The sequence below is a fragment of the Paenibacillus sp. FSL H3-0310 genome, assembly GCF_038002785.1.
GTDB classification, from domain to species: domain Bacteria; phylum Bacillota; class Bacilli; order Paenibacillales; family Paenibacillaceae; genus Paenibacillus_AQ; species Paenibacillus_AQ odorifer.
This window is the reverse complement of sequence record NZ_JBBODC010000001.1, coordinates 3,113,552-3,171,222: the sequence shown is the minus strand read 5'-3', so window position 1 is coordinate 3,171,222 and position 57,671 is coordinate 3,113,552. Positions and strand designations below refer to the sequence as shown.

Below are 57,671 nucleotides of genomic sequence, written 5' to 3'. Positions count from 1 at the left end.
AAACGCTCACGATTGAAGGATTGACGTTCATTTGTTCTGCCAGAAACCTGCTCAGGCAAAAAGGTACGGGAGAGCAATACAAAAAGTAGATGAAGTTGATTTTTGATGATCAACTGAAATGCAGGACCTTTCTGATGCACTTCATCCACGATAGTGTTCAGAAGAGAGTAATAAGTAGAACAGGTTGGAACTAGTGCCGCTGGTTTAACTGGTAGCTGATATCGATTCTCCAAATAGGGAGCTACGAATTGTTCATGTTGAGGATCTTGCTTCCAATCTTTAAATAAAGAACTATGAAATACGACGGATATAAATCGGACATGATCATCCCGCAGACTATATCCAACATGCAAACCTCCAGAAGGAACAAACAAAACCTCTCCGGGATGCAGTTCGTAGGGCTTGCTGTCGATGTGGAAAATGGCGCTGCCTGCTTGCATGATAATGATTTCGAAATGCTCATGCCAGTGTAGAAAAAGGATGTTCTGGCCGATTTTCGCATGTCTGCATTCATTAAAAAACAATCGAAACGGATAGGTGTTTCCTTCTAATTGAGGGTATTCTTTAAGATCATTAGGATAGCTCAATATTTATTCAACTCCCACAATATACGACTATATAAACACAATATAATAAGAGTTTTAAGCTCAAATGCAGTATATACTCGGGTTATAGAACTTACTATAAACCAATATTGGAGTGGTACACAAGATGAAGGATACAATGCGTATAGGCACATTAGTTGGAGGCGGAGATGCTGTTAGAGTGATTCCGCAAATCGTAGGTCATGGCTTCGAATCTTTTAGCTTAACCTTCTGGCAGACTACAGGTGAAACAGATCTTGTGGAAACTGGTAAGCGTGTGCAAGAACTTGCGGCAAAACATGATTTTGTGATTTCATCGGTTGGCATCTTTGGCAATCCTTTGACGAATACGGGTGACAATTCCGATGCATTAGCGAGCTGGGAACGGCTTATTGATCATGCTCATGTATTTGGTACTGATATGGTATCAGGATTCACGGGACGACTACCAGGAGTGTCCATTGATGAATCGATTCCGAAGTTTGCCGAGGTATTTGGTGAGCTGACAAAAAGAGCAGCAGATCGCGGAGTAAGAATTGCTTTTGAGAACTGTTCCATGGATGGCAATTGGACTTCAGGGGACTGGAATATCGCTCATCATCCAATAGCCTGGGAAAAGATGTTTAACGCTGTCCCTGCTGACAATATGGGACTCGAATGGGAGCCCTGCCATCAGATGGTGCAGTTGATTGACCCGATTCCACAGCTGCGCAAATGGACAGATAAGATTTTCCATGTACACGGCAAGGATGCCACCATCGCTTGGGATATTGTAAAAGAATATGGAATCCACGGCCCGAAACCTTATGTATGGCACCGTACTCCGGGTTTTGGTGATACGAACTGGACGGATGTTATCTCCATTTTGCGTCAGGCTGGTTATAAAGGAACCATTGATATTGAAGGTTGGCATGATCCTGTCTATCGGGATGAACTGGAAATGATGGGTCAAGTACATGCCTTGAATCATTTAAAACAATGCCGCGGGGGCAGCTTTGTGCCTAATCCGCTTTAATAAGTCAGGGGGAGAAATATGACAGCACAGTATCGGGTAGTAGTTGCAGGTTGCGGAGGAATGGCTAATGCATGGATTGAATACGCTTTATTGCGTACAGATACTAAGATCGTTGCTCTAGTAGATATAAGGTTGGAGTCGGCTGAGGCGATGGCCGTGAAGCATGGGATTTCATGTCTGACGTTTACGGATATTAAGCAGGCGATACAGGAGACCGCAGCAAATCTCGTCTTTGACGTTACTGTTCCCGGAAGTCATTTCAATATTTCTAGCACTGCATTGGAACTTGGGTGTAATGTGTTTAGTGAGAAACCTTTAGCTGAGACTATGGAGGAATGTAATAAGATTGTTGAGATCTCGGAACGGACTGGAAACGCTCATGCGGTGATGCAGAACCGCCGTTATGATCCTCGTATTCGTTCTTTAAGAAAAATCATAGAATCAGGAACGATTGGTAGAACAGGATTTATCGGTGCAAGCTTTTTCCTTGGGGCTCATTTCGGGGGGTTCCGTGATGTTATGAAAAGTCCGTTGCTGCTGGATATGGCGATTCATACCTTCGACCAGGCCCGGTTTATTAGTGGCGCGAACCCTGTGTCCGTATACTGTCAGGAGTTTAATCCTCCCGGTTCATGGTATGAGGGGAATGCGTCGGCAGTGTGCATTTTCGAGATGTCCGACGGTTCAATATTTACCTATCAGGGATCTTGGTGTGCAGAAGGTGCATCCACGTCATGGGAAGCTTCTTGGCGGGTTAACGGGGAGAAAGGAACCGCAATCTGGGATGGTCATGAGCTGCCATATGCTGAGGTAGTTACTGCAGGAGATCAGAGCGATATGTTCATTCGTGACGTAAAGCGTGTAAAGGGTGAAAACGTTGAGATGAGTAAAACATTCCATCAAGGGTGTTTGGATGAGATGTTCTTGTCATTGGCAGAGCAACGTCCTGCAGAGACGAATTGTAGAGATAATCGGTATAGTATGGCAATGGTGTTCGGAGCGCTGGAAAGTGCTGAATCTGGCCGGAAAATCGATCTAGTGGAGTTTTGAGATTGACTTCTGTTACTACAATCGCCAGCAAGGAGATCAAAATGAATATTAGAGCTTACCGAGAATCGGATCTTATTCAAATTATCTCATTGTTCTACGAAACAGTTCATTCCGTAAACAAACAAGACTACTCACAGGAACAGCTGGATGCTTGGGCACCTAAAGAGGAAGAGGCACTTAAGCTTAATACTTGGAGAGCTTCTTTACGTCAAAATATCACTTATGTAGCCGAAATTAATAATATTATTGTGGGCTTTTCTGATATGACAGCAGAAGGACATTTGGATCGATTATATGTTCACAAAGATTACCAAGGGCAAGGTGTAGCCTCTGCATTGGCGAATAAGCTTGAATTGAAAGCAAAAGAACAGGGTCTTTATGAAATGGATGCCGAAGCAAGCATCACTGCTAAACCTTTTTTTGAACGACTGGGATACCAGCTTATTGCGAAACAAAGTATAGAACGAAAAGGTGTTCTGTTGGTCAATTATAGGATGAGCAAAAAAATAATGTAATTCAAAAAAGCAGGTTGCTCATTAGAGCAGTCTGCTTTTTATGATAAGAAGGATATTCAAATTCACCCATCAATCAAGTTCATTAATGCTACAGTATCAAATCGATCCCCTTGAACTAACCATTTACCGTCCACATCAAAGAGAGTCAATATACCTTCCAAAGGTACACGTTTACTTTCTTTGTCATCCTTATCCAATAAAACAAGATCCACCGTATATTTTAACTCGACAATATCCTTTTTTTGTTCGGAAAGGTTGAATTTTAGGTTTTCCGGTTTTAAAGAAAGCTTTTGTGTATCAGCGATTTTAAATGGGATAGTTGTAATTCGGTTCGCTATAGCCTTTTCGGAAAAGTATTCTGTAAAATACGGTTTCATCTCTTCATTTCGCGCAAGAATGGATTCATCAGACATTAAATCCTCAGAAGCCTTGACGGTATATTCTACATTTTTATATTTCTCTGCGGCTTTAGTAGCATCATCTACTTCTGAACTACATCCCATAATTAACGCCAGGGAAAATAATATCATGCTTAATATCAACGGTGATTTACGCATTAGTACACCCCCAATGTATTTGATCTTGCATTATTATACTTATATTACCATGTTGTGGTTTCAAAATTTCAAGAAGAAAATGATTCAAATCCCTAAATATGGTATGGTGTAAATATGATCGTAAATTTGAGGAGATTAAACTAAAAAGTAGCATCGAAAGGATTATTAAAATGAACACAACCTTAAAATTTACTCGCGGGAATAAAGTAGGACTGATTGCTTGTTCAGATGGTGTGAGAGTAGAAAACCTAGCTAAAGTAGAGGAATTAAAAAGAGTTTTGCATTCATTTGGACTCCATGTAGTGGTGGCTAATACTTTGTTTAGAAAAGAGGGTTATTTCAGCGGCAATCCCATGGAAAGAGCAGCGGAGCTGAATCAACTATTTAAAAATACTGAAATTAGCGCGATATTCGATATTTCAGGTGGGGATTCTGCCAATCAGATCTTAGAGTACATAGACTATGAAAGTATCCGAATGAACCCCAAACCCTTTTTCGGAATAAGTGATTTGTCAGTTATTTTGAACGCTTTATATACGCAAAATAATTCGAAATCCTATCATTATCAGTTGATGAATCTAGTGTCTTCTGATGGGGCGGAGCAGCAAAGGGCTTTTTATCGAACATTCTTCGAGGGTCAAAACGATCTTTACGATTTCCGGTATCATTGGGTTCGTGGTAACCAGATGAGCGGGATAGTAATCGGGGGGAATATTCGCTGTTTTTTGAAGCTGGCAGGGACAAGCTATTTTCCGGATCCTTGTGACAAAATATTATTGTTGGAGAGTTTAAGTGGCAGAGCTAACAAAATAGTCTCCTTTTTTGCTCAGCTCCAGCAATTGAAATATTTTGATGCTTGTGCTGGATTGATTCTAGGGTCGTTTTCAGAACTTGAGAACTTTAATGAATTCCCGATAGTAGAAGAGTATGTGAAGGAAATTAGCCATTCCGCCTCCATTCCTATCATAAAGACAGCTGAGCTTGGGCATGGCAGTAACAGTAAGTGTATTGTTGTGGGCAATAAAATCACTTTGTGAAATTCTTTATCAAATTCCTCTTGCCAGAGAACTTGGAAATGGAGTTCACTCAAGGGGATCATTAGGTCAGCGTTTACGTGTGCAATTTGGACTGCATATTTATTGAAATCAGAGCGAGTACATAATACGTTTGTAAAGTAATTTAGTAAAGTGTTTTAAAGGAGGGGTATGATGTCTACACAAGATTATCTATCAAAAGAAGAATTGAAAGATGCGATTCATATTGCCTATCAGTCTCTTGATCATGAATTTGATGGCATTGAGAACTCCCAAAGAGACAATCGTATGGAAGGGGTTGATCGTACCCCAGCAGAAATCATTGCTTATCAATTGGGCTGGTTGAATCTTGTTATGAAATGGGATAAGGATGAAAAATCAGGGTTAACCGTTATTACACCTTCACCGGATTATAAATGGAATCAACTTGGCGGATTATATCAATCGTTTTATCATACATATGCTGCCTACTCATTAGACGAGTTAAGATCTTTATTTCAAGAGACAGAACATCAGTGGCAGAACTGGATTGATTCTTTAAGTGATGAAGAACTTTTTACGCAAGGCGTGCGGAAATGGACAGGAAACAATCCAAGATGGCCAATGGTCAAATGGATTCATATTAATTCAGTAGCACCGTTTAAGACTTTTCGTTCTAAGATTCGCAAATGGAAAAAGCTTAATGTAACTAAGGAAGTATAAAAGGACGGATTATTTTTGAAGAAGATATCTATTATTGTAAGTACATTTATATTTTTGATTGCATTAAGCTCGATTATACTTGTCGTAGTAAACAACACTTCTAAACCCATTAAGAGTCCTGAGAACATTGAACTAAAAGAGTTGGCGAATGGAAACAAAATACAAGTGGACTTCACGGAGAAACCCACTGTATTCGTATTTTTCACCTCATGGTGTCCATATTGTAATGACGACGCTCCTAAGATTGTCTCATTGTATGAGAAATATAAAAATAGAGTGAACATATACGGAATCAATTTGCTTTATCAAGATGATCTTTCTGAAGTAAAACAATACGTGGCGGATTACAACATAAAGTATCCTGTTCTCCTAGATGAAACAGGTGATCTCCATAAACAATTTGGTGAACAAGCTTTTCCTGCGTTGTTTTTTATAAACTCTGATGGCAAGGTTATGGATCAAATTATTGGCTCGACTGATTTTGACGCAATTGAGAGCTCGTTTAAGATTTTCATTAAAAACTATGATTAAGGAGGTTGAAATGAATACGATTCATTTAGAGGTTTTTGCAGCAAAAGATCAATCGGATGTAGATATATTTTGGGGACTTTTTAATAGTTACATTAATGAATTATCTCTCCACGTATCTATGGGCGATGATTTTGACCTGGATTACTTTTATTCAGACGAGTATAGAGAGATCATTGAAGAGCTAAGAACAAGAGATATAAATCCTTTAAATTTGTTTCTTATACATAAGGACGGTACTGTGCTTGGATTTTTAATGTATGTTACTTATTTTGATGAGGGTGGAAAGTGTTTTTTAATGGAGTATTATATTGAACCTACGTATCGGAATTTAGGGTATGGTGAATTTGCCTATTCAATGGTCGAAAAACATGTTTATGCAGACGGTGCAAAGTATATCGAGTTAACCCCGACTAATGATGCAAATGAAAGGTTTTGGCGCAGTGTGGGGTATATGAAATCAACGGATATGGATGAGGATCATAAATACATTTATCGGAAATCACTTTGTATCTAAACCGTAAGGAGTTAATCCCTATGATCAAAAAAAGAAAGAAACTCATAATCATCACCGCATTTCTTTCATTTTTGCTTCTGATGCTGATTGTAGTCTATATAATAAATCCTCAACCTGTTATGTAGAACCAGATTTTACAGAGGTCACAACAACGATACTTTTGAACGATATTGATCCAGACGGATTTAACGCGGATGTGATCGCCCATTCAGAAATTAATAGATGGTTTGGAATCTTTGTCAGGTTTAGTGGAGCTTATTGATGGATTAAATAATGTGAAAGAGTTCAAAACAATCTATAAATCAATCGAATCCCAAAGCTAGGAGGTTGAGATGAAGAAATTCATTATTGTAATTCTAGCCATAATTGCTTTATTGCCATTACATGCGGTCTACGCGGATTGGGCCGGTTCGTTTGTTGTTTATTCAGGTGACATCTACGAAATATCAGACGATGAACTCATCCCCTCCGAAGAAATCGATAAGAAGATAGGGCATGTAACTAAATATTCCGATGAGGAAGGCACGTACAGGGGGAATTTCTCGAATATTTATCCTAAAGGTACGCCCTACTACTCAATTATCAATACCGATCCAAAAGATTACATTGCTATTAAGACCCAAGAGGATATCTTTGTAAAAGCTTATAATAAAGGCCATTATCCCAATGATGAATTGGTTAAAAAAACGATTTGGATGTATTTCTTATTGGGGACATCGGTTATCGTCTTATTAATAATTTGGATAATGAAGCGGAAGAAAGCAGTGTTGTAGCTAGAACGGCGTGGTGGAAAATTCAAGTTCAAAGGGTGAATCTAGTGGAAGAAGCATCTAGTCTAATCAAAAAATTATCATGGCACACACGCGAAGAGGAAAAGGAAGATGCAATTAATAAGCTACAATATATAAAGGATGAAGCTTTGCATTTATTAGTACAACCTATATCAAAAGACTATTGGGATGGAGCGGCTGAAACAGTCATACGTTTAGGATATCCACGTGTGAAAAGCATATTGCCGGGTTTGCTTGAATGGATACAAGATTTAAATTGGCCAGGTGCGGGGGAAATAGCTGGTTTTTTACTTGAAATAGGGGATCCGATGATTCCATATGTTAAAGATGTACTAAATCAACACAGCGATGATCAAGAATGGGTGTATTGGATTTTCGAAAAATTAATTGATCATTGGAACACGAAACAAGTCCAACAGATACAAGCAGAATTAATTAAGATTTCACAGGAAAAAGCCAATGACCTATCGGCATTAAGAATCTTATTAACTCACGGTATATACGCAAAAGATGTGGTCTGTGAAATAATCCAGCACAAAAAAGATGTCCTTGTATTTGAACTCAAGGAACTTCATGATACTCATCTTGAAATTGATTGTGAAGCTCTTCATAAAGAATTCTTAAATCAGCAGCCTAATGTAATTAAACAGTTTCATGAGCACAATAAAGACCGTTTTTATATATGTAATGCGATATCTAACCGCCAAGAAGTTTTAAGAGAAATAGAAATTTTTACTGCTGAGTTTCTCACTTCGTGAAGTTATCAAGCTTTACTGAAATAAATTGAAAGGAGACTAACCAATGAACAACATAAAAGTACTTCATTATGATGCTTTTTCTCCTTATCCCAACAAAGGAAATCCAGCTGGTGTAGTATTAGATGCGGCTCATTTGAGCGAAAGTGACATGCAAGCGATAGCTCATAAGGTCGGTTTTAACGAAACAGTTTTTGTAGTCTCATCAGATGTAGCTGATTTAAGGCTTAAGTATTTTACGCCAGGCCATGAGATCAATCTTTGTGGACATGCTACAATGGCATCTTTATTTGCTTTAAAAACAAAGGGGATCCTTGGTGAAGCTGGCTCGATAAAGATCGAAACAAACGTGGGGGTGCTACCCATTCAATTCAGTATGGTAACTTCATGATTGAAATTGATTGTCTGGGAGAAATCTGTCCAGTACCAGTAATGATGTTAAAAAAACATCAAAAAGCCATTCAAAATGGCGAACAGGTGATGCTGGTTACTGATCATAGCTGCGCAAAAGTTTCCATCACGGATTACTGTCGTGGTTCAAATTTGAAATGTACCATCCAAGAAGTTATTAATGGGGTATGGGAGATTACGATTGAGATATAAGTTCAACACAATGTATCAATCAATGTCTTTTCTATATAACGAATTAATTGTTTCGTATCATTGTCACAACGCTGATTATGTTTTTTTACCATGTAGACATCGTTATTTACTTGGAACTGATCAATATGAATAATCTTGAGTTGTTTACTATACAACTCTTTTTTTATGGACATATAAGGCAGAAAGGCAACACCATGTCCTCTAATTGCAGCAAGCTTTACCGCCTCAAGGGAGTCCAGATTAAACAGTATGTTTAATTTAAGCTCACCCGCAGATATGTTATTTAAAGCCCTTTGCACACAATGAAGCTGTGAGGACCAGATTAACGGATATTTAGGGAGCTCATTCAGTGTGATTTTATCAGGACAAACGGTCGTACTGCTTGCCACTAGCATAACTTGATCAGAAAACACCATATTGGAGCTTAATTCAGATTTCGGGGAAGGCCCGGAAATAAAGCCAACATCACCTTCTTCAAGAAGCAAACGTTCTTCTACTAGTGACGATGCCCCTTCGTTTAGAGTGATATGGCAATTGGGAAAATGCTTTTTTACCTCATATAAGGTACATGGCAGGGCATAATTACAGACTTCTGGAATCGCATAAATAGACAGCTCATGTTGTGTTGGCTGTAAATGATTGATCTCTGTGACCATATCATCATACAATTTACAGATTTGCTCCGCATACTTCTCTGCTATAATCCCTGCTTCTGTTAGGCTGGCCCCTTTATTACTTCTCACAAAAAGCTCAGAACCCAAGGTATTCTCCCAGGATTTCAACTGCTGACTCAGTGCGGATTGGGTGATATGAGATTTCTGAGCGGCTTTAGATATACTTTTTAACGAAGCAATATCTAAAAATAATTTAAGCGTTTCCATATTCATACTTATTCCTCCTGTTGCCCGCTGTTAGTGCAAACTATAGCATACTTGATTACGCTCCATCTGTGCCATTAGTAACACTTATACAGCATAAAGAAAGCAGATAACCACAGCGCAAATAAGTATGTTACTATTTTCACATAGTCAATTACATAAAACGATGGAGGTGTTAGACTATGGGGCAAACCGTAAGTCCCGAAACGAAATCAGCCCGAACCAGAGCTCCTAGAAAACCTAAAAAGAGTCAGTTGCCCATCGCGTTGCTGGTCACAGTTCTCATTATTGGGTTTGGTTTTTTCCTAGACCATTCCCACGATAAAATGGTTGTCTACCTGCTTTTCGGTATTTCGTTTGGCGTTATTTTGCAAAGATCACGTTTCTGTTTTACTGCATCACTTAGAGATCCATGTATTACAGGCAGCACATCGGTAACAAGAGCTGTACTGATAGCATTTTCTCTCGCTACGATCGGATTTACAGCCATAAAGTATCCAGCGTTCCTGGAAGGTAAACCGATTCCTGGGATGGACAATGTGGGTCAAATCAGTTTTGCTTTGATAATTGGCGCAGTATTATTCGGAATTGGCATGGTTATTGCAGGGGGTTGCGCTTCGGGTACATTGATGCGTGTAGGTGAAGGATTCACGATGCAGATGTTGTCACTTGTGTTTTTTGTCATTGGTTCACTTTGGGGATCACATGATATGGGTTGGTGGAGAGCTAACGTTATAAAGGATGCACCCACTGTATTTTTACCAGACGTCTTTGGTTGGCTTGGAGCACTAGTTGTTCAGTTCCTGATCATTCTTCTGTTGTACATCGCTGCAGTTAAATGGCAAGAGAAAAAGATGGGAAGCGCAGATTAGTTTAAGTTATTACGTGAATATTTTCACTATTAGGAATTTTAAAAAATATAAAAGGTGGTTTTTAAGATGGCTGAATTTACACTTGATTGCCTGGGAGAAGCTTGTCCGGTACCGTTAATGAGAACAGAAAAGAAGATGACTGAACTAAATGTTGGAGACGTTCTAGTTGTTGCTATTGATCATAGCTGCGCAATGAAAAACGTACCAGAATGGGCGAGAAAACAGGGACATAATGTGGAAATCGAAGAGGTCGATGATGGCGAGTGGGAAGTTGTTATTGAGAAGGTAAAATAGGATCGCTAAGTAGGAAAGGACGGTGAATGAAACAGTGAACGAATTCTGGTTGAAGATATCGTCTAACCGCTTTTACAAGCAATTGCTCAAAGAACCGTTTACTTATGTAACTGGAGCTGTACTTCTCGCTGTGTTCGCAACAGCACATCTGGCTGTTTTCTCAAAAGGATGGGGAGTAACCAGCGCCTTCGCGGACTGGGGAGCTTGGGCGTATCGACTGGTAGGAGGAAATGTAGATAACTGGGCGTACTTTAGTAAGGAGAAAGCTCAAAAAACATTATCTTCCGGATTTTTGAATGATGGTGGGTCCATTCGAAATGTAGGGATTATCTTAGGTGCATTAGCAGCGACATTGTTTGCTTCCGAGTTCAAGCTTAAGAAAATTAAGTCCAAAAAGCAGGTAGTGGCGGCTGTACTTGGTGGGTTGCTCATGGGGTACGGAGCTAGACTGGCTAATGGATGTAATATAGGTGCATTATTTACGGCTATAGCTTCTTTATCGCTTTCAGGCTGGATTTTTGGATTGTTCCTGCTGGTTGGTGCATTTATAGGCAGTAAATTATTAGCCAAATTCTTTATGTAAAAGTGAAATAGGCTGAGCTTATAGTGCTGACGAGAGTCAGCCTATTTTATTGAAATCATAGTCTACACAGGAGGGTCAATTGAAATGGAAAAGAAGACAGAACAGTATGATGTCGTCATTATCGGTGGCGGGGCTGCTGGATTAACAGCAGGGATCTATTGTGGACGAGCAAAATTGAAGACACTTCTTTTGGAAAAATCGCTGGTAGGCGGTCTTGCGACTTATACTAATGAAATAGAAAATTATCCTGGTTTTCCTGAAGGAACGACCGGAACAGATCTTATGGGATTATTTCATAAACAAGCCAAAAAATTTGGTGTGGATTTCAAAATGACAGATGTCAAATCTGTCTCGGCAGCGGAAGGGATTAAAGTAGTGGAAACCTTTCGGGTTCGATATGAATGTAAAGTCATTATCATAGCCAGTGGAGGAAAACCAAGAATTACAGGTGCAGCTAATGAAGATATGTTCTTATATGATAAAGGAATTTCCTTTTGTGCAACCTGTGACGCTGCGGCAAATACGGGGAAAACAGTTATGGTCGTTGGCAGTGGTGATGCAGCTATTGAGGAAGGGATGTTTCTGACTAAGTTTGCAGATAAAGTGATCGTATCTGTCATGCATGATCATGGGAAAATGGATTGTAATGAAATTGCCAAAACGCAGGCACTAGAAAACCCTAAAATGGAATTCATGTGGAATACGGTGGTAAGTTCTTTCGAAGGTGAGGAACGTTTGAATTCCGTCGTCCTGAAAAATTTAAAATCTAATGAACTGCAAAACGTAAAGGTCGATTCATGTTTCTTATTTATTGGATACACCCCTAACACAGAAATTTTATCAGGGGTAGTAGATCTAAATCGTAATGGATATGTACTTATTAATGAGAAAATGGAAACGAATATACCTGGGGTCTTTGCAGCAGGAGATGTGTGCGATAAATTTCTAAAACAAGTTGCTACCGCTGTTGGCGATGGTGCCATTGCAGGGTATGGTGCAGAGAAGTATATATCTGAATGTGAGGTGTATGAGCATCAAATTCTGAATCAAGGCAAAGCATCTGTTGTTTATTTATGGAATGCCACAGATCCTTCCTGTCGGGAGTTATTACCTTTAATTGAGGGATTTGAGCAATCCCATTCGGATGTCAGGGTCACAAAGGTAGATGTATATAAGTCACCCGGACTTGCTGCCAAGCTAGGGATAGATTCAGTTCCTTCTATTGTTTATCTGGATAATGGGAAGGTCCAAAAAGTAATTACTGAAAAGATAAATGAAGAAATACTGAGGACTCTTGCTAATTAAGGAGAAAGTCAAAGACACATGCAGATGTTATCTCTGTATGTGTCTTTTTTTATTCAAGCTTAAGGAATATGAGACGAGCTAATGTAAGAGAGTGTCAAAGTATCAATAATAGTTGTTTTGTCATATATTTTTGAAAGCGCTTAAACCTTATGATTATTTTATAAATGTTGCAACTATAGCGGAGGGAGAAAGGATATTAATTATCTGTACATATCTTCAAAATCATCACAAGGAGGATTCACCTATGGCGAACGCAAGCGTCGCACCAGACAAGAGATCCGGACCGAATCTCAACAAGCAACGAACTAGCGGGATCAGACGCTTTTTTAAGCAAATAGATCTACAGCTTATGGTATTGCCAGCACTTGTTCTAGTTTTTATTTTTGCCTATATCCCCATGTACGGGATTCTAATTGCATTCCAGGATTACAAGTTAGGTAATAGCTTTATTAGCAGTGACTGGGTTGGCTTAAAGCACTTTATTTACTTCTTTAATGCTCCTGAATTTGAAGTGGTTATGAAAAATACAATCATCATCAGCTTACTGAAGTTTTGTTTTGGATTTCCTGCACCGATTATTTTGGCGTTAATGCTGAACGAAGTCCGTAAGATGTTCTTTAAACGGGTGATTCAGACCGTTACTTACTTGCCTCACTTCTTATCTTGGGTAGTTATCGGCTCAATGGTTACCTCGATGTTATCCGTAGATAACGGCAGTATAAATATGCTGCTTGAGAAATTGAAATTCATTGATGAACCGATCAACTTCCTTTCCATGACAGAATATTTCTGGGGCATTTTAGTTACAACCAATGTATGGAAAGAAATTGGATTTGCTTCAATCGTGTACTTAGCTGCCATTGCTGGTATTGACCCGCATTTATACGAAGCGGCTTCGATGGATGGTGCAAGTCGGTTTAAACAGATATATTTGATAACGTTGCCTTCAATTATGCCAGTTGTAATCATCTTTATGATTTTGGCAATCGGTAATCTGGTGAATGCAGGATTCGAAGATATTTTGATCCTAGCTTCCAATCCAGCTCTGCGAGAAGTGTCAGATTCAGTTGATGTATATGTTGTACGTGTCGGTATAGACAATTTCAGGTACTCCTATGCGACTGCTATCGGATTGTTCAAGGCCGTGATCAGCGTGACATTACTTACCTTTGCCAACTTCATTGCCAGAAGAGCAGGGAACAGCTTGTGGTAATGAATTACTCAATATAGGGGGACCAAACTATGAAACGTATTAATATAGGAGATCGAATATTTATAGGATTCATATATGTATTTTTGACCTTACTGGCATTTTCCGCGTTTTATCCATTTTGGAATTCACTTGTTATTTCCTTTAATGAGGGGATGGATACTTCGAAAGGTGGAGTTACTTTCTGGGTCCGTGAGTTCACGCTTGAGAATTATAAGATTGTTTTTGAAGATTCTCGTCTAATGGGTGGATTCGTCATTGCTACATTGCGGACAGTAATCGGTACAGTAACAGCGATACTGGCCACTTCGATATTCGCTTATGGAATGTCGAAGCGTGAACTGATGGGTCGCAAATACTACATGATTATGTGTATCATTACTATGTATTTCGGTGGGGGACTCATTCCGTCATACATGCTTATCAGAAGTTTAGGTCTCTTCAACTCATTTTGGGTGTTTATAATTCCTGCACTGGTCAGCGTATGGAATATGATCATATTCCGGACCTTCTTTCAAGGTCTTCCACAAGGTTTAGAGGAGTCAGCAAAGATTGACGGTTGCGGATATTGGGGGACTTTTGTCCGCATCGTACTTCCTTTGTCGGGACCAGTTATAGCAACATTATCTTTGTTCACAGCAGTAAATCACTGGAATGAGTGGTTCGTAGCGAGTATTTACATTACGAAAGAGGAGTTAATGCCGATTCAGACCATCTTAAGACAGATATTGTTCTCTAATATTGCTTCAGAACAGCTGTCTAATGTAGATGCAAGCTCCATTGCTCATATTAACTCGGCTAAGAAAATAACCTCGAAGTCATTAACGATGGCTACGATCATGGTTGCAACCATTCCGATTGTATGTGTGTATCCATTCCTACAAAGATTCTTCGTTAAAGGGGTCTTGGTCGGATCATTGAAAGAGTAGGATGATAGAATGAGATTGGGTTTAGAGCGTATTGCTTTGAACATAGATTACAAATTGAAAGGGGAAAATACATTGAAGACTAAGAGAAAGATGCTTCTCGGTATGATGTCTACCTTGCTATTGACGACTTTGGTGGCGGGTTGTGGTGGCAACAATTCAAGTGCTCCGGCGGCAACTGCTGAACCAGAGAAAGAAGGAGGAACAGCGGTCAACACAGCAACTGAAGCTCCTGCGGCTGATTTGTATGAATTAGGGAAAGAACCGCTTGAAGTCTCATTCTACGGAAATTACGGCTGGTATCAAATGCCGAAATGGGGCAAAGATGCTGCTTCTAAATGGATTTTAGATAATCTGAAGATCAATGTCACAGGAATTAGCTCTGGTGGTAATAACGCTCAAAAGCTGCAAACGATGATCGTTGGTAACGAGCTGCCGGATATTGTGTGGACCGAGAAAGGTGCTGACGTAGAACGTCTTCGCCAAGCGGATATGCTAGTTCCTTTGGATGAATATATTGATAAATATCCAAACTTTAAGAAATACTTAACAGCTGGACATTTGGAATTGCTTCGTTCCCCTGATGGGAAGATCTATCAGTTGCCGAATTATTATACAACTCAACCAAACGGAAATGCCGGTTATGCTATTAATAAAAAGATTTACAAAGAGCTTGGTTCTCCTAAGCTAGAAACGACAGATGATTTGTATGCTTATTTAAATGCTGTTAAGGCAAAGTTCCCTGACGTTATTCCGTTCGAGACGGGTTTAGCGAGAGATGGTAACGGAATTGACCAGTTATTCTCCTCTTTTAAAGAGAGTAATCTGTCGTATACTAGAATATACGCCGTACCTGATGGCGACAAAATGGGTTCGATATACAAGGATGAAGGATTCCGTGAGTCTGTTGTATTTGCTGCTAAATTAATGCGTGAGAAGCTAATGACGCAGGATGCGAATACTCAAACAGAAGACCAAATTAGAGAGAAAGCGATGAATGGCAAGTTTGCTGTTATTGCGACTTTTGATCCAATGAAATTGCTCGCCACTGCTGATGAAGAGATGAAGAAGACGGATCCGGAAGCTGGATATATGTTTATTAAACCGATTTACAAAGCTGGTTTGGATCAAAGTAAGATTACTCCAGGAACGTACAATCAGTTAGGTTGGAACGTTGCTACAATCACTAAAAACGCTAAAAATCCAGAGGCTGTATTCGCTATGCTTGACTGGATGACAGGACCAGAAGGTTCTATGGTTCTTAACTGGGGTCCTCCAGGACCAGAAGGGTATTGGGATGGATTTGAAGCAGATGGACTTACTCCTAAATTTAATAAAGATAAATATCTGAATGAGCCAGAAGCTCTGTCCGAAATTAACGGAAAAGCCGGTGACTTGGTATGGGTAGGTAATACTGTTTTCTTGGATAATACAAAGAAAATGATGTTGCAAACCCTTCCAGCTGACAAGATTGACTTTAGTAACCGTTGGCAGATGGAAGTAACTTGGGCTTCGCAAGGTGACTTTACGGAGTTCCTGAATTGGGATCCGGCTCCAGACAGTGAAGAAGGGATTATCAGACAAAGTGTCAGAGATATCTGGTTAACAGCAAGAGCAAAATCGATGTATGCGAAGACTGATGCAGAAGCATTAGCAATTCTTGATAAAGCACATGAAGATTCTATCAAGGTTGGCTATGAGAAATTTCTTGATTATGTAACAAAAGTATGGACAGAAAATAAGAAAGCTTTAGGTAAATAATAATTTGTAATACGAAGGTTTGCTATTTAGCAAGCCTTCGTTTTTACGTCCCATTTCTTGTACTCATTGTTTTATCAGCTGTTAGGGAAGAGAATGAATGGTATACTGAAAAAGATTGGTTAGTAGAATTCAGCTGGTTGGATTAAAACATTTCAAAGGGGGATTGTGTTGATGTACAACGTATTATTAGTAGACGATGAGATGCTTGATCTTGAAGGCATGAGACAATTCATTCCTTGGAATGAACTGGGTATGCAGGTCGTGGAGGCAGCGAATAACGCGTTTACGGCATGCGATATTTTAGAACAGCATGTTATTGATATTATTGTTAGTGATGTGAATATGCCGAATATGTCGGGTCTAGAGCTGGCTCGGATTGCCATAGAGAAAAAAAACGATATACGTGTGATTTTTGTAAGCGGTTACCAGGATTTCAGCTATGTGAAACAGGCGCTTTCACTAAAAGCATATAGCTATGTCCTTAAGCCAATGGATGACAAGGAACTTATTGCTGCACTACAGAAAGTAAAGCAGGATTTAGATGATGAAAGTAAACGGCGTGACGTTGAAGAAGCTTATCAGCATATGATTCCTATGGCCAAGAATGATTTGTTGATCCGCTTATTTGAAGGGGAATGGGAGGGGGACACTCAAGCTGGAATGTTTAAGCTTATGAAGTCTTACGGTCTGGATAAGCTGGAGTGGCCTATACGTGTGGCGGTTTTGGAGCTGGATTATTTCAATTGGTTTCAAGAACAGGATAATCTAACTAAACATCTAATGTCCAAGGACTTTCTGTATGAAGTGAATACAATTGCTCAGAAGCACGGTATGCCACATTGCTATAAGGTATCGTCTTATCGAATCGCGTTGTTGATTAACGAACAGGAGATGGAGAAGTTTATTGAAGAAATTTATGAGTCAATTCGCACAAAATTTCCTGTCACTATGACCGTAGGGGTAGGGAAGCCTACATTTGCTATGGACCAGGTCCACACCTCCTATCGGCAAGCTATGGAAGCCGTTGACGGAAAGATGTTTCTCGGCAAGGGCAAACTAATTATGTATGAAACGGTTAGCAGCGAACCTGGAATGATTGATGCCCGTACGTTGGATGCCCGTATGGATACACTTTTTAAAGCGATGAAAGAATATGAGTTAGTCCTTATTTATGACGAGATCGATAAGCTGTTTAAATCCGTGAGTAGTTTAAGATCTAAATTCACGATTCATAATCTAGCCATGTATATTATATGGAAGCTGGATCAGCAGTTGAAAGAGGTTAGTGAGGATTTATTTGAAATCTTAGGTATGGAGTTACATAGTTTAGATATTTTGCTTCAATTCGATACGATCAGTGATATACGCTCTTGGCTTGTACTCAAAACGTTTGAAATATCCGAGTATCTACGCAGTAAAACAGAGTCAGTGAACAATAAACTGATTAGAGAAATTATGCAAATGATGAAGGATAAGATGAGCGAGAATTTTACGTTAAAGGATATTGCACAGCAGTTCTCTTTCTCACCCAACTATTTGGGATATCTATTTAAGGAGGAGACTGGGAAAACGTTCAGCGAAGTACTCATTCAGCTGCGAATGGAACAAGCCGGCAAGCTTTTGAAAGATCCGAAGTGTAAAATCTATGAAATCGCGAGCCAGGTAGGTTACCGTTATCTTCCTTACTTCAGCAGACAATTCAAAGAAGCCTATGGTATGACACCTATGGAATATCGTAAGCGGGAGAAGTGATGGGGGATGATGTTGCATGAAACAACCAAGAAGTAAACATAAGTATGTGCCGATAGGGTATAAATTAATGCTGACGTATATTTTTTTCATTATTATCCCAGTATCTGTGATAGGTTTTGTCTCTCACTCTATGTACAATGATTCATTACGCGAGCATACAAGTTCGAATATTAAAGGTACGTTGTTGCAAATTCGCGATAATATTGATTATAAAATGGGGGAAGTTACCCGGATATCCACGCAATTATATAGTGATTATGATTTCTATCGGAATCTGCGAAGCTATGAAGAAGGCTGGGAGAATTATGACCGGATGTCTATGAAGGTACTTCCAAAGCTGGACGTAGCTATTCAATCAACGGGTATGAGGATTGGGATGTCGCTATTTTTAAAGAATGAATCCATTCCTGAGATCTATTCGAATTCACTAGAGGGCTATCTGGATAATAGTAGCTTCTATCATCTTTACCATATGAACCGGATTGAAGGGAAATCCTGGTATTATGATTTTCCAACCGAGAAATATGCGGAGACTATGAAATGGTGGCAGATTGAGCGCGATGTAGAAAATAATCGTATCTCGTTGCTACGTAGATTAATAGATACATATGATCCTCTTGTACCTAAGGAGATTGGCTTCCTGCGGATTAATGTAGGCATTCCAGATCTGTTCAATAGTGTGAATTATACGAAGATAGGAAAAGGAAGTATTCTAATTTTAAAAAACGAGTTCGGAAGAACGATGTACCAATCGGGAGAACTACCAGAGCACTATTCCAACGAAGCCGAACTTAATAAGGATTACCTGACGATTAGTGAAACAGTTACAGTTTCTAACCAAGCTTGGCAATTAAACGCGCTAGTTCCAATTACGATTCTTGAACAAGATGCAGTGAAGGTACGACTGTTTATTATTTTGATGTGTCTCATCTGTTGTGTAGTTTTTAGTTTTGTCGGCATATTTATATCCCGATATTTTTCAATTCGGATTAATAAGTTCGTGTACGTGCTGAATGCCTATCGGGAAGGTGATCTTCACAAGCGTATTTCCTATCGAGGCAAGGATGAATTCTCTCAGATTGCAACCGCATTAAATGATATGGGCGAAAATATCGATATGTTGATTAAAGAGGTATATTTGACGCAGCTCCAGAAGAAGGAAGCAGAGCTTGAAATTCTGCAATCACAAATCAATCCTCATTTTCTATATAATACGTTGTCATCTATTATTCAATTAGCCAAGTTTGGTCAAAATGAGAAGCTGCAGCAGATGGTGCTGGAATTAGCGAAGTTTTATCGCCTGACGCTTAATGAAGGACGAACCATGATTCCGGTCCCGACTGAAATTGAGCAGGCAAACGCTTATTTAGAAATTCAGAAAATTAAATACGGTGATCGTCTGGAAGTTATGTTTGATTTTGATACAGAAATCTGGCCTTATGAGACTATAAAACTGATTCTACAACCCTTTATCGAGAACGTGCTGAAGCACGCCTGGTGTGGTGATCACATTCATTTACGCATTGTTGGGCGTAAAGAGGGCAATGATATTCTATTCCGCATCATTGATGATGGAATCGGCATGAGACAGGAACGTATTGATCAAATTTTTGATCCAAAGGGCCACACGAATACAGGTTATGGGGTCCGTAATGTAGATCAGCGGATTAAACTGCAATATGGATCTGAGTACGGCGTAACCATTTTTAGCCGTGTTGGAATTGGCACTTCTGTTCAGATACTAATTCCTGCTAATAAGGGCAAGCGTGGCATTCGTTCGAATGTTGTACATGATGAAAAGGGGTCTTAAAGCTAGTTTTTCTAGCCTAAGACCCCTTTAATTTTAATTAGAATCCTTTATATTGAGGCTCTTCGGACTCCAATTCGGTTACCCGGTTCTCTACTTGAGTTACGATTTGTTGTGTTTGCTCGGCTGCGTTCGTGAACAAGGTTTTTGCACTCTCGTTTTGTGTTTCTAGTGCAAATTGTTCAAGACTGGCTTGAGCACCTTTTAAAGAAGATAAACATGTTTTAACTTGTGAGGCTACTGTCATTGAGTTTCTCTCCTCTGTGTTGGATTATTAGCATGACGAATGCTATTGTCCTCAAATGCTTCTAGCGTTATGCAGGAAAAAAATTCATACTTCTAGTAATAGATGATTTTCCATAAATAAGTAGTGAAATTCCGGATTGAATGCGCCTTTATTGACAAATAATGAGTGTTAGTAAACAAGTTTTGATTCAAAAGGAGGGTAATTGTAATGCCGGAGTGGTTAGAGGTTGTAGTTCGAACGCTCTTTGCTGTGGTTGTACTTTTCTTTTTAACAAAATTACTGGGAAAGAGACAAGTATCGCAGCTCTCGTTCTTCGAGTATATTACGGGGATAACCGTCGGCAGCTTAGCCGCTTACATTTCTTTGGATACGGATAAGTTATGGCATTTAGGGCTCATTGCACTGATTGTATGGGTGGCTTGTTCTTTAGGGATCGAATACCTTCAGATGAAGAGTAAAAAAGCAAGAGACTTTATTGATTTCAAGTCCACCGTACTAATTAAGGACGGAAAAATACTCGAAGATCATATGAAAAAAGAACGTTTAACCACAGATGAACTGCTGGAGGAATTACGCAAAAAGGACGTTTTCAATATATCGGAAGTGGAATTTGCGATTATGGAATCTGATGGGGCCATAAATGTTTTACTCAAGAGTGAATATCAGCCGGTAACCCCTAAGCAATTGGGTATAAAGGTTGCCCCGGAGAAAGAGTCGCAAGTTGTCATTATGGATGGTAAAGTGCTCGACAAACCATTAGACACCCTAAACCTGACGCGAAGCTGGCTGGATGGAGCCCTTGAGAAAATGGGTTTTACGGTTGAGAATGTTTTTCTTGGACAAGTTGATTCTTATGGTGAGCTGACTGTCGATTTGTATGCAGATAACTTTAAAGTCCCACAGCCGCAGGATAAGCCTCAATTATATGCTTTGCTGAAAAAGTGTGAAGCTGATTTAGAGATGTTCAGTTTATCAACAGATAATGAAAAAGCTAAAAAAATGTATGAGCAATGTTCGGAGCAATTGCAAGCTTCACTGAAGGTTTTAAAACCGTTAATTCAAAGCTAAGGATAAAGATAAAGGCACTCTCGAGTAAGATCGAGGGTGTTTTTGTATATTAATTTAAATAAATGTAATAATATGGGCATAAAGTAGCTGTACAACTTCGAAATATTAATTATAGTTGAGATTAGGCTGGAGTTATAGATGACACAAGATTGGAGGAATGCCTTCGCTTTTTATTTACATCAGAAAACAAGGAGGAAGATGTTCACGTGAAACTAAAAGGAAGATTTTCATTCGGAATTATGGTTGCGCTTACAACTTCGCTGGTTCTAGGTAATTTGGCATGGAGTAACCCTACCGCTCAGGCAGCAAATATCTTCAGTAATGATTTTGAGAATGGAAGTGCCGACAATTGGACGAGTACAACAGGAACTTGGTCTGTAGTTGAAGAAGGTGGCAATCATGTGTATTACCAATCCAGTCAAAACGAAGGACGTTCGTTCTCCGGTAGCAACACGTGGACAGATTACAGCGTTCAAGCTGATGTGAAGATTGATGATTTCAATGGGACTAATCGAACTTATGTGTGCGGGCGCTATGTTGACGGAAATAACTATTATGCTGCATCTCTGTCTAACAGTAATGGTGGGACGCTTGAAATACGAAAAAAAGTGAATGGTTCAAGTTCAACACTGGCTAGTAAAACTGATTTTCCTATAACTACAGGGACTGCCTATACAGTTAGGCTAGAGCTTAGTGGAGATTCGCTTAAAATGTATGTTAATGATGTTTTACAGCTAAATGCACACGATAACATTTTGACAGCAGGAGGTATAGGACTTGTAGCTTATAAGACAGCAGCGAAGTTCGACAATATCAATGTCTCCGATATCACAACGGGCACTCCGACACCAACGCCTACTATAGCTCCAACAATTGCACCAACGGTAGCTCCTACGGCTACTCCAACAGCAAGTGTAACTCCCACTGCGACAGTAGCTCCAACCGTCACACCAACAGCAACACCAACAGCAACACCAACAGCAACACCAGTTGCAGGTTCTATTTATGTAGCTCCAAATGGTCTGGACAGCAACGCAGGAACAATTGGTAGTCCAACCACACTGGCCTCAGCGATTACGAAGGTAGCCCCCGGGGAAACCATCTATATGCGTGGAGGGGTTTACACGTATTCTTCAACAATAATTGTTGGACAAGATAATAGCGGAAGCTCTAACTTACGAAAGAACATCGCTGCATATGGGACTGAGAAGCCTATACTGGATTTTTACGCCCAGCCATTTGACCCAGCTCAACGTGGTTTGCAGATATACGGTAACTACTGGAAGGTAAAAGGATTAGAGATAAGAGGCTCAGGAGACAATGGGATCTTTATTGGCGGGAACTATAACATTATTGAGAATGTTGAAACCCACCATAATCGGGATTCGGGACTGCAAATCAGCCGTTATGCTTCATCACTGACCAGCATGAGTCAATGGCCGAGCTATAATCAGATCATTGGAGTGTATTCTCATGATAATTATGATCCGGATAACGGGGAAGACGCTGATGGTTTTGCTGCTAAGCTGACCATAGGTCCTGGTAACGTATTCGATAAATGTATAGCTGCATGGAATACAGATGACGGCTGGGATCTTTACAGTAAATCAGAAACAGGCCCCATCGGAGTGGTGACGATCAAGAATAGTATCTCCTATAAGAACGGACAGACCTCAGATGGAAATTCAACGGCAAACAGTGATGGGAATGGATTCAAACTAGGTGGTGAAAAAATTGCAGTAAACCATATTGTGCTGAATAGCATAGCATTTCAAAATAAAAAACACGGATTCACTTACAATAGTAATCCAGGCTCCATTCAACTAACAAATAATACTTCTTGGAGTAACGGACAGAGTAACTTTGCTTTTGATGCCGGTACTCACCAATTTACGAACAACTTGTCTTTTGCTGGAGGATCGAGTGACAAAACAAGTGGAACCGATATTCTAAGTACTAATGTGTGGTGGAAAAGTAATGCAAGTACCAATGCCAAGGGTTTGGTGGCCAGTGCCGCTGATTTTGTAAGTCTTACACCTTCAGTGGTGCGAAATGCAGATGGTTCTTTTAGTCTGGGCAGTTTCCTCAAATTAACTGGGGGTAGCGATCTAACCGGATCTGGAACACCTAGCGGAACTAATATTGGTGCAACTTTTCCGTGATTTGAAAGCTAGGGGTTTGAGCTCCTTATTTAATTGACTCTGTAGGATTAGATAGGTCATTTTATTCGATATTTTGATGGGCATGAGTCCGGTACTATACCGGATTTGTGCCTATTTGGTTTGTTTTAAGTATAAACCTTCCATCACGTTGGCAAACTAAGCCAGATTAACAAGTCACAATTTTGGGGGTAGTCTGCAGATGTCTGGAATTATTGAAACAATAAAAGAACAACTGGAAGGATCTAGTGATGCAGTTTTTCAAAACATTCGCCTTCATGGGCATTCCTGTGACTTGATCTATATCCCATTCATCGTAAATTCCCTGAGTCTTCATAAAGATATTGCATTGCCGCTAAAAAATGAAGCAAATTCAGAGCACAAATGGCCGGATTTTTTAGAACGATTGGATCGAGGAGCTGTTTTTCCCATCCCGTATCTTAAGGAGTTTGACATAAACAAGGCTGTGGATTTGATTGTCGCTGGAAAAGTAGTGCTTTATTTTGAAGAGCTTCCTTATGTTTATTATTTTGAGATCACGCAATATCAGAAAAGATCGGTTACGGAATCACAAAATGAACTTGTGGTGATTGGACCACAAGAAGCATTTATTGAAGATATTGAAACAAATCTGTCCCTGCTCCGACACAAAATTAAACATCCGGATCTAAAGACTATTCATTATACGATTGGTAAATATACAAAAACTGATGTGTATGTTGTATATATTGAAGGACTTTATAAAAAAGAAGTTCTTGCTGAAATTGAAAAGCAACTAAATGAAATAGATATTGATGGCATATTGGGCATTAGTTATATATCGGAACAATTACGGAAGGGGAACTTGACACCATTTCCGGTATTTCAATATACAGAACGCCCCGACTCGGTGGCAGCTTCTTTAATGGAAGGCCGGATCGGAATATTACAGGATGGCACACCCACTGCAATGATTGCACCTACCTCTTTTTTTACAATGCTACAATCCTCTGAGGATTATTATCAAAGCTTCTATGCCGCAAGCTGGATTCGAATGGTTCGATTTGTGTTCTCCATCCTATCGATGATTCTTCCATCGCTTTATGTTGCGATTACAACCTTTCATCCTCAGATCATTCCCTCAAACCTGTTAATTACGATAGCATCTGCCAGAGAGAACATTCCTTTCTCAGCATTGACTGAGGCTTTGATTATGGAGCTTACCTTCGAAGCCCTTAGAGAAGCTGGAACCCGAATACCAAAGCCTGTGGGCCAGACCGTTTCTATTATTGGGGGTATAGTCATCGGTCAGGCTGCGGTACAAGCGGGAATTGTATCCGCTCCAATGGTTATTGTTGTTTCCATTACCGGAATTGCCACCTACATTATTCCCCATTATGAGCTCGGTCTGACTTTTCGCTTACTTCGTTTCCCTTTATTGATTATGGGGGGAACAATGGGATTGCTCGGGGTATATATTACAGCTTTTTTGATTTACGGGCATTTAGCTAATCTTAGACCGTTAGGCTCACCATATTTACAACCCGTTGCCCCTTTGGTGTTAGAAGATTGGAAGGACACATTATCTCGCTTTCCCTCTAACTATATGAAGAAACGCAGCAAACTTTATAGCAACAGGAATCTAAGGAGACAGAATCAAAAATGAGAACTCTAAAGATAGGAGTTGTTATACTTCTACTCCTAAATTTAACAGGCTGTTGGTCTTCAAAGGTGGAACTGGACGAATTAACCTTTGTGTACGGCTTATTTATAGATGTAGGCAAAGAAGCAGGCACCGTTGAAATTACGATTAACTCTCCTTTGCCCAATCGTCTAAACTCGGGAAGCCAGCCTTCAAGTGGTGGCGGTGATGGGAATAGTTATTCTACAGTTTCTAAGACCGCAGATACGATCGCAGACGCCATGTTACTAGTTCAAAAAGATCTGACACGTCAACTTAGTCTTTCCCAATTGAAAATAATTGTCTTAGGGAAAGCTTATGCAGAACAAGGGATTGGTGAACTCCTATTATGGATTAGAAGAGAGCCAAGTCTCCCCCTTGGAACCTATGTCATGGCTAGTCCCGGCAGTGCAAAAGAGATGAATACATTAACACCTATCTATGAACAATTGCCTTCTGATGTACTGAGGAGCTTTGGAACAGAAAAATACATGTTTTCGACTACAATTAAGGACTGCATATTCGCTGAGGCTTCGGGCGTTGGATTTGCTATAAATAATCTTTCATTTGGCAAAAAAGAAGAAACTACAAAAGAAGGTAAACCACAATATTGGGCAGGCATTCAAGGAGCTATGTTGTTTCAGAATGAGAAAATGAAGGGAATACTAAAGCTTAAAGAGGGGAGGGCATTGGCATGGGCCGCAGGCAAGCTTAAGCTGTCGGTTTATTCTGTTACCTGGGATGGTGGAGAAAGTGCAGCAAGTGTTGTATTTGTTAGCACCAAATCTTCGAAAAAAGTAAAAATAACGGATAAGGGTCCAGTTTTTACAGTGAAATTAAAGGGAAAAGCTAGTGTGATTTATTTAAGGGATCCTAAGAAAAGAAATCTAGAAGAGATCAGTAATATCATTACAGAGAAACTAAGCGATAAAGTAACTGCTAATCTGACCGAAGCTATACATTTATCCCAAAAAGCAGGTGCGGATGTTCTACAGCTCGGCATGTTGCTGGAATGGAATGATCCGAAACTTTGGAAGCAATTAAGAGAACGTTGGGATAATTACTACGCTCATGAGGCAGATATTAAGGTGAAGACGGACTTTCGGATTGTGGATTTTGGGACAGCAAAATAAAGAACTGAGGAAGGAGAAGTTATGCGTACAACAAAGTGGCAGCTGTTCCGGTTTATCACCATTTTTTTTAGCTCACAAACCACCATTTTTTTGATACCAGCTATTATTGCTACTTCCTCTTATCAAGGCTGGATTGCATTAATCGTTGGCTCCTTATTAGGATTGATATTATTGTGGTTTACAATCTATGTTGGTAAGCTGCGACCTAATCAAGCTTGGGTTCACTTTGGAAAAGAGATCATTGGCAAATGGCCACATAAATTTATGATTCTGCTCCTACTATGCTGGTGTGTTTATTATGTTTCTTTCGATATAGAGAATTTCGTACTATTTTTCGGCTCGAATTATTTAAGAGGAACTCCACCTCTATTTATCCAGTGTGTCGTTGGTCTCGTAATCATGTACACGGCAAGTCTAGGATTTGCAACAATTACATATATGGCCGATGGATTATTTATTATTTTCTTTATTACCGTGATCATATTATTTAATTTATTCCTTCCAAACGCGGACTTTAATATGGTACCTGCTTTCTTTCATTATCATGATCCTGGAATCGCCCTGAAAGATTCTATTGTGGTCATGTCATGGTTTGGAGAATGGATTGTGCTTTTGTTCATTGCACCTGATTTAAAAATTGAAGCGAAAATGATGAAAAGATTAGTATTTGCGCAGTTCTATGTTTCAATTACGGTCTTAATAGGATGGTTATTGACAATGATGAGTTTTGGTCCACATTTAGGCCAGCAACTCCAATATCCTTTTCTTGAGATGGTGCGTAGTTCAAAAGAAGATAATTTATTAGGTAATACTGACCCGCTTTTGATTGGAATATGGTCGTCTTCGATGTTTATTCACAGCGCTTTCCTTATCTATGTAGCTTCAAAATGTGTAGCAAGTTTGTTTAATACTAATAGTAAAAAATTTTACGTTCCCCTTTTAACACTGGCTTCAGTGACAATAGCATACTTATATTCACGCGACGTCGGCAGATATTACGAACACTACAAAAGCTTTGCCATTGTGATCATTTGGCTAATCGTTGAAAGCATACCCATCTATTATGGGATTGTAGCCTTCTTTCGATATCGGCATAAGACTGCGAAATGAAAATCGAATGGAAGACGGGTGCTGTCTAATTATGGACAGTGCTTTTTTTGTGAATTATAAATCGGGTACGCTTTCTGTTATGATTAAAGCACTTATTACATAATTATCCTCAGATTGGATGGTGTATTCACATGAATCTTCAAGAAGTAACTGAACTTATCAAATCTATTAGGGCCAATCTTGCCAAAGTCATTGTAGGAAAAGAGGAGGGAGTAGACCTGCTGCTGACCGCATTACTTGCGAATGGACATGTCTTGCTGGAAGATGTACCTGGTACGGGTAAAACCTTGCTGGCAAAGGTTCTTGCCAAATCATTGGATTGTTCATTTAAGCGCATACAATTTACGCCAGATTTATTGCCTTCCGATTTAAGCGGGATCAACTATTACAATCAGAAGACGGGAGAGTTTCAGTTCAGACCAGGTCCGGTATTTGCTAATATACTGCTGGCTGACGAAATTAATCGTGCAACACCTAGAACCCAATCCAGCCTACTGGAGTGTATGGAGGAACGGCAAATTACTATCGATGGGGTAACGCACGGATTAGAAGCACCGTTTCTTGTCATTGCTACTCAGAATCCGATAGACAACCAAGGGACCTTCCCACTGCCTGAGGCTCAATTAGATCGATTTTTGATGCGGATTACTACGGGTTATCCTACCTTTGATGAAGGGATACATATTTTGCAGCGTTTTCGTGAGAATAATCCGCTCGAAGAGTCTTTTCCTGTAGCAACGGCACAAGATATTCAAGCCGCACAGCGTTTAGCCGCATCGGTAAGTATCAGTGATGATTTATTAGGTTATATCGTACGGATAACGGAAGCTACCCGCAAATCTACGGCAGTAAAACTGGGTGCGAGTCCACGTGCCAGTGGCGCGTTGCTTAGATCAGCTCAGGGATATGCACTTATTCAAGGCAGATCCTATGTAACACCGGATGATATCAAAGCCGTGGCTGTTTCCGTGCTTGCACATCGTCTGCTGCTTCATCGGGGATTAGGCTCAAGAGAGGGACAAGCCGCGGATATTGTATTGCAAGTGCTTCGTGAAGTTGAGGTGCCTGCTGAACCCGTGACGTCCTTAAGAGGCGGAAAGGTGGAATGACCTATGGCTTTGCCTTGGTTCATTTTCATTACAGTGGCGTTGGTGTTACTTCTTGCTGACATTTATAAACGGAATGGTCTGAAAGCGCTTAGTTATTCTCGTTATTTTTCAAGTAAGACTGCTTATGAAGGAGAACGTATTGAGATGATCGAGGAGATCATTAATGCGAAGCTTCTTCCTTTGCCGTGGCTCCGATTGGAGTCTAGTATTGCGAGAGGTCTGGAATTTGGAAGTCAGGATAATCTTGGGATTAGTACAGGAGAAATCTCTCAGAATCATATTAGTTTATTCTATTTAAAATCTTATCGTCATATTAAAAGACGGCATCAAGTGACATGTGAGCGTCGTGGTTTATATCGTTTAGAATCCGTGACTATGACAACGGGAGATCCATTTGGTTTGACTCGAAAAAACAAAACATATCCACTCGAGTTAGAGTTGTTGATCTATCCCGTTCTGCTGAATCTAGACGAGCTTCCATTGCCCATTCATAGCTGGCTGGGTGAGCTTCCTGTGAAAAGATGGATCGTTGAAGACCCTTTTCTGACTGCTGGCATTCGTGAATATAGCTCAGGAGATTCTATGGGATTGGTAAACTGGAAGGCTACAGCACGTACTGGTGTTATGCAGGTTCATAAAAAAGATTACACGGCTGATTCCCGGCTCGTCATCTGTCTGAATATAGAGGACAGTGATTCCATGTGGAGAACGGTGACTGATGTGGAACGAATCGAGCAAGGAATAAGATATGCAGCGACTATAGCTGAATACGCAATGCAGCATGGAATTGAGACCGGATTAATCTGTAATGGCAGATTGGACGATGCTGGCGAAAGAGATCCAATTGAAGCAGAGCCGATGGCTCAGCTCGAAGATATGTTAGAGCTCCTGGCAAGGCTGAAGCTGGATAGAACACTTCCTATGAGTCGACTATTGGAATTGCAGGTTGAGAGTGGAATTAGTGACACAGACTTTCTAATCATAAGCTGCCATAGGGGAGCAGAATTGCAAAAGGCGACGGATCTCCTAATGCAGCAAGGCAATGGTGTGGAATGGCTGGATATTCCGGAACAAGGGAGAGAGAGCGCATGAAGCTTACGTTGTCTGGCTATGTAAGGGAAACAGTGAAACTCTGGTTGTGGTCTATTATTGAATTGTTGCTATTTCTACCGGTTTGGGTTCTATTTCAGATTTATTTGTTGCCCCAACATGATGAACAAATATGGTTGATTGCGCTGCCTATACTAGCTTTAGCAGGCATTCTTTTGCGCAATTTTTGCAATGTAAGATGGAAGCAATTACTTGCCGCCTTAATCCTCGGGGCATTATTAGGTGTGGCTTCAGGGAGTTTATCCATCGAAAGCCTTCCCTTAGGTGTGGCTGGAATTATATGTACATTCTTAGGGATGACGGTAGACTCTAGAAATAATAGATTCAGAATGTTTTGGATAGGTATAATAATCTATTTTGTGGCAACTATAGCGTTTCATAGAGTTCCTGAATTGGAGCCAAGTGTGCCGTTATTGACCTGGTGTGGCAGTCTGTATTTAATACTGACTTTACTTATTTCTAATAGCAGCTATATACGATACAGCGCACTTACTGAAGAGAATGAAACGCTGCCCAAAGGGATACAACGGAATAATCGTATATATGTCATTGTGATTGGAGTTATTGCAGCTGTACTAGCGGCAGGTGTCGGTAAAGCTATAGGATCATTGGTATGGAGACTCTTACGCTCATTTTTCAATTTTATTAATCAGTTATTTTCTGGCACAAAAGAACCAGAGCCTCCGCCAGCAGAATTGCCGCCAGCAACTCCGATGTTACCACCTGTTGGCGAGCAAAAGCGTGGCTGGCTAGCTATTATACTAGAATACGGGTTTTATATTTTGGCGGCGGTATTATTGGGGTTTTCAGCCTATTATGCACTTCGCTGGTTGTACAGAAATGCTGGAGAAAAGTGGCGGAAAGTCATAGATGCATTGTTATCGATGTTACGTAGGGAACATACCCCTAAGAATAATACAGCATATCTTGACGAGGAGAAAAGCGTCTTTACTTGGGAACAAACCGTTCGAGGGTTAAAGGATTTCTGGAGCTCTCGTCTTCCTTCAAAACATCGTAAGGATCGCTGGGATCAGATGAATGGCGAGCAGGAACGTGTCCGTTGGCTTTATCGGCGGTGGCTTAATATAAAGCGCGATAACGGTTATGAAATGAAAAGTTATCTTACGCCGCAGGAAACAAAAAGGGATGTTTTGCTATGGGGAGATCGTAGCAAGCATAAACGTAAGGGTGATGATGATTCTTTAGCAGCAGATCAATTGATTGAAATATATGAAAAAGTTAGATACGGAGAAGATGAGCCTGCTGCTTCTGATATTGCAGCTTTGAAAAATCAACTGAAATTATAGAATCATTTTCAGAATATATGCAAATTGGAACAAATAGGTTACAAAAGACCTGTAAGAGTTACAACATGGATACAATTGGATCTGTGCTAACCACTATAATAATTCTAGTAAAATACTCGTGGAGGGAAGTCAATGAGAAAGCATAGCAGTACATATGTTGTTTTACTCTTAAGCACCTTTGTCATAAGCCAGTTGACAGGGCATACCGCTTCGGCTGCTGCAGTTAGTTCTGTTCAGCCAAAATCGGCGGTAGCTGCTGCAACTGTAACAGCTCCTAGTAATCTGGGTTCCGTTTCTTTAGGAGCTAATATCAAAGCTACACTGGAAGATGTGAATATTTGGTCACAGCCTGGAGGTAATATTTTAACTTATACAATTAACTATTCGAATGGCAGCAGCAAAAGTGCTAGCCTACTGTATTATTTTTCGAGAGTTATGACCTCTGGCGGCTCTGTTATTCCAGGGAATCCACTAAGTGCGGACGCTACTAAGAAAAAAGTGGGTTCTAACGAAAGCTTGCGCGTTACATATTATGTTAATGTCGGCCAGGTAAATTCGTTAAAAGGTATCAAGATTCCAATGTACGTTTGGGATTCCAAAACCAAGGGGTATCTCAAGCAAGTAGGAACTTTTAATATACCCGCCAACTATTCGCCAACCGCTGTAAACGGAAAAAATGTAAGCACTACAATGAATGACATTCCGGTTATTGCTAAAAGTGAATCCTTGGAGCTCTACAAATACAGCGGAAAGGTTTATGCCAAGGTGGGCATAAGCTTGACCAATAAAGGCAGCAAAGTATTAAGTGATCCTGGTTACGCAGCATATTTGGTCTCGGCAGGGGGAAGCTCGTATGAATTAGCCCTTGACCGTTCTCAGCTTAGTTATAAAATTCAGCCCCAAGAGAAAAAAACCATTTATTATCTTACAGAAATTCCTTCGTATATGAAGACGGAGAATATGAAACTGCAATTCACCCAAAAGGATGAGGCGCTGAAGCTGGAGATTGCCAAATCCTCGTACAAGCTGCCTGCGGCTACTACACCAAATCTGGTAGTTGGCAAAGGTGTAATCAAGAAAATTACCATCAATAACAATACGGTTGAAACCCAATTAAATAACGCAACCGTATACGCAGAGAACAATAAGGGATTCTGGACTTTTCAGCTGCGAGTGAAGAATACAGGAAAGACAGCCGTTACGTTACCTTCTTATGAGCTTGCTGTCAAATCCTCAACGGGGACAACCTTTCCGATCAATTCTAAGGGCTTGAGCGGATTAACCATAAAACCGCTGGAGGAAAAAATCATCCCGCTTACCGCACAGGTACCCCTTGAGGTAGAACAGAATTCACTGCAATTGCAGATGATTGAGGCTGTTTCTGCTCCAGATAATAATGAAACGGGAACTACTGGAGAAGGTGCAGCAACTGGAAGCACTGGTGGAACCAATGTCGCTACGAGCAACACAGCTAAACTAACGGTTCCGGTTGCTTACTTTACGATCTCCTATACCTTGCGTCCTGAGATACAGAAAGGTATGGAATATAGAGCAACAAATGAATATGGGACGTTTACTTATAGTTTAGTTTCCTTGCAGCGTTTTCCATGGAAAGACGATGATATCGTTGTTGCCAGATTAAATATTACGAATACCCAATCGGTTGCCTTGTCTCTGCCGGAATTAAAGGGAGCTGTTCAGGTAGACAATGAGGACATGTCATCTTCAACGGAATTGTTTATGGATAAGGAAACTTCAACGATTGGGCCTGGTAAAAACGCTGAAATCTATGTGTTTGCCAAAATTCCTTATACACAAGAGTTCGATAAATTAAAATTAAATCTTTATTCTATGGTAAAAGAAGAGAAAAGCTCGTTCCTGTCAGTTACTACGAACAGCATGATGAACGCTGTAGCTTCTATTGAAACTGGAGGAAGTTATGTTATCTCTGGTAAAGGCAAGAACGCAAAAGTGCAAGAGAACAAAACCATTATTTATGAAGGACTTAACTCCAATCTCGTATACACAGAGCTGCTTCTGAGCAGTGAAGAGAAAAGACAAAGCAAAATGGCTCGCCTCCAAGCTTATTACAAAACGGGAGATGGTCAGCTATTCGAAGCTACAGCCAATCAGCCGGATACGTCTGCTACTCCAGGCGGTAAGCAATTAATCACCTTTTGGGCTAAGGTTCCGAAGGCTGTTAATGCTTCTGATGTAAGCCTGTTCCTTGGGCCAGGGATTACTGGGAATAAGCTGACGGAACCCGGTCAGGAATCCACTGGATTTATTAATATGGCTTCACTGTCATTAAATCCGGTCATCACACCACCAGAGAAGAACTTGACGAAGGTGGCTATTTATCCGTATACCATGTCCGTTCTAAGTTCGGAAGGGCGCTCACTACAAGGCAGTGACTCTATAAATATAGTTATGAATTACAATCTTCTTCGTGACAGCAGCTATGATATGGGAACCTTCACGCATAAGCTGGTCCTCAAAATGACGGATCCATATGGTCTATCTCAGGAACGAAGCTTGAACATTGGCACCGATATTCTTGAAGGGACCAACAACTCGTATACAGCAAGCTTTAGCAATAATATGTATAAGAATTTGTCAGGAGGAACCTACCGGATCACGCTGTACGATGAATTCCAAGGTGAACGGATCGAGCTGGCTAGTCAAGCTTATAACATCAAGATTGATAGAGCAGTTGTAACTGAGAAATAGCATTTCATATCTATTATTGTACGAAGAGGAGCAGCTCCAATGTTGCGAGTGGAAAATGTAACGCATTCTTATAAAAACGGTAATGAAACTACAGCAGTGCTTCATCAAATTGACTTTTCTGTGAAAGAGGGGGAGATGGTAGCACTGCTGGGGAGCTCGGGTTCCGGTAAGTCAACGATGCTCAATCTGATGGCAGGACTAATGAAACCTACTGAAGGCCATATTTATATTGCCGATCAAGATATCGTGAAGATGAGTGAGAATAAGCTATCGGAATTTCGCAGAAAAAATATCGGGTTTATCTTTCAAGCTTATGAGCTGATTACTAGCATGACAGTCCGTGAAAATGTAGAGCTGCCGCTGGTTTTTCAATCCGTTGCACCCTCTATACGTAAACAAAAAGCTTTAGAATTGTTGGAAGGAGTCGGCATTCCTGATAAAGCCGACTTGTTCCCTTCCCAGCTGTCTGGCGGACAGCAGCAGCGTGTTAGTATTGCACGCTCCTTGATTACGGAACCATCTGTTATCTTTGCAGATGAACCAACCGGAAACCTAGATTCGAAGACAGAAGAAGAAATTATCAATATCCTGCTTAACCTGAACAAGAAGATGAAGACCACCTTCATAGTTGTAACTCACGAGCTAAAAGTCGCGGAGCAAATGCAGCGGATATTCACGCTTCGGGACGGATATATGATTACTGAAAACCAAACTTCTTCGAATACTGAACTCGAAGGGGGTATACTCATTGAGGATTAGTGATATTTCCCGTTTGGCTTGGGAACAGGTCAAACGGCGGAAAGTTGTCACAGGTCTTTGTATGGCTGGCATATCCATTGGATGTGCTGCAATCATAGTTGCATTAAGTATAGGAGACTCCGCACAGAGCTACACGGAGCGGGAAATCAACCGCAATTTCAAAATGGATGAAATTACGGTGTCTCCCAACGGAGGTATACCCTCCCAAGGAGGAGGCAACGGTGGCAGCGGATCGTCTGCGGCCAATGAAAAGCTAGATCCCGGCAGGCTGACAGCACAAAAGCTGGAGATTATTAAAGGCTTGCGGCATGTAACTGCAGCAGCTCCCTTTCAAGAGCTAGGGTACATACAGATGTTGACTATCGATAATAAAATAACAGATGTACAGCTTATTGGAACGGATCTACGCTTGTTAACGAAATATGATAAGAAATTCAAACAAGGCGGAGCTTCTGATTTGGTAGGAATGGCTGTACTGAACTATGGTGCAACCGTTGGACTGATTGATAACGAAACTCGGCAGCGTCTTTTTGAACAACTGAGTACAGATCCATATAACAATAAGTTGATGGAACAGTACAACAGCTTAAGCATGCTTCCAACAGATATGTACAAGCAGCAGGTTCAATTACAGTCTTTTGATCCCGCCTCTCAAACCGGAGGGATGTTAGTTAGCTCACCGATTCAAGTGGTGGGAATCCTCGACAACCCGAGTGGAACGAACGAGAATATGGCTATGTACGACAAGAAGATCTATGTGTCACTAGAGACTGGCGAGCGGCTTGTAGAACAAATGAAGCTATCGAGTGGAACCGCTGGGCAAAAGGGTGTCTATAACTCAGCGATTGTAAAGGTAGACAGCACTGAGAATATCGTGGAACTAGAGAAGCTTATTCAGAAACTTACCTTAACAACAAGCACGAATTTGTATCAAAAAGAGGCACTCGCTGATACCTTCAGCATGGTCAAGAAAGCAGCTCTCGGTATAGGTGTGTTTATTCTGATTATTGCTTCGATCTCCATTATCGTTGCGATGACTATGTCCACTCATCAACGACGACGGCAGATCGGTATTATGAAAGTGTTAGGCGCCAATATGGGCCAGATCCGCAATATGTTCATTACAGAAGCGGCATTGCTCGGGATGTTGGGCGGATTGCTCGGCATAGCCTTTTCATACTTGATTGTATTAGGAATTAATAAGCTCATCGGTAACTCTTCAGGAATGGGTGGAGGCGAGCCTTTGGTGATTTATATTCCTCTGATGACTCTTCCGGTAGGGATCGCATTTGCGGTAATGACAGGGGTATTATCGGGTATTTATCCGGCGATCAGTGCATCCAGAACGAATGCACTCACGGCGATTAAACGGGATTAGCTATTTTTAAGTTGAAAGGAAGCCAAAGTGATGAAGAGGAGAATCAAGTGGATTGTATTGGTACTGATTATAATTGCAGCAGGTTATTTTCTATATAGTAAGATGTATAAGCCTGAAGCGCAGTTAGAGCCTGTTGAACCCCCACAAGCCATAACTTTTGAGGTCACACAGGAGACCATTACCAATTCCATACAGGTTAAAGGTAATTCTAATTATGAGAAAGAAACGCTTGTTTATGCTCCATATGCTTCAAAGGTGACAAAGTGGAAGGTTGAGAACGGTGGACAGGTCAAAAAAGGTGATTTACTGTTTACTCTCGATCAGGAAGCCTTGAAGAATGAGATTGCTACACAAGAGGCGACCATCCGTAAAGCAAAGCTGGAAGCAGAGCTGAATGCATTTGTGAGCCAGCAAGACGAGGAGAATGCAGCCCTTGGTGCGACTGAAGCAGAACGCATTAAAGCACTCACAGCCCAAGAAGCAACACGGCTAGGGGACGAGCTTAATCAGGTCAATGCCGAAATACAGGCACGCGAACTAACAGAGAAAAAAGCCAAACTCAAAACAGCACTTTATTATGCTCCGGCAACCGGCATTTTCTTATTTGACAGTGCAAGCGAAATTCCGCAAACAGTGACAGATAATCAATATATCGGAAAAATAGTAGATATGAACAAGCTAGAATTCATTGCTCTTGTAGGTGAACAAGACGTCTTCCGTATAAAGACAGGCATGAAGGTCGACGTAAAAATGACAGCTATAAAAGATTTGAAGTTATCTGGAGAAGTTACGAAGGTAGCGAAATTTGCAAAGACAGCTTCAGGGCAGAATGCTACTGCCAGTTCGGTTCCTCAATTCGAAGTGGTTATCACGCTGCAGCCTGACGAGCATTTGATCGGTGGCTTAAGCTTAAACGGAGAAATTGAAACAGTTCGCAAAGAAAATGCCACCGTTGTATCCAGCATAGCTGTAATGCATGAAGGAGACCTCTCCTACGTTATGCTGGATAAAGGGGACGGGCAATATGAACGAAAAGACATCGAAGTGGGTCTGGAAACTACGGACAAAACAGAGGTTCTCTCTGGGTTGAAGGTTGGAGATGTTGTTGTTCTTCAGTAACAATGACTAACGCTTAGATTTACTTCTCAATCGTTTGACGCCAAACGTTAATCTCTTTATTAAGATCGGTAAGATCAGGAACCGGGATTTGCTCATCGGAAAGGTTATATTTGGCTTTTAAGGCTAAGATCCGATAGACGCTTTCATCAATCCGTGTTTCTTGAATCTTACCGTTTTTTACGTTTTGCAGGAGGGAGTCCATGACCCGTTTTTCATTATCATAGCCGTGAGCGACAAGGAGAATATCACTACCTGCATTCACAGTATCTACTGCTGCTGTAGTCAGATCGTAGTTCTTCATAATGGCTCCCATGGTTAGATCGTCTGTAATTACGATTCCTTGGTAGCCCATTTCATCTCGAAGCTGTTCACCAATAATGGTACGCGATAAGGATGCGGGTTTGTCTGGATCTAATTTTGGAAACAAAATATGAGCGACCATTACGGCGTCCGTCCCCTCTTTAATGGCTGCTTGGAAGGGGAGCCATTCTAAGTCGGCTAGCTGACCGGCTGTTTTGTTCACAATCGGCAGATCCAGATGGGAGTCGACAGAAGTATCTCCGTGTCCTGGGAAATGCTTGACAACAGGAACGACGCCTTCGCTCTCAATTCCCTTCATTTCGGCAATCCCTAGTTGAATGACTTGGCCAGCAGCATTGCCGAACGACCGGTCTCCGATGACTGGATTGTCTGGATTGCTATTGATATCGAGAACGGGAGCAAAGTTCATATTAAATCCGGCTGAACGTACTTCTCTTGCGAGCAGCTTTCCCATTTTCTCGGCAGCAGCAGCGTCATTACTTGCACCCACTGTTCCGTTAGAAGGGAATGTAGCATATTCTTTAGGCATCCGGCTGACTTTTCCACCCTCCTGATCAACACTCATGAATAGTGGGGCAGGGTTGCCAGTGTTACTCTTTTTCATAGAATTGATAAGACTGATCATCCCTTTCAGGCTTTTAATATTGTCCTTATAGAGGATGATTCCACCTATTTTGTCTTCGGTAATCATCTTTTTAGCTTGCTCTTCAAGGACAGTTCCATCAATTCCAACTAGGAGCATTTGTCCGATTTTTTCTTCCAAAGTCATCTCAGCAACCTGAAGAGCAATTGGATCGCTGACTGCTGAGGGGGTGGGAGCCAAGCTGGTGGTTGGTGCAGGTGTGGATTGGGAGGTCGGTGAATCGGTAGCTTCGGACTGTGAATTACTGCTGCTATTAGAACAGCCAGCAATGAGGAACAGTGACACCATAGCTGCAATAATGAAGAGTGTACCGGAAATCTTAGGCTTTAGGCTGTGACGGGTGAATCTAATCATCTGAATAGTCGTCCTTTCGTTAGCTAAATTAGATATTGGGAGAGGAATCCTTGCTGACTTAGAAGCACGGTGATAAGATAAACTTAAATATTTACATATTAAATTTGAATAATGAGGTGACGGTCCAATGAAAGATGGATTAGTACAAGCACTTAATGAACAGATGAATTTCGAGTTTTATTCCGCTCATGTTTATCTAGCGATGGCTGCTTATTGTTCCGGCGAAAGTCTGGATGGATTTGCAAACTTTTTTCTAATTCAAGCCGAAGAAGAACGGTTCCATGCCATGAAGATTTATAAATTCCTTAACGACCGGGATAACCGTGCTACGCTAGAAGCACTGCCAGAGCCGAAGAACGAATATAACTCGATGTTAGATGCTTTTGAACATGCCTTCGCGCATGAACAGCAGAACACTAAACGGTTCTATCATTTGGCTGACCTTGCTCTGGATGAGCGTGAACATGCGACGATTTATTTCTTGAAATGGTTTATAGACGAGCAAGTAGAAGAAGAAGCACTCTTTAGCAACATCATCAGTAAACTGAAACGAATTGAAAAAGATAGCAACGCCTTCTACATGCTGGATGCCGAGTTTGCTGCACGTACTTTTACAGCTCCGGCTGAATAAGTTATTGAAGCCCAAAAGCCTGAGAAATCAGGCTTTTTTATTTTATAGATGTAGGAAGTTTAATCGCGAGCAGCTTATTATCCGTCCGAATCATCAGCATCCCTCCAGTTTTAAGGGAAGGGGCAAAGTTACGAGAGCCTGTGTTCACAGTGAAAATAGGCTTTAGAGTTAACATGTCATAAGCGTGAAATAGGCCATCAGATTGTCCACTATAAACCACGTTTCCGAACAGATCCGTCTGTACCACTGGATTCTCTCCAATATTGAGGTCGACAAGCTGGCCGGTTCCTAGCTTAAGTGCGGATAAAGTACCTTTATCTTGATTTTGAAATAACATTCTTTGTTGATAAACTTGGTTCAATGGAGAGTCTTTTTCTTTAACCATCGAGGCCCAGGTTTGCACCGGTTTACCCTCTGCAGAATAATTCCAGAAATCATATTTCACAAACTTACTGCCCTGAAAGATGTAAAAGTCCTTTCCATCCAAAAACGCGTTTCCATTCATCTCATTATAACTGTACACACCATCTTTATTCTCGGTATCTGTCCATTTATATAAACGTTCTCCTTTTAATTCACCTGTCTTTATGTTGAACACGGATACTTTGACTTTTCGATTTACCGGGTCATCATCCATCATAAATGTATTCGTGATAGAGTAGAGGAGCCCATCCTTCACTGCTAACGGCATCCACTGCCGGGTCTGGTCCCATAGTTTTTTTCCTGTCAGACTGTCATAAGCGGCGAGTCCAGCAGTTGTTAAGGCCCCTTGAGACAGATAGCTGCGAATAACGACCCCATCTGATTCCATGACCTCTGATAAGCCTGTAAAGTTATTGCTTTTCTCTACAGCCTTCCATTTGATCTTTCCGGTTACGGCGTCAACTGCTGCTAATTGTTCCTCTTGAGTAACATAAATAGTAGATCCTAAACGCTGTATATTTGTAGCTTTGGGGAGTGTTATGGAAGCCGACCATGCTTTTTTACCTGCCTCATTAACGGCATATAGGGAGCCGCTTTGGGTCAGACCGTAGATAAATCCATTGCTGTACGTGAATAGCGGCGCTAATCCACTTCCGAACTCCCATATTTTTTTGCCTGTTGCCGCATTCATTGCGGTTAATTTTTCATTGCGCTGCAACGCAAAGATCTTTCCGTTTTCCGCGAGTGCTGTAATGTCCTGTCCGGTGATTCTGTCTTTTTTTAAAATGGCGAGTTGTGCTGACCAAACAGGTTTTAGGATCGGGGCTGTGACTTCACTGTAATAAGTGTTACTTAGGCTTACAATTGCTTTTTCTGCAGAAATGACTGACTTTGATCCACTGTTTGTTATTGGAATTAAAATACTCCCTATAGCTAAACATGTAACAATTTTCTTCGGCAAAGACTGAATCATCACTCCACGCTCCTTTGAATTAGTCATTACTATAATTAGACAATAAAAATAGCAAAAAGTTACTATTCCAGAAGAATGGAAGCAAAGTTGAACGGGGGCAAACTATGTTGCGTCCTGCAAAACAGTTACGACCTTGCAACTCTATTTGACAGAGGGAACTATTGCGCCCCGTAGCAACACTGTTTCTCTAGACCCACCCGATTCTCAAAGTGTAGTATAGAACAATACTATTCTTTGGGGGTTCTTTTTTTGGAAACTTATAACGACATTAAACAAGGCGAAAAAGGAGCTTGGCTAAGTATCGTTGCTTATATCTTTTTATCAGCTATCAAGCTGTTCATAGGTACGGTCTCAGGATCTCAAGCGTTGCTTGCAGATGGATTGAATAACAGTACAGATATTATTGCTTCTATCGCGGTACTAATTGGCCTGAAGATTTCCAGAAGACCGCCGGATTCGAACCACAGCTACGGGCATTTTAGAGCGGAGACCGTGGCTTCATTAATTGCTTCATTCATTATGATTGCCGTAGGGCTTCAAGTTTTGTACCAAGCTGTGAACAAATTTATTCAACCAGCACTGGAAAGTCCTGATCTCATAGCAGCGTGGACGGCAGTGGGCTGTGCTGTAGTTATGATGGCTGTCTATATGTATAATATTAGGCTGGCCCGTGCCATTAACAGTAACGCAATGCGGGCAGTAGCACTGGATAATCGATCAGATGCTATAGTTAGCGTGGGCGCTTTTATCGGAATTGTGGCTTCCTCCTTGGGCGTTCCTTGGCTTGACCCGCTTACAGCCATCATTGTCGGACTAATCATTTGTAAGACGGCATGGGATATCTTTAGCAAAGCTACGCATGATCTGACGGACGGATTTGATGCGGAAGAGCTTGAACATATGAAAGAAACTGTAGCAGAAATTGATGGTGTACAATCCATAAAAGATATCAAAGCCCGTATCCATGGGAATAACGTATTAGTAGACACAACTGTGCTAGTGGATTCTCAGCTAAGTGTAGTGCAGAGTCATGATATTACGGAAGAAATTGAAGAACAGTTAAAAGACCGGCACCAAGTTTCCAATGTACTTGTACATATCGAACCCGTGATGAAGTAGAGATTTATCAATAGGTGCCATATGTACAGCTAATGGTTGAATATAAGCACCTGTGATGTTGTTAATAGTTCTTTTGTGGAGAAAGGTGGAAAATAAAATTAAAATGTAATTTTCAAGAAACGGAATGGTGATTTCATGATCGCTTGGAAAGATTCATATGATATCGGTGTAGAAAAAATTGACTGCCAGCACAGACAGTTGTTAGCGAAATTGAACGAATTCTTTGAAGCATGCAGTAATCAGCAAGGGAAAGAAAAGATTGAGGAAACACTGAAATTCTTAAAAGAATACACGATTGAACATTTCAGTAATGAAGAGCAGCTGATGGAGGAGATCAACTTCCCTGAACTAGCTGAACATCGTCAGACGCATGCTGATTTCGTGAAGGCAGTTCTCGAATTGGAAGAAACGGTCAAAACAAAGGGAGTATCCGTACTCTCAACCATCAAGCTTAATCGAACGTTAACAGACTGGCTGATAAATCACATCAATAAATGCGATAAGCTGATTGGTCAATGTATGGCCACACGTGATAAAGCGATATAAGATAAACCTCCAAAGAAGATGCCTATGGGCATTTTCTTTTTTTAGTTCCGATGTTTTCCGAACACCGCATTGCAGTTTATACTGGGTTAACGGTTTGTGTTATGATTTGAGATAAGAAGTAGAGAAGTAGTTAGGTAAAGGGGAGAGAAACGATGAAAACATTACGAATGTTAGCTTCAGGATTTGCTATGCTGCTCATTCTGGGTCTTGTTAATTTCTACATTGGCTATCACGGCTGGTTACTTATTCATGAATGGTTTTCTGGTGTTTCGTCAGCAGTATTCTGGACATTATTTATGCTCATCGCTTTTGCGTATGTCATTGGAATGATTCCATGGCCAAAATCGGTTAAACCGATCGCCAGATTCTTTAAAGTGATTGGATCGTATTATTTAGCGTGTATGGAATTTGCAATCATTATGTTACCTTTGGCAGACCTATTATATGTGATACTGGGATGGTCAGGAATCAATCGTACCTATTACATCGCAGAAGCGGGCGGGACAATTCTGATATTACTGGCAGTCTTTCTGGTCTGGGGTTCAATCAACGCCTGGAGTACCGTGATCCGCACACATTCCATTCCTATTGATAAATCTATTGGCACCAGCACGCCATTAACGATCGCGGTTGCTTCAGACCTGCACTTAGGGAATATCGTGGGCAATCGTCATCTCAAAAAAATGGTGGCACAAATGAACGCGATGCAACCCGATGTGATTTTGCTGGCTGGAGATGTCTTGGATGACAGCATTGAACCTTTTATCCGCAATAGTATGAGTGAAGAGATTAAACAGTTAAAAGCTCGTTATGGTGTCTACGCAGTACTGGGCAATCACGAATATTATGGTGGATCAATTAAGGAATATACCGATTTGATGAGTAGTATTGGGATCAAGGTCCTGCAAGATGAGGTTGAAGAAGTCGCAGGAACGTATATTGTAGGCCGAAAAGATAAGACAGCCGAGGCGATGGAAGCCGGTGGCAGACAAAGTGTAAGCTCCTTGCTCGAAGGACTTGATCTTACACGTCCTGTGATTATGATGGATCATCAGCCTACCGGCTTCGACGTAGCCGCTCAAGCTGGGGTAGACGTTCTACTCTCGGGTCATACACACCGAGGACAGATTGCTCCTAATCACTGGATCACTAAACGTCTGTTCGAGCTGGACTGGGGATATCTTCGTAAGGACAATTTGCATGTAGTCGTGTCGTCAGGTTATGGAACATGGGGACCCCCAATTCGTTTAGCAAGCCGGTCGGAGATCATTAAGCTGGAGGTTATGCTGGAGGGTTCTAAAAAATACAGTGAAGAGCCTGTTTCCACAAAAACAGTGTTAATCTAGGGTGAGTTTATATGTAGAGGCTGTTTCATCAGCAGATTTATTCTGCCAGGTGAGGCAGCTTCTTTTTTTGACAACTCATGGGGAGTGTAGTATGTTTGAAATTAGTTAAGGACTTAACTATATTGGAGCTGAATTATAGAAAATGGATCATTTACAACAGTTTGTGCTGAATCAGCCATTGCATACCAAAGCATTTTTTACATTAGTTGAAGCTACTGCAAATTTAGTTTCTGTTTCTGAGAAATATTGGCAGTCGAAAGGATTGAACGGAGCAAGAATTCGTATCTTGGTGGAGATCTCTAAACAGGGAGGTGCGATTCTACCTTCTACATTGGCTCACATTATTGGAGTTACCAAAGCTAATATAAGCATGCTGTTAACACCATTGGAGCGAGATGGATTAATAACCCGTTCGAATGATACCAAGGATGGCAGAAAAAGCGTCATTTCGATTACGACTGAAGGCCAGCAATTACTTCTGGAGCATCTTCCAGAGAATCGTCAGGCTGTCGCAGAGAGAATGAAGAATCTGAATGATCAGGAGCTTCATCAACTTATCTTTTTATTACAAAAACTGAGTACATTGGAATAACAGAAAGGGTGTTATGTATGTCGATTATGGTTACAGGAGCCACAGGTCAATTAGGCAGCTTAATTATGGAGAAGCTTGAGAAGTACGTTCCGGCTAGTCAAGTTATTGCTTGTGTTCGTCAGCCAGAGAAAGCTGTTAATTATTTAGAAAAAGGGTTCGAAGTCCGTTTTGGCGATTATGACCAGTTAGATACGCTGATTGAAGCTTTTACTGGGGTCACAACGTTACTTTTAATCTCCAGCTCTCATACCGATGATAAGATCAGATTACATCAGCATGCTCAGGTCATTCATGCAGCAAAAAAGGCCAATGTGAAGCATCTGCTTTATACTGGATTTGCCTTTCCACCCAAAGGTCCGATTCCTTCTTATCATGTCCATTTACTTACTGAGCAGATGATTCTTGAATCAGGGATAGATTATACGTTTCTACGTAACGCTTTGTACATAGATTTTGTGGGTGTGCTTGGGTTGAAGGAAGCGATGGAAAGCGGCGAGCTACCCACTTATCCAGGGAACTGGCAGTTTAATTCAGTCACTCGTGAGGACCTCGCTTTAGCTACGGCAAAGGTTCTTACAACGAATGGACATATGAACCAAGTCTACGAACTAGCTGCACCAAACGTTTGGGACTTCAACGAATTAGTTGATGTATTATCAGAGTTATCAGGGGAAAAAATTACGTTTCGCCAGGATTCAAGTATTCAGCATTGGATTTATTCGTTTTTAGCGAAGATAGATACTGCTTCTACATCAAAAGATCTGGAGAGACTGATGGAGCGGCCGGTTACCACACTTAGAGAGAGTATCAAGCCTTTTGTTTGATCTGACTTTAGTTGTTCTATCGTTATAAAGTTGTTACTATGAGTTCATCCATTATTCAGGGAGTGTAAATGATGAAGAAGATTTTAGTAGCAGATGACGATGTGAATATTCGAACATTATTAAAACATGTACTAACAAGGGAAGGATATCAGGTGATGGAGGCCAGTGATGGCCGAGATGCGATACATAAATTGCAGGACAGTATTGCGGATTTAGCGGTCGTAGATGTAATGATGCCACATGTAGATGGGTTAGAGCTATGTCAGCATATTAGAGAAACGTATGATATTCCGATCATTTTATTGACAGCACGCCAGCAGCTGAGTGATAAAGAGCAAGGTTATTTGCGGGGGACGGATGATTATCTAACGAAACCTTTTGAGCCTGAAGAGTTGCTATTTCGGATCAAAGCGTTATTTCGCCGCTATTCCATTGCTTCAGATGATCGGATTCGATTAAATTCTCTAGTTATTGACCGCAAAAATTATGAAATAACCGATGGTGATGAGGTTTTGCTGCTACCGGTAAAAGAGTTTGAGCTTCTGGCTCAATTGGCACAATATCCAGGCAGGTTATATACACGTAGTGAGTTAATTGAACTGGTATGGGGCATGGATTATGAAGGGGATGAGCGAACAGTCGATGTACATATCAAACGTTTGCGTCAGCGCTTCGTAGATTATCAGGAAGATTTTGTGATCCGAACCGTTCGAGGCATTGGCTATAAATTGGAGATGGTTAACGTATGAGATCCTTGTATGTCCGGATGTGTATTGTCTTCTGTTCAGTAATTGTGGTGAGTAGCCTTCTTGGATTTTTGGTGTCTAATATTTATTATCAAGCCCAGATTAAATCTCAGAACGATGCCAAACTTACCGGAATGGCTATCGAGGTTCAACAATTCGCAGAATCACATCCGGAGACAATGGAGGATTATTTGCGGAGTATAGCCAAGCTGGGTTATAAAATCTATTTAACAGATGCTGAAGGGGAATCAAGATTCTACGGTAAGCCCTTTAGAAAAGAAGATTTGGATGAGCAGCAACTAGAGAAGGTTCTGAATGGGCAAATTTATCATGGGGTTGCGGATTTCCCGGACAGTGCATTTATTACCGGATTTTTTGATAATCAACTGCGTAATTCAATTGGTGTTCCTGTAAAAGTAAACAATGAGACGTATGCTTTGTTTATGCGTCCGGATGCTGAAGTACAATTCGGTGAGCTGCGCGTCTTTTTTGCTGTGATCATTGGGTTCACCGTGTTGTTTAGCTTAGGCTTTGTAATGATTAGCGTACTGCATGTAGTTAGACCTATTACACGTTTGACGACGGCCACTAAACGGATCTCAAAAGGCAGATACGATATCAAATTGAATACGTGGCGGCGTGATGAGATTGGTCAGTTAGCTTCCCATTTTATGATTATGAGCCGGGAGCTGGAACGAACAAATCGGGCACGTCAGGAATTTGTCGCTAATGTATCACATGAAATTGAGTCGCCATTAACATCTATTCAGGGATTTGCCCAAGCGTTACAAGATTCAACCTTACCTGAGGATGAACGGTTACAGTATCTCAATATCATTGACCAAGAAAGCCATCGTCTTTCATTGCTAAGCAAACAGCTGCTTACCTTGTCTTCGCTTGATTATGATCCTAATTCCATACAGAAAAAGTCGACAGACTTACGTGCACAACTAAGACAGGTCGTACAAATCATGGAATGGAGATTAACAGAGAAACAACTGGCCGTGCGTTTGAATCTTGCAGACATCAGCGTTCTAGGTGATCCAAATCTATTGTTCCAGGTATGGATGAACCTGCTCTCCAACGCCATAAAATACACACCTGCTGAAGGTTCCATTATGATTTCCGCGAAGCTTGTGGAACAGAACTGTATTGTTTCTGTGTCTGATACGGGTGAAGGCATTTCAGCCGAGGAGTTGCCGTTAATCTTTGATCGTTTCTATAAAGTAGATCGAGCACGAACGCATGAAACCCATAGCAGCGGACTTGGACTTGCGATTTCTCAAAAAATCGTAGAAGCGCATAACGGAACCATTGAAGTAACCAGTACTTTGGGTGAAGGGACTACCTTTACAGTTACACTTCCGCTTTTGTAATTCATTATTCATACTCCGTTCATTTTCATCTTCTAAACTGTGACTATACAGATTAGAAGGAGTGGTAATATGTTTTTAGCCTTAAGGGAAATGCGACATTCTAAAGCCAGATACCTATTAATTATGGTTATCATGTTATTGGTTTCCTTTCTTGTACTTTTCGTCACGGGACTAGCCAGAGGATTAGCTTATGCAAATATCTCTGCAGTAGAGAACATGCCGGCGAATTATTTTGTAGTGCAAGGGGATGCGGATCAGACCTTTAGACGTTCTCAGTTAACAGATGCGGAGCTCCAGAATGTACGTGCAGTAGTTGGAGACAATAATGCATCTTCACTTGCAATGCAGATGAGCACTGTCACTGCTAACGAGGCAGACGTAAAAGCAGATATTACTTTTTTTGCAGTAGATATGAATGGGTTATTAGCTCCTAAAGTAGTTGAAGGTGACAAGATTACAAACGAGACAAACGGTAAAGTCCTTGTTGATCGTGACCTGGAACAGTCAGGAATCAAACTTGGCAGTATCATTCGTGATCAGGCAACCGGGATGGAATTTACTGTCGCAGGTTTTGTTGAGGATAGCTCTTACAGCCATACCCCAGTAGTTTATATCAACAATCAGGATTGGCAAGCTATGAAGCAGGGGGTTAACCAAGGAGAAGAAACCTCTTCGTCGGTACCGTTTAATGTGATTGCCCTTAATGCGAATGCTGATCAAGTAAATAAGATTTCAACGAATGTAAAAGATGTAGAGGTCATTACTCAAAAAGTAGCTATATCCAATGTTCCGGGCTACTCGGCAGAGCAGGGTTCACTGCTAATGATGATTGTTTTCCTGTTTGTGATCGCAGCGTTTGTTCTGGCGGTATTCTTCTATGTCATTACGATTCAGAAAACTAGCCAGTTTGGTATTCTGAAGGCGATGGGTACTAAAATGTCTTACTTGGCTTGGAGCGTGGTAGGGCAGGTCATGATTTTAGCTATATCAAGTCTTTGCATTAGCTTACTGCTTACCTTTGGGATGAATAAGGTCCTGCCTGATTCGATGCCATTCCAACTGGAGCCTTCCACCATTCTTTTAACCAGCTGTTTATTCGTTGGGATGTCTCTTTTAGGATCACTAATTTCTGTCGCTAAAGTGGCAAAAGTAGATGCATTAGAAGCTATTGGGAGGGCTGGAGCATGAGTGCAAAACTAATCATGAAGCAAGTAACCAAAAACTACGGTGATGGCGATACAACGGTGTCTGTGCTGAACAATTTGAATCTGATCGTTAATGAAGGGGAATTCGTTGCTGTCCTTGGACCTTCGGGAACAGGGAAAAGTACATTCCTTTCAGCGGCTGGTGCACTTCTAACACCTACTAGTGGTGAAATTTTTATAGATGGGGAATCACTTACAGATAAAAGTAAAAGTGAGCTGACGGAGCTCCGTTTAGAGAAGATAGGTTTTATGTTCCAAAGCGCTCAGTTGTTGCCTTATTTGAAGGTGGAGGAGCAACTCCTTTTTGTAGCCAAGCAGGCGAAAATGAGTGCTAAGGAAGCGAAGGAACGGGCTGCTGATTTGATGAAGCGGCTGGATATCTGGAAACGGCGTAATCATTATCCGGAACAGCTCTCCGGTGGGGAGAAGCAGCGTGTAGCTATCGCTAGAGCATGGATGAATAAACCAGCGATTCTTTTTGCAGATGAACCGACAGCCAGTCTGGACTTCAAACGCGGAAGAGAAGTTGTACGCATGATCGCTGATGAGGTGAAGAGTGAAGGTAAAGCAGCGGTAATGGTCACTCATGATGAACGGATGCTCGAATGGTGTGACCGCGTTCTGCATCTGGAAGACGGGCATTTGGTTGAACATCAAGTATAATTTCATAGTGTGGAAGAAAAAAAGCTACTTGTCTTTTCTAAAGACAAGTAGCTTTTTTATAAAGACATCGGTAGCTAAGGAAGAAGAACATTCTTGATGTCGGATGATTGAGAATTGCCTTTCCAGATGATGTTGTCTGATTGGCAGCTCTTTGATCTCACCGCTTTCTAGTTCCTTCCGTACAATCCATCTGGAGAGCATGGCGATTCCGAGGCCAGAGGCTACAGCTTCTTTAACACCTTGAGAGCTGTTGAAGACATAGGATCTTTTAACAGATATATCTTCCTCCTGTAGGAAATGATCACTGAAAGCTCGTGTACCCGAGCCGTGTTCGCGAAGCACCCAAACCTGATCCTGCAACATACTCTGCTCCACAGAAATCGCTTTTGACAGAGGGTGGGTAGCAGGAGCGACCATAATCATCTCGTCTTTCATATAAGGAGTGACATTCAGATCATTCTCATGGACCTCACCTTCAATAAACCCTATGTCCAGTTCGTTGGATTTAACGCCTCCAATAATCTCCTCAGTATTGCCTATCGTCACTTGCAGCTTGACCTGCGGATATTGATTGGCAAAATCAGCAAGTCTTGCCGGCAAAATATATTCACCTATAGTAAAACTAGCGCCGATATGTATACTCCCAGTGACTTCGTCCTGAAGCATATGGATTTCCTGGCTTGCTTCATCGAAATGAGCCAATATTTGTTTGGCGTGTTTATAAAGAATACTGCCGGCTTCTGTTAATCTAACCTGTTTAGAAGAACGATGCAGGAGTTTAGCACCGAGCTCATTCTCAAGATTCCGGATATGCAGACTGACACCGGGTTGAGATAAATTCAGCGCTTCTCCTGCTTTGGAAAAATGACTCAGTTCAGCTACAGTAACGAATACGCGTAATGGATCTACAATCATTGTAATCCCTCATTAGATTAGTCTATACTCCCGAATAAGCCAAGAATCCACCGTCAACGGGGACGGTAACTCCGGTCACAAAGCTTGACATTGCTTCATCTGCTAACCAGAGTAGTGTGCCAAGCAGATCCTCCGGCTGTCCAAAGCGGCGCATTGGAGTATGAGAGATGATTTTTTGGGAACGGTCTGTAAGTTCGCCATCTTCACGAACCAACAGCTTCTCATTTTGTTTAGTAAGGAAAAAGCCAGGGGCAATGGCATTCACACGTATACCAGACTCAGCGAAATGAACGGAGAGCCACTGGGTGAGATTATTAATTCCTGCTTTGGCAGCGCTGTAGGCAGGTACTTTGGTCATTGGAGAAGGTGCACTCATGGATGAAATATTAATAACAGATGTGCCCGTTCTGCCGAGCATCTGCTTGCCAAAAACTTGGGTTGGGATCAATGTTCCAATCAGATTAAGGTCCATCACATTGCGAAATCCATCTACACTAAGGTCAAAAAAAGTAAATATGTCCGGGTTCTCCAGATCATCATTTTTGAAAATCTCTTGGGTCGTATTTGCTGAGGAATCATTTCCGCCAGCACCGTTAATTAATAGATCGCAAGGACCCCAGTGATTCTTAACAGCTTCTGCGGCTTTCATAACACTCTGTTGATCTGTAACATCACAGGAGAGTGAAATCGCTTGACCGCCTGCGGCTGTAATTTCAGCGGCAACCAAATCTCCCTTAGCTGCGGTGCGATTTAGAATCGCGACTTTAGCTCCTTGCCGACCTAACTCTAGCGCCATAACCCGGCATAATACACCGGCTCCTCCGGTAATCACAGCGATTTTTCCTTCTAATGCTGGATGCAAAGTTAACTCTATCATAACCATTGAACCTCCCTAAAAGTCCTGAGTGTGATTAAAGTTCCTTATCAAGTAGATGCTGTGATTTTTTTTGCGAAAATCCTATATGATTATAGAACTGTACAGCATCTTCTCTGGTTTGATTGGTACGTACTCTAATTTTGCTAAACCCTGTTTGGATTGCCCATCGTTCACAGGTTTCTACAAGCTGTCTGCCAATTCCTTCTCCGCGGCAAGTCTGATCAACAACAAGACCTCCGATTTCAACAAATGAAGGAGATTCAAGTAAGATTCGAACGGTCGCATGTATCCATCCTACCAATTGGTGATCTGATTCAGCTACATATACAGTATGATCTTTGTGTGTTCCGATTTCTTGTAGTCTTTCTCCTAATTGTTCGATATTCAAAGGATATCCAAGCTGGCTTGAGAGTCTTGCTATCTCTTGAATGTCGCTTATAGATGCTGTTCTGATAAGAATATCGTTCACCACCTCAAAATTGTAGGTTAGAGCCTTTTTATTATAGTTCATCACATAGATTAAGACATTCCCTAATAAATTTACTTAGTGCTGTTACGATAGGCAGAAGGGGAGATTCCTATTGTCTTTTTGAAATATTTAGAGAAATGGGCTAATTCCATACTGACTTGCTCCGCGATATCTGAAATGCTGAAATTGCTATAAGAAAGCTGTCTTTTAGCATGCTCCATTCTTTTCAATTGTACATAATGCATGGGGGGAACCCCTATAAATTTCTTGAAGTAGGGGATGAAATAGTTCGGATGTAAGTGGACAATTTCTGCTAACTCTTCTATTTCTATGGGTTTATCCAGCCGCTCATCAATATATTGAAGAACATAGGCGAGCTTTCCTTGATCCCCCGTATGTATAAATTCTTGCATAAAGTCTGTTTTGATATTCTCGTTCGATTCAAGACAAGTAGCAATTAGATTGAGGACGTTCGCCTGAGTACGCAGAATGGACAATACATCATCTTTTTGAAACTGTTCGATCATTTCTGTGAAAATAACCCGTACGGAATCTGGGTTGGGCGCATCACAGATAAACAGTTTGTTTGCCGAATGGAATAAGGGCCACTCCCCAATATCAGCATCAAAATGGCAGAAATAGCGTGTATAGGGATCATTCGTTGACGTTTCTGTAGTTTGAGTGCTTCCTGCGGGCATGATCATTAGCTGACCTGCTCTCGGATAATAAGTAACACCGTTAATGATAACTTTTCCCTCACCGCGGTCAATAAAATACAGCCGATTAAAGGTTGGAGTTTCTAGCGTACGATTCCACCCGCTATAGCCGCTTCTAAGTTGGGCATGGGTCACTTTTACGGTAAGATTCTGGAGGAATCTGCCGGTAAGGTTACCTGGATTATTCATCATCTAGCTCCTCTATGACTTGATTATCCTTATTATAACGAATTTATTTAACTAAATCATCTTATTATTATGCAAATAATGCTTAGTTTCGCTCATGTTCATGTCTATTAATTAAGTATATTCTCATAACATAACCTCAAATAGGGAAGTGATCTGATTGAATAAAGTACGGTATGGCATTATTGGAATTGGGAATATGGGGAGTGCACATGCACAAAGTCTGTTGAATCATATTAAAGATGCTGAGCTTACAGCTGTATGTGATGTAAGGGAAGAACGTTTGAAATGGGCAGAAGAGCATTTACCGGAAAGTGTACAGAAATTTGCAACACCCCAAGAGTTATATGAGTCTCATCTCATAGATGCAGTATTAATCTGTACTCCACATTATGATCATCCAATTTTAGCTATCGAAGCTTTTCAATATGGATATCATGTATTGGTAGAGAAACCGGCTGGGGTTTATACCAAAGCTGTTAAGCAGATGAACGAAGCTGCAGCAAAGTCTGATCGTAAATTCGGAATCATGTATAACCAGCGGACGAATCCTTTGTATCAAAAGCTTAGAGATCTCATACAGTCTGGTGAACTAGGCGAAATCCGCCGCACAAATTGGATTATCACCAACTGGTACAGATCACAAAGTTACTATAACTCCGGTGGTTGGCGGGCTACATGGGCAGGCGAAGGTGGTGGGGTGCTGCTGAATCAAGATCCTCATCAACTAGATTTATGGCAGTGGACGACAGGTATGATGCCTAAGCGGATCAGAGCATTTTGTCATTTTGGTAAATACCGCAATATTGAGGTTGAAGACGATGTAACCGCTTATGTGGAATATGAAAATGGTGCGACAGGGCTTTTTATCACCACAACAGGTGAAGCACCGGGAACTAACCGTTTCGAAATTACTGGTGATCATGGAAAAATCGTAGTGGAAGACGGGAAATTAACCTTTTGGCGTCTACGCACGCCGGAGCCGCAATTCAATGCAGAGTTTACGGGAGGATTCGGCAGTCCAGAATGTTGGAAATGTGAGATTCCTGTAGAAGAGGGTGGCGGGGAACAGCATAAAGGAATTTTGCGGAACTTTACGAATGCCATTCTACACGATGAGAAATTGTTAGCTCCGGGTGAGGAAGGCATTCACGGTCTAACGCTATCTAATGGGATGTATTTATCGGCTTGGACCGACGATTGGGTGGAGTTACCGATTGATGAAGATTTATTTTATGAGAAGCTCATGGAAAAGGTGGAGAATTCTAACTTCAACAAAGAAACCACAGCCGCCCAAACCTTTGATGTTAAGGGAACTCATTAAATTTTAATCAGAGAGGAAAGATCCTATGAATCGTTCAACAATTGCTGCTCAAATGTACACATTACGTGATTTTACTAAAACTGCGGAGGATTTAAGATCCACTTTTCAAAAGGTTTCTGCTATGGGTTATGAAGCTATTCAGATTTCAGGCATCGGGCCAATCGATCCGAAGCTCGTAAAAGAGTATGCAGATGAAGCAGGACTGGCAATATGTGCAACCCATGTGTCTTGGGATCGGCTAGTGAACGATTTAGATGCTTTAGCCGCTGAACATAAGCTGTGGAACTGCAAAAATATTGGACTAGGAAGTTTACCGGAAAAATTCCGTACGGGGCAAGAAGGTTACCGTGAATTCGCCAAGCTGATGTCGGGCATTGCAGTTACACTAAAAGAACAACATGATCTGCAATTTGTTTATCATAATCACGATTTTGAATTTGAACGGTTTGATGGATTGACTGGCATGGAAATTCTGCTCAATGAGTCTGATCCTGCCGTTGGTTTTGAGCTGGATTTATATTGGGTTCAAGCGGGCGGAGGGAGTCCAGCCGAATGGATACGCAAAGTTGCAGGTCGAATGCAGGTTGTGCATTTAAAAGATATGGCGATTGTTAATAGAAAACAGATCTTTGCTGAAATCGGTGAAGGGAATATGAACTATAAAGAAATTATCAATGTCTGTCGCGAAACGGGTGTTGAATGGTTCGTAGTGGAGCAGGATGTTTGCCGTCGTGATCCTTTTGAAAGCTTGGAGATCAGTCTGCGGTATCTTCTTGATACCTTATAGAATGGAGTAATACTAATAGAAGGAGGGTTTCTATGAATCGAAAAAATGGGATGACCTATGCACCAACGTATGAATCCAAACCCGTAGTGAAGCCGGGGGAATTCATCATTGCCGCTATTGCCCTAGATCACGGTCATATTTACGGGATGTGTAACGGACTGGTTGAGGCAGGGGCAGAGCTGAAATGGGTATATGATCCGGACGAGGAAAAGGTCAGAAGTTTTATTAGTAAATATCCCGGTGTCAAAGCTGCCGGATCAATGGAAGAAGTTCTGGAAGATCCCGAAGTACAATTAATTGCAGCGGCCGCAATTCCATCTGAACGAGGACCTTTAGGCAATAGAGTAATGGCTCACGGTAAGGACTATTTTACGGATAAAGCCCCCTTTACGACCCTGGAACAGCTTGAAACCGCTAGAGCAATGGCAGCTGCAACCAATAAGAAATATATGGTCTACTATAGTGAACGCCTTCACGTTGAAAGCGCTATCTATGCGGGGCAGCTGATTCAACAAGGCGCTATTGGCCGTGTCCTGCAAGTCATTGGATTAGGGCCACATCGTCTAAATGCTCCTAACCGGCCGGAATGGTTTTTCCAAAGGGAGAAATATGGTGGGATTCTATGTGACATAGGCAGTCATCAAATAGAACAATTTTTGTATTATGCAGATTGTCAGGATGCTTCGGTTATTCATAGTAAAGTGGCCAATTACAATCATCCGACTTATCCCGAATTAGAGGATTTTGGTGATGCTACTCTTGTAGGGGACAATGGGGCAACACAATATTTTCGCGTGGATTGGTTTACCCCTGATGGGCTGGGCACTTGGGGAGACGGGCGCACGATGATTATGGGGACTGAAGGATACATTGAACTGCGTAAATATACTGATATAAGTCGTTCAAATACACCGGATCATGTGTACTGGGTCAATGGGGAAGGGGAACATTATGAGCATGTAGCAGGGAAGGTTGGTTTTCCTTTCTTTGGTGAGCTAATCCTTGACTGTCTGAATCGGACAGAGCTGGCGATGACACAGACCCATGTGTTCAAAGCTGCCGAGCTATGTCTGAAGGCTCAAGAGCAAGCGATCAATCTAACCCCAGCAATACTCAGATAACGATGGAATGATGAACGGAGGGTAATATAGATGAAAGAACTTGGAGCAGCCATTATTGGATGCGGAGCCATTTTCCCTCTTCATGCAAAAACATTAACAGGCATCGATGGTGTGAGACTACTTGCGGTTGCAGATATTGATGCTGACAAAGCATTGCAGACATCTAATGAATATGACTGCCAAGCCACTAATAATTATAGAGAAATTTTGAAGGATGACCGTATTCATGTTGTACATCTCTGTACGCCTCATTATTTACATGCAGAAATGGCTACGGAGTTGTTACAAGCAGGAAAACATGTCCTTACCGAAAAGCCTATGGCGACAGATCTTCCTTCAGCCAGACGAATACTTGAAGCCGCACAGCAAAGCACAGGTCAGCTTGGTGTGGTGTTTCAGAACCGTTATAATGATGCCTCCATGTATATTAAGCAGGTGATTGACTCAGGAATATATGGGAAGCTGCTCTGTATGAAAGGAATCGTAACCTGGCACCGTAGCGAAAGTTATTATAGCGATAGTAACTGGAGAGGACGCTGGTCTACGGAAGGTGGAGGTCTGCTAATTAACCAAACCATTCACACACTGGATTTACTTCAGTGGTTTGGTGGAGAGGTGGCATCGGTGAAAGGGAGTATTACCACGGATGTGCTAAATGGGGTCATAGAGGTAGAAGATACCGCCCATGCCTGCATCGATTTCACTAGTAATGTCAGAGGGCTTTTTTATGGTACAAATACCTATCTGGAGAATTCTCCAGTGGAGCTGGAGCTAGTTTTTGAAAAGGGTACTATCAACCTCCGCAGAGATCATTTGTATCTTTGGAAGGATGGAAAGGAAACCTTGCTGTGCGAGCCTAGTTTCAGTGCCACGGAAGGTAAATCCTATTGGGGCACCGGGCATAAGAGACTGATTGAGGACTTCTATGAACATGTCGCCAGGGGTCAAAAGTTTTGGTTGGATGGTGCTGAAGGGATAAAAGCGCTGGAGTTGGTGGCGGGGATTTATAGTTCATCGCAGAAGGCTGAATAAATGATAATTAAGCTGTATCAAAAGTAGAGTAATCTACGAATGATACAGCTTATTGTATTTTAATGTAAAACACTTGTACTCAATCCTCCTAAATCAACGAAACTCTAAATAACCTGTAACCTTCCTTGGTAGCTTGTCCATGGGGTTGATTTATGTAATTATGTTCTTGGGTAAGTAATTCGTAGATTTACAATAAATATACACTGATGATTAACGGCAAGTAGGAGGGATTAGAAATGAGTGTTACATGGAAAAGAAGGATTCTGATCAATGATCCTATTTCACTAGATCCAGTTCAGATTCAGCAAGACTTGTACAGCGGCAACCAAGTTATTGTCCAGTTCTCTGATCCATCGACCTATGGTTCGATTCTGGATGAAGTAAATGAGCTTTGCGCGCGTTTTGATGAAAATTTTGGAGTGCGTTTTTATGGCCACTATTCTGTATCCTTTGATTGTGAGACACTCCTGCAGATTCCAAATGTTAAAATGCTGCTGCTGAATTGTCTTCACCAGGCACATAACACGAACGTATTGGCTAAGCTGAATAACCTGTATAGTCTGAGCTTGGGGATATATGAGCTTGAAAATCCGGAAATTCTGAGTATAGATACGTTACGGTCTCTAAGTATTTTAAATATTAGCTCGGAGAAAAAGATGCTTAATCTGGAATACCTAAAAGAATTCTCTCGTTTAGAACAGTTGCATGTTATAGGTAAGGTTAAAAACCTTGATGCTATTGGAGATCTGGAGGATCTTACCTATCTCGCGCTGCACTCCATCAGCAACAAACCCTTACATTTTATTAATCGGCTAAAGAAATTGAAAGACCTACGTATTTTACTTGGAGGCAGAGAACATATTCAGGACATCGAAGAAAATGAAATCGAGAGCCTGGAAATTTGTAGAGTCCGTGGCTTTCATGACCTGAGTAATATTTCGGTTTTTCGTGCGTTAAAAAAGCTTGTGATTGAAGATCAAATCCAGTTACGTGAGATTAACTTTGATCAGCAGATGAAAGCACTGGAAGAGCTAACCGTTATGAATTGCAAAACATTGGCTCATTTGACGGGAATGGAGCAATTACCTTTTCTGCACAAGCTTCGTATTTTCAAAACGGCGATCGATTTTGATTCATTTATAGAACAAGAGCTTCCAATCGGCTTAACCACAATAGAGTTTGCAACTTTTAAAAGAAAAGTAGATCAGGAAATTCAAAAAACAATAGTGGGGTTGGGCTATCAAAACGGAATTGTCTACAATGAGAACAGGGCATGATGCAGCCTTTTTTTGTTCCATAAATCTTGAGGACTTATTTCTATCTTTTTTACAAGCTTTTAAATATTTTATTTTTTTCATATAATAGTAGATATTAAATTTATAAATAATTGTAATACACCATGATAAGGTTATAATTGATACAGAAAAGGTGTGACGCCTAAGAAGGAGCGCCCACATCCTTTCTGCAAAATTCAGGGGATAAGGATGGTAATAATGGGCAAAAGTTCAACTGATACAGACGTCATTTTAATTGGTGCCGGAATCATGAGTGCGA

Annotated in this window: 57 protein-coding genes and 2 pseudogenes (2 of these 59 running past the window's edge); 49 read left to right on the top strand and 10 right to left on the bottom strand. The window is 41.1% G+C overall.

What is annotated here, in order from left to right; genetic code table 11:
- Positions 1-587 carry the 5' portion of a helix-turn-helix domain-containing protein gene (locus MHH63_RS14225; RefSeq protein ID WP_076185982.1) on the bottom strand. 298 nt of this gene lie to the left of the window's left edge, so 587 of the gene's 885 nt are visible here — the first part of the coding sequence; it begins with the start codon at positions 585-587; the stop codon falls past the left edge of the window.
- Between the two features lie 124 nt (positions 588-711).
- On the opposite strand from MHH63_RS14225, the gene MHH63_RS14220 reads away from it, so the two are divergent.
- From MHH63_RS14220 to MHH63_RS14210, 3 genes are read left to right on the top strand one after another with little or no spacing between them, the layout of a single operon-like run.
- Entirely contained in the window at positions 712-1,599 is an 888-nt protein-coding gene (locus MHH63_RS14220) for a sugar phosphate isomerase/epimerase family protein (protein ID WP_076129303.1), read from the top strand.
- Between the two features lie 18 nt (positions 1,600-1,617).
- A complete protein-coding gene (locus MHH63_RS14215; RefSeq protein WP_248548185.1) occupies positions 1,618-2,649 on the top strand; it encodes a Gfo/Idh/MocA family protein in 1,032 nt (343 codons plus the stop codon).
- A 41-nt stretch (positions 2,650-2,690) separates the two neighbouring features.
- Complete coding sequence (locus tag MHH63_RS14210) at positions 2,691-3,164, top strand: GNAT family N-acetyltransferase (protein WP_248548186.1); 474 nt, start codon at positions 2,691-2,693, stop codon at positions 3,162-3,164.
- A gap of 62 nt (positions 3,165-3,226) precedes the next feature.
- On the opposite strand, the gene MHH63_RS14205 is transcribed toward MHH63_RS14210, so the two are convergent.
- On the bottom strand, positions 3,227-3,721 hold the full coding sequence (locus MHH63_RS14205; protein WP_076185978.1) for a hypothetical protein: 495 nt from the start codon (positions 3,719-3,721) through the stop codon (positions 3,227-3,229).
- Positions 3,722-3,891: 170 nt separating this feature from the next.
- Here MHH63_RS14205 and MHH63_RS14200 point away from each other — a divergent pair, with 170 nt between their 5' ends.
- The 9 genes and pseudogenes from MHH63_RS14200 to MHH63_RS14165 all read left to right on the top strand — a co-directional run bounded on the left by MHH63_RS14200 (position 3,892) and on the right by MHH63_RS14165 (position 8,651).
- Positions 3,892-4,758: a S66 family peptidase gene (locus MHH63_RS14200; RefSeq protein ID WP_340395563.1), complete on the top strand. Its 867-nt coding sequence runs from the start codon at positions 3,892-3,894 to the stop codon at positions 4,756-4,758.
- A 54-nt stretch (positions 4,759-4,812) separates the two neighbouring features.
- A pseudogene (locus MHH63_RS28600) lies at positions 4,813-4,899 on the top strand (DUF2569 family protein); the annotation flags it as partial.
- Positions 4,900-4,929: 30 nt separating this feature from the next.
- On the top strand, positions 4,930-5,457 hold the full coding sequence (locus MHH63_RS14195; protein ID WP_076275707.1) for a ClbS/DfsB family four-helix bundle protein: 528 nt from the start codon (positions 4,930-4,932) through the stop codon (positions 5,455-5,457).
- 15 nt (positions 5,458-5,472) lie between these two features.
- Entirely contained in the window at positions 5,473-5,988 is a 516-nt protein-coding gene (locus MHH63_RS14190) for a TlpA family protein disulfide reductase (RefSeq protein WP_076185973.1), read from the top strand.
- A 10-nt stretch (positions 5,989-5,998) separates the two neighbouring features.
- Positions 5,999-6,502 carry a GNAT family N-acetyltransferase gene (locus MHH63_RS14185; RefSeq protein ID WP_076185971.1) on the top strand — a complete coding sequence of 168 codons (504 nt, stop codon included), beginning with the start codon at positions 5,999-6,001 and terminating at the stop codon, positions 6,500-6,502.
- Between the two features lie 332 nt (positions 6,503-6,834).
- The gene (locus MHH63_RS14180) at positions 6,835-7,275 is read left to right on the top strand and encodes a hypothetical protein (RefSeq protein ID WP_175617375.1); all 441 of its coding nucleotides are present in this window, start codon (positions 6,835-6,837) and stop codon (positions 7,273-7,275) included.
- Entirely contained in the window at positions 7,242-8,051 is an 810-nt protein-coding gene (locus MHH63_RS14175; protein ID WP_179089398.1) for a DUF5071 domain-containing protein, read from the top strand. Before MHH63_RS14180 ends, MHH63_RS14175 begins: the two co-directional genes overlap by 34 nt.
- Positions 8,052-8,094: 43 nt before the next feature.
- Positions 8,095-8,421, top strand: a pseudogene (locus MHH63_RS14170) (PhzF family phenazine biosynthesis protein); the annotation flags it as partial.
- Positions 8,422-8,435: 14 nt separating this feature from the next.
- Positions 8,436-8,651: a sulfurtransferase TusA family protein gene (locus tag MHH63_RS14165; protein WP_076129310.1), complete on the top strand. Its 216-nt coding sequence runs from the start codon at positions 8,436-8,438 to the stop codon at positions 8,649-8,651.
- A gap of 2 nt (positions 8,652-8,653) precedes the next feature.
- Here MHH63_RS14165 and MHH63_RS14160 read toward each other — a convergent pair whose 3' ends face one another.
- Positions 8,654-9,538, bottom strand: a complete 885-nt coding sequence (locus MHH63_RS14160) for a LysR family transcriptional regulator (RefSeq protein WP_076135116.1) — start codon at positions 9,536-9,538, stop codon at positions 8,654-8,656.
- A gap of 173 nt (positions 9,539-9,711) precedes the next feature.
- Here MHH63_RS14160 and MHH63_RS14155 point away from each other — a divergent pair, with 173 nt between their 5' ends.
- The 9 genes from MHH63_RS14155 to MHH63_RS14115 all read left to right on the top strand — a co-directional run bounded on the left by MHH63_RS14155 (position 9,712) and on the right by MHH63_RS14115 (position 20,042).
- Complete coding sequence (locus tag MHH63_RS14155) at positions 9,712-10,401, top strand: YeeE/YedE thiosulfate transporter family protein (RefSeq protein WP_076309358.1); 690 nt, start codon at positions 9,712-9,714, stop codon at positions 10,399-10,401.
- Between the two features lie 66 nt (positions 10,402-10,467).
- A complete protein-coding gene (locus MHH63_RS14150) occupies positions 10,468-10,695 on the top strand; it encodes a sulfurtransferase TusA family protein (protein WP_076129313.1) in 228 nt (75 codons plus the stop codon).
- Between the two features lie 22 nt (positions 10,696-10,717).
- A complete protein-coding gene (locus MHH63_RS14145) occupies positions 10,718-11,278 on the top strand; it encodes a YeeE/YedE thiosulfate transporter family protein (protein ID WP_341171694.1) in 561 nt (186 codons plus the stop codon).
- Between the two features lie 84 nt (positions 11,279-11,362).
- Positions 11,363-12,583: an FAD-dependent oxidoreductase gene (locus MHH63_RS14140; protein WP_339190900.1), complete on the top strand. Its 1,221-nt coding sequence runs from the start codon at positions 11,363-11,365 to the stop codon at positions 12,581-12,583.
- Positions 12,584-12,827: 244 nt separating this feature from the next.
- A complete protein-coding gene (locus MHH63_RS14135) occupies positions 12,828-13,796 on the top strand; it encodes an ABC transporter permease (RefSeq protein WP_076129315.1) in 969 nt (322 codons plus the stop codon).
- Positions 13,797-13,825: 29 nt separating this feature from the next.
- Positions 13,826-14,722, top strand: coding sequence for a carbohydrate ABC transporter permease (locus MHH63_RS14130; protein ID WP_036678249.1), 897 nt, complete (start codon positions 13,826-13,828; stop codon positions 14,720-14,722).
- Between the two features lie 72 nt (positions 14,723-14,794).
- The gene (locus MHH63_RS14125) at positions 14,795-16,480 is read left to right on the top strand and encodes an extracellular solute-binding protein (protein ID WP_175617374.1); all 1,686 of its coding nucleotides are present in this window, start codon (positions 14,795-14,797) and stop codon (positions 16,478-16,480) included.
- A 171-nt stretch (positions 16,481-16,651) separates the two neighbouring features.
- Positions 16,652-18,232, top strand: a complete 1,581-nt coding sequence (locus MHH63_RS14120; protein WP_248548190.1) for a response regulator — start codon at positions 16,652-16,654, stop codon at positions 18,230-18,232.
- A gap of 16 nt (positions 18,233-18,248) precedes the next feature.
- Complete coding sequence (locus MHH63_RS14115) at positions 18,249-20,042, top strand: sensor histidine kinase (RefSeq protein WP_076185958.1); 1,794 nt, start codon at positions 18,249-18,251, stop codon at positions 20,040-20,042.
- A gap of 37 nt (positions 20,043-20,079) precedes the next feature.
- Here MHH63_RS14115 and MHH63_RS14110 read toward each other — a convergent pair whose 3' ends face one another.
- Positions 20,080-20,286 (bottom strand): DUF1657 domain-containing protein, encoded by a 207-nt coding sequence (locus MHH63_RS14110; RefSeq protein ID WP_036678243.1) that lies wholly within the window; start codon positions 20,284-20,286, stop codon positions 20,080-20,082.
- Between the two features lie 207 nt (positions 20,287-20,493).
- Between MHH63_RS14110 and MHH63_RS14105 the strand changes: the two genes are divergently transcribed.
- The 12 genes from MHH63_RS14105 to MHH63_RS14050 all read left to right on the top strand — a co-directional run bounded on the left by MHH63_RS14105 (position 20,494) and on the right by MHH63_RS14050 (position 36,928).
- Positions 20,494-21,354: a DUF421 domain-containing protein gene (locus tag MHH63_RS14105; protein WP_076129318.1), complete on the top strand. Its 861-nt coding sequence runs from the start codon at positions 20,494-20,496 to the stop codon at positions 21,352-21,354.
- Between the two features lie 860 nt (positions 21,355-22,214).
- A complete protein-coding gene (locus tag MHH63_RS14100; RefSeq protein WP_341172005.1) occupies positions 22,215-23,516 on the top strand; it encodes a right-handed parallel beta-helix repeat-containing protein in 1,302 nt (433 codons plus the stop codon).
- Between the two features lie 199 nt (positions 23,517-23,715).
- The gene (locus tag MHH63_RS14095; protein ID WP_076185956.1) at positions 23,716-25,158 is read left to right on the top strand and encodes a spore germination protein; all 1,443 of its coding nucleotides are present in this window, start codon (positions 23,716-23,718) and stop codon (positions 25,156-25,158) included.
- Positions 25,155-26,306, top strand: coding sequence for a Ger(x)C family spore germination protein (locus tag MHH63_RS14090; protein ID WP_076185953.1), 1,152 nt, complete (start codon positions 25,155-25,157; stop codon positions 26,304-26,306). Before MHH63_RS14095 ends, MHH63_RS14090 begins: the two co-directional genes overlap by 4 nt.
- A 21-nt stretch (positions 26,307-26,327) precedes the next feature.
- The gene (locus MHH63_RS14085) at positions 26,328-27,416 is read left to right on the top strand and encodes a GerAB/ArcD/ProY family transporter (RefSeq protein ID WP_076185951.1); all 1,089 of its coding nucleotides are present in this window, start codon (positions 26,328-26,330) and stop codon (positions 27,414-27,416) included.
- A 131-nt stretch (positions 27,417-27,547) separates the two neighbouring features.
- Complete coding sequence (locus MHH63_RS14080) at positions 27,548-28,525, top strand: AAA family ATPase (protein ID WP_076217909.1); 978 nt, start codon at positions 27,548-27,550, stop codon at positions 28,523-28,525.
- A 3-nt stretch (positions 28,526-28,528) separates the two neighbouring features.
- A complete protein-coding gene (locus MHH63_RS14075) occupies positions 28,529-29,617 on the top strand; it encodes a DUF58 domain-containing protein (RefSeq protein WP_076129323.1) in 1,089 nt (362 codons plus the stop codon).
- The gene (locus MHH63_RS14070; protein WP_341171693.1) at positions 29,614-30,942 is read left to right on the top strand and encodes a hypothetical protein; all 1,329 of its coding nucleotides are present in this window, start codon (positions 29,614-29,616) and stop codon (positions 30,940-30,942) included. Before MHH63_RS14075 ends, MHH63_RS14070 begins: the two co-directional genes overlap by 4 nt.
- A 132-nt stretch (positions 30,943-31,074) precedes the next feature.
- On the top strand, positions 31,075-33,672 hold the full coding sequence (locus MHH63_RS14065) for a hypothetical protein (RefSeq protein ID WP_341171692.1): 2,598 nt from the start codon (positions 31,075-31,077) through the stop codon (positions 33,670-33,672).
- 39 nt (positions 33,673-33,711) lie between these two features.
- Positions 33,712-34,431, top strand: coding sequence for an ABC transporter ATP-binding protein (locus MHH63_RS14060; protein WP_076129325.1), 720 nt, complete (start codon positions 33,712-33,714; stop codon positions 34,429-34,431).
- Entirely contained in the window at positions 34,421-35,809 is a 1,389-nt protein-coding gene (locus MHH63_RS14055) for an ABC transporter permease (RefSeq protein ID WP_175619944.1), read from the top strand. Before MHH63_RS14060 ends, MHH63_RS14055 begins: the two co-directional genes overlap by 11 nt.
- A gap of 30 nt (positions 35,810-35,839) precedes the next feature.
- A complete protein-coding gene (locus MHH63_RS14050; protein WP_076129326.1) occupies positions 35,840-36,928 on the top strand; it encodes an efflux RND transporter periplasmic adaptor subunit in 1,089 nt (362 codons plus the stop codon).
- 19 nt (positions 36,929-36,947) lie between these two features.
- Here the strand turns inward: MHH63_RS14050 and nagZ are convergent, their stop codons facing one another.
- Positions 36,948-38,246, bottom strand: a complete 1,299-nt coding sequence (nagZ, locus tag MHH63_RS14045) for a beta-N-acetylhexosaminidase (protein WP_341171691.1) — start codon at positions 38,244-38,246, stop codon at positions 36,948-36,950.
- Between the two features lie 127 nt (positions 38,247-38,373).
- Here nagZ and MHH63_RS14040 point away from each other — a divergent pair, with 127 nt between their 5' ends.
- Complete coding sequence (locus MHH63_RS14040; protein ID WP_076129328.1) at positions 38,374-38,877, top strand: ferritin; 504 nt, start codon at positions 38,374-38,376, stop codon at positions 38,875-38,877.
- A 37-nt stretch (positions 38,878-38,914) separates the two neighbouring features.
- Here MHH63_RS14040 and MHH63_RS14035 read toward each other — a convergent pair whose 3' ends face one another.
- Entirely contained in the window at positions 38,915-40,300 is a 1,386-nt protein-coding gene (locus MHH63_RS14035; protein WP_341171690.1) for an outer membrane protein assembly factor BamB family protein, read from the bottom strand.
- A gap of 222 nt (positions 40,301-40,522) precedes the next feature.
- On the opposite strand from MHH63_RS14035, the gene MHH63_RS14030 reads away from it, so the two are divergent.
- From MHH63_RS14030 to MHH63_RS13990, 9 genes are all read left to right on the top strand, one after another.
- On the top strand, positions 40,523-41,392 hold the full coding sequence (locus MHH63_RS14030; RefSeq protein WP_076129330.1) for a cation diffusion facilitator family transporter: 870 nt from the start codon (positions 40,523-40,525) through the stop codon (positions 41,390-41,392).
- Positions 41,393-41,527: 135 nt separating this feature from the next.
- A complete protein-coding gene (locus MHH63_RS14025) occupies positions 41,528-41,938 on the top strand; it encodes a bacteriohemerythrin (RefSeq protein ID WP_051491008.1) in 411 nt (136 codons plus the stop codon).
- A gap of 152 nt (positions 41,939-42,090) precedes the next feature.
- Entirely contained in the window at positions 42,091-43,284 is a 1,194-nt protein-coding gene (locus tag MHH63_RS14020; protein ID WP_341171689.1) for a metallophosphoesterase, read from the top strand.
- Positions 43,285-43,426: 142 nt separating this feature from the next.
- A complete protein-coding gene (locus MHH63_RS14015; protein ID WP_340012551.1) occupies positions 43,427-43,876 on the top strand; it encodes a MarR family winged helix-turn-helix transcriptional regulator in 450 nt (149 codons plus the stop codon).
- Between the two features lie 17 nt (positions 43,877-43,893).
- A complete protein-coding gene (locus tag MHH63_RS14010) occupies positions 43,894-44,700 on the top strand; it encodes an NAD(P)H-binding protein (protein WP_341171688.1) in 807 nt (268 codons plus the stop codon).
- Positions 44,701-44,771: 71 nt separating this feature from the next.
- A complete protein-coding gene (locus tag MHH63_RS14005) occupies positions 44,772-45,449 on the top strand; it encodes a response regulator transcription factor (protein ID WP_076129334.1) in 678 nt (225 codons plus the stop codon).
- On the top strand, positions 45,446-46,822 hold the full coding sequence (locus MHH63_RS14000; protein ID WP_076194281.1) for a sensor histidine kinase: 1,377 nt from the start codon (positions 45,446-45,448) through the stop codon (positions 46,820-46,822). Before MHH63_RS14005 ends, MHH63_RS14000 begins: the two co-directional genes overlap by 4 nt.
- 123 nt (positions 46,823-46,945) lie before the next feature.
- Positions 46,946-48,010 (top strand): ABC transporter permease, encoded by a 1,065-nt coding sequence (locus tag MHH63_RS13995; protein ID WP_340034474.1) that lies wholly within the window; start codon positions 46,946-46,948, stop codon positions 48,008-48,010.
- The gene (locus MHH63_RS13990) at positions 48,007-48,690 is read left to right on the top strand and encodes an ABC transporter ATP-binding protein (RefSeq protein WP_076129337.1); all 684 of its coding nucleotides are present in this window, start codon (positions 48,007-48,009) and stop codon (positions 48,688-48,690) included. The genes MHH63_RS13995 and MHH63_RS13990 overlap by 4 nt, the downstream gene beginning before the upstream one ends.
- A gap of 24 nt (positions 48,691-48,714) precedes the next feature.
- Here the strand turns inward: MHH63_RS13990 and MHH63_RS13985 are convergent, their stop codons facing one another.
- The 4 genes from MHH63_RS13985 to MHH63_RS13970 are packed head-to-tail and all read right to left on the bottom strand — an operon-like array spanning position 48,715 to position 51,859.
- Positions 48,715-49,605: a LysR family transcriptional regulator gene (locus tag MHH63_RS13985; protein ID WP_036678189.1), complete on the bottom strand. Its 891-nt coding sequence runs from the start codon at positions 49,603-49,605 to the stop codon at positions 48,715-48,717.
- Between the two features lie 22 nt (positions 49,606-49,627).
- Positions 49,628-50,482, bottom strand: a complete 855-nt coding sequence (locus MHH63_RS13980) for an SDR family oxidoreductase (protein WP_076301993.1) — start codon at positions 50,480-50,482, stop codon at positions 49,628-49,630.
- Between the two features lie 34 nt (positions 50,483-50,516).
- A complete protein-coding gene (locus MHH63_RS13975; RefSeq protein WP_341171687.1) occupies positions 50,517-50,993 on the bottom strand; it encodes a GNAT family N-acetyltransferase in 477 nt (158 codons plus the stop codon).
- Positions 50,994-51,022: 29 nt separating this feature from the next.
- On the bottom strand, positions 51,023-51,859 hold the full coding sequence (locus MHH63_RS13970; protein ID WP_341171686.1) for an AraC family transcriptional regulator: 837 nt from the start codon (positions 51,857-51,859) through the stop codon (positions 51,023-51,025).
- A gap of 154 nt (positions 51,860-52,013) precedes the next feature.
- Between MHH63_RS13970 and MHH63_RS13965 the strand changes: the two genes are divergently transcribed.
- From MHH63_RS13965 to MHH63_RS13940, 6 genes are all read left to right on the top strand, one after another.
- Positions 52,014-53,177: a Gfo/Idh/MocA family protein gene (locus tag MHH63_RS13965; protein ID WP_341171685.1), complete on the top strand. Its 1,164-nt coding sequence runs from the start codon at positions 52,014-52,016 to the stop codon at positions 53,175-53,177.
- 25 nt (positions 53,178-53,202) lie between these two features.
- On the top strand, positions 53,203-53,964 hold the full coding sequence (locus MHH63_RS13960) for a sugar phosphate isomerase/epimerase family protein (protein ID WP_341171684.1): 762 nt from the start codon (positions 53,203-53,205) through the stop codon (positions 53,962-53,964).
- A 32-nt stretch (positions 53,965-53,996) separates the two neighbouring features.
- A complete protein-coding gene (locus tag MHH63_RS13955) occupies positions 53,997-55,085 on the top strand; it encodes a Gfo/Idh/MocA family protein (RefSeq protein WP_312148057.1) in 1,089 nt (362 codons plus the stop codon).
- Between the two features lie 30 nt (positions 55,086-55,115).
- Complete coding sequence (locus MHH63_RS13950) at positions 55,116-56,117, top strand: Gfo/Idh/MocA family protein (RefSeq protein ID WP_076301996.1); 1,002 nt, start codon at positions 55,116-55,118, stop codon at positions 56,115-56,117.
- Between the two features lie 236 nt (positions 56,118-56,353).
- Positions 56,354-57,394, top strand: a complete 1,041-nt coding sequence (locus MHH63_RS13945; RefSeq protein ID WP_341171683.1) for a hypothetical protein — start codon at positions 56,354-56,356, stop codon at positions 57,392-57,394.
- 216 nt (positions 57,395-57,610) lie between these two features.
- Positions 57,611-57,671 carry the 5' end (the start) of a malate:quinone oxidoreductase gene (locus MHH63_RS13940; protein ID WP_341171682.1) on the top strand. 1,448 nt of this gene lie beyond the right edge of the window, so only the first 61 of its 1,509 coding nucleotides appear in the window; its start codon is at positions 57,611-57,613; the stop codon falls past the right edge of the window.

Coding starts and splice junctions, on each gene's coding strand:
- MHH63_RS14220 (WP_076129303.1), top strand. CDS start 712: ATGAAGGATACAATGCGTATAGGCACATTAGTTGGAGGCGGAGATGCT.
- MHH63_RS14215 (WP_248548185.1), top strand. CDS start 1,618: ATGACAGCACAGTATCGGGTAGTAGTTGCAGGTTGCGGAGGAATGGCT.
- MHH63_RS14210 (WP_248548186.1), top strand. CDS start 2,691: ATGAATATTAGAGCTTACCGAGAATCGGATCTTATTCAAATTATCTCA.
- MHH63_RS14205 (WP_076185978.1), bottom strand. CDS start 3,721: ATGCGTAAATCACCGTTGATATTAAGCATGATATTATTTTCCCTGGCG.
- MHH63_RS14200 (WP_340395563.1), top strand. CDS start 3,892: ATGAACACAACCTTAAAATTTACTCGCGGGAATAAAGTAGGACTGATT.
- MHH63_RS14195 (WP_076275707.1), top strand. CDS start 4,930: ATGTCTACACAAGATTATCTATCAAAAGAAGAATTGAAAGATGCGATT.
- MHH63_RS14185 (WP_076185971.1), top strand. CDS start 5,999: ATGAATACGATTCATTTAGAGGTTTTTGCAGCAAAAGATCAATCGGAT.
- MHH63_RS14180 (WP_175617375.1), top strand. CDS start 6,835: ATGAAGAAATTCATTATTGTAATTCTAGCCATAATTGCTTTATTGCCA.
- MHH63_RS14165 (WP_076129310.1), top strand. CDS start 8,436: ATGATTGAAATTGATTGTCTGGGAGAAATCTGTCCAGTACCAGTAATG.
- MHH63_RS14160 (WP_076135116.1), bottom strand. CDS start 9,538: ATGAATATGGAAACGCTTAAATTATTTTTAGATATTGCTTCGTTAAAA.
- MHH63_RS14155 (WP_076309358.1), top strand. CDS start 9,712: ATGGGGCAAACCGTAAGTCCCGAAACGAAATCAGCCCGAACCAGAGCT.
- MHH63_RS14150 (WP_076129313.1), top strand. CDS start 10,468: ATGGCTGAATTTACACTTGATTGCCTGGGAGAAGCTTGTCCGGTACCG.
- MHH63_RS14140 (WP_339190900.1), top strand. CDS start 11,363: ATGGAAAAGAAGACAGAACAGTATGATGTCGTCATTATCGGTGGCGGG.
- MHH63_RS14135 (WP_076129315.1), top strand. CDS start 12,828: ATGGCGAACGCAAGCGTCGCACCAGACAAGAGATCCGGACCGAATCTC.
- MHH63_RS14130 (WP_036678249.1), top strand. CDS start 13,826: ATGAAACGTATTAATATAGGAGATCGAATATTTATAGGATTCATATAT.
- MHH63_RS14120 (WP_248548190.1), top strand. CDS start 16,652: ATGTACAACGTATTATTAGTAGACGATGAGATGCTTGATCTTGAAGGC.
- MHH63_RS14115 (WP_076185958.1), top strand. CDS start 18,249: ATGAAACAACCAAGAAGTAAACATAAGTATGTGCCGATAGGGTATAAA.
- MHH63_RS14110 (WP_036678243.1), bottom strand. CDS start 20,286: ATGACAGTAGCCTCACAAGTTAAAACATGTTTATCTTCTTTAAAAGGT.
- MHH63_RS14105 (WP_076129318.1), top strand. CDS start 20,494: ATGCCGGAGTGGTTAGAGGTTGTAGTTCGAACGCTCTTTGCTGTGGTT.
- MHH63_RS14095 (WP_076185956.1), top strand. CDS start 23,716: ATGTCTGGAATTATTGAAACAATAAAAGAACAACTGGAAGGATCTAGT.
- MHH63_RS14090 (WP_076185953.1), top strand. CDS start 25,155: ATGAGAACTCTAAAGATAGGAGTTGTTATACTTCTACTCCTAAATTTA.
- MHH63_RS14085 (WP_076185951.1), top strand. CDS start 26,328: ATGCGTACAACAAAGTGGCAGCTGTTCCGGTTTATCACCATTTTTTTT.
- MHH63_RS14080 (WP_076217909.1), top strand. CDS start 27,548: ATGAATCTTCAAGAAGTAACTGAACTTATCAAATCTATTAGGGCCAAT.
- MHH63_RS14075 (WP_076129323.1), top strand. CDS start 28,529: ATGGCTTTGCCTTGGTTCATTTTCATTACAGTGGCGTTGGTGTTACTT.
- MHH63_RS14070 (WP_341171693.1), top strand. CDS start 29,614: ATGAAGCTTACGTTGTCTGGCTATGTAAGGGAAACAGTGAAACTCTGG.
- MHH63_RS14065 (WP_341171692.1), top strand. CDS start 31,075: ATGAGAAAGCATAGCAGTACATATGTTGTTTTACTCTTAAGCACCTTT.
- MHH63_RS14060 (WP_076129325.1), top strand. CDS start 33,712: ATGTTGCGAGTGGAAAATGTAACGCATTCTTATAAAAACGGTAATGAA.
- MHH63_RS14050 (WP_076129326.1), top strand. CDS start 35,840: ATGAAGAGGAGAATCAAGTGGATTGTATTGGTACTGATTATAATTGCA.
- nagZ (WP_341171691.1), bottom strand. CDS start 38,246: ATGATTAGATTCACCCGTCACAGCCTAAAGCCTAAGATTTCCGGTACA.
- MHH63_RS14040 (WP_076129328.1), top strand. CDS start 38,374: ATGAAAGATGGATTAGTACAAGCACTTAATGAACAGATGAATTTCGAG.
- MHH63_RS14035 (WP_341171690.1), bottom strand. CDS start 40,300: ATGACTAATTCAAAGGAGCGTGGAGTGATGATTCAGTCTTTGCCGAAG.
- MHH63_RS14025 (WP_051491008.1), top strand. CDS start 41,528: ATGATCGCTTGGAAAGATTCATATGATATCGGTGTAGAAAAAATTGAC.
- MHH63_RS14020 (WP_341171689.1), top strand. CDS start 42,091: ATGAAAACATTACGAATGTTAGCTTCAGGATTTGCTATGCTGCTCATT.
- MHH63_RS14015 (WP_340012551.1), top strand. CDS start 43,427: ATGGATCATTTACAACAGTTTGTGCTGAATCAGCCATTGCATACCAAA.
- MHH63_RS14010 (WP_341171688.1), top strand. CDS start 43,894: ATGTCGATTATGGTTACAGGAGCCACAGGTCAATTAGGCAGCTTAATT.
- MHH63_RS14005 (WP_076129334.1), top strand. CDS start 44,772: ATGAAGAAGATTTTAGTAGCAGATGACGATGTGAATATTCGAACATTA.
- MHH63_RS14000 (WP_076194281.1), top strand. CDS start 45,446: ATGAGATCCTTGTATGTCCGGATGTGTATTGTCTTCTGTTCAGTAATT.
- MHH63_RS13995 (WP_340034474.1), top strand. CDS start 46,946: ATGGTTATCATGTTATTGGTTTCCTTTCTTGTACTTTTCGTCACGGGA.
- MHH63_RS13990 (WP_076129337.1), top strand. CDS start 48,007: ATGAGTGCAAAACTAATCATGAAGCAAGTAACCAAAAACTACGGTGAT.
- MHH63_RS13985 (WP_036678189.1), bottom strand. CDS start 49,605: ATGATTGTAGATCCATTACGCGTATTCGTTACTGTAGCTGAACTGAGT.
- MHH63_RS13980 (WP_076301993.1), bottom strand. CDS start 50,482: ATGATAGAGTTAACTTTGCATCCAGCATTAGAAGGAAAAATCGCTGTG.
- MHH63_RS13975 (WP_341171687.1), bottom strand. CDS start 50,993: ATGAACTATAATAAAAAGGCTCTAACCTACAATTTTGAGGTGGTGAAC.
- MHH63_RS13970 (WP_341171686.1), bottom strand. CDS start 51,859: ATGATGAATAATCCAGGTAACCTTACCGGCAGATTCCTCCAGAATCTT.
- MHH63_RS13960 (WP_341171684.1), top strand. CDS start 53,203: ATGAATCGTTCAACAATTGCTGCTCAAATGTACACATTACGTGATTTT.
- MHH63_RS13955 (WP_312148057.1), top strand. CDS start 53,997: ATGAATCGAAAAAATGGGATGACCTATGCACCAACGTATGAATCCAAA.
- MHH63_RS13950 (WP_076301996.1), top strand. CDS start 55,116: ATGAAAGAACTTGGAGCAGCCATTATTGGATGCGGAGCCATTTTCCCT.
- MHH63_RS13945 (WP_341171683.1), top strand. CDS start 56,354: ATGAGTGTTACATGGAAAAGAAGGATTCTGATCAATGATCCTATTTCA.